The 57,671-nt window shown below is 71.2% G+C and carries 44 protein-coding genes, 1 tRNA gene and 1 riboswitch (2 of these 46 only partly in view); of the genes, 8 read left to right on the forward strand and 37 right to left on the reverse strand.

The annotated features are described in order from the left end of the window. On the reverse strand, nt 1-970 hold the 5' portion of the coding sequence (locus tag ACZ4FH_RS15375) for a cystathionine beta-synthase (protein WP_467304996.1). It extends 434 nt beyond the left edge of the window; the window shows 970 of its 1,404 coding nt (coding positions 1-970); its start codon is at nt 968-970; the stop codon falls past the left edge of the window. A 156-nt stretch (nt 971-1,126) separates the two neighbouring features. Between ACZ4FH_RS15375 and ACZ4FH_RS15380 the strand changes: the two genes are divergently transcribed. The 3 genes from ACZ4FH_RS15380 to ACZ4FH_RS15390 all read left to right on the forward strand — a co-directional run bounded on the left by ACZ4FH_RS15380 (nt 1,127) and on the right by ACZ4FH_RS15390 (nt 4,728). Continuing rightward, nucleotides 1,127-2,182, forward strand: a complete 1,056-nt coding sequence (locus ACZ4FH_RS15380) for an SGNH/GDSL hydrolase family protein (RefSeq protein WP_467305374.1) — start codon at nt 1,127-1,129, stop codon at nt 2,180-2,182. A gap of 195 nt (nt 2,183-2,377) precedes the next feature. Then, entirely contained in the window at nt 2,378-3,598 is a 1,221-nt protein-coding gene (locus ACZ4FH_RS15385) for an acetyl-CoA C-acetyltransferase (RefSeq protein WP_467304997.1), read from the forward strand. A 284-nt stretch (nt 3,599-3,882) separates the two neighbouring features. Further along, nucleotides 3,883-4,728 (forward strand): hypothetical protein, encoded by an 846-nt coding sequence (locus tag ACZ4FH_RS15390; RefSeq protein WP_467305376.1) that lies wholly within the window; start codon nt 3,883-3,885, stop codon nt 4,726-4,728. A gap of 102 nt (nt 4,729-4,830) precedes the next feature. On the opposite strand, the gene ACZ4FH_RS15395 is transcribed toward ACZ4FH_RS15390, so the two are convergent. The 15 genes from ACZ4FH_RS15395 to ACZ4FH_RS15465 form a co-directional block, all read right to left on the reverse strand. After that, a complete protein-coding gene (locus tag ACZ4FH_RS15395; protein ID WP_467304999.1) occupies nt 4,831-5,148 on the reverse strand; it encodes a hypothetical protein in 318 nt (105 codons plus the stop codon). 155 nt (nt 5,149-5,303) lie between these two features. After that, nucleotides 5,304-6,176, reverse strand: coding sequence for a Bax inhibitor-1/YccA family protein (locus tag ACZ4FH_RS15400; RefSeq protein WP_383648993.1), 873 nt, complete (start codon nt 6,174-6,176; stop codon nt 5,304-5,306). Nucleotides 6,177-6,263: 87 nt separating this feature from the next. Further along, nucleotides 6,264-6,632, reverse strand: coding sequence for a DUF4259 domain-containing protein (locus ACZ4FH_RS15405; protein WP_467305001.1), 369 nt, complete (start codon nt 6,630-6,632; stop codon nt 6,264-6,266). Nucleotides 6,633-6,716: 84 nt separating this feature from the next. Continuing rightward, entirely contained in the window at nt 6,717-7,130 is a 414-nt protein-coding gene (locus tag ACZ4FH_RS15410; protein WP_467305002.1) for a DUF3592 domain-containing protein, read from the reverse strand. 10 nt (nt 7,131-7,140) lie between these two features. Then, complete coding sequence (locus tag ACZ4FH_RS15415; RefSeq protein ID WP_467305004.1) at nt 7,141-7,599, reverse strand: hypothetical protein; 459 nt, start codon at nt 7,597-7,599, stop codon at nt 7,141-7,143. Nucleotides 7,600-7,635: 36 nt separating this feature from the next. Continuing rightward, nucleotides 7,636-8,226, reverse strand: coding sequence for a hypothetical protein (locus ACZ4FH_RS15420; RefSeq protein WP_467305005.1), 591 nt, complete (start codon nt 8,224-8,226; stop codon nt 7,636-7,638). A 25-nt stretch (nt 8,227-8,251) separates the two neighbouring features. Then, on the reverse strand, nt 8,252-9,811 hold the full coding sequence (locus tag ACZ4FH_RS15425) for a Flp family type IVb pilin (protein ID WP_467305006.1): 1,560 nt from the start codon (nt 9,809-9,811) through the stop codon (nt 8,252-8,254). 211 nt (nt 9,812-10,022) lie between these two features. Continuing rightward, on the reverse strand, nt 10,023-11,165 hold the full coding sequence (locus ACZ4FH_RS15430) for a PP2C family protein-serine/threonine phosphatase (protein WP_467305008.1): 1,143 nt from the start codon (nt 11,163-11,165) through the stop codon (nt 10,023-10,025). A gap of 191 nt (nt 11,166-11,356) precedes the next feature. Continuing rightward, a tRNA-Leu gene (locus ACZ4FH_RS15435) sits at nt 11,357-11,442 on the reverse strand. Nucleotides 11,443-11,700: 258 nt separating this feature from the next. Continuing rightward, on the reverse strand, nt 11,701-14,118 hold the full coding sequence (locus ACZ4FH_RS15440; RefSeq protein ID WP_467305009.1) for a glycoside hydrolase family 2 protein: 2,418 nt from the start codon (nt 14,116-14,118) through the stop codon (nt 11,701-11,703). Further along, nucleotides 14,115-15,023: an ATP-binding cassette domain-containing protein gene (locus ACZ4FH_RS15445; RefSeq protein WP_467305011.1), complete on the reverse strand. Its 909-nt coding sequence runs from the start codon at nt 15,021-15,023 to the stop codon at nt 14,115-14,117. Before ACZ4FH_RS15445 ends, ACZ4FH_RS15440 begins: the two co-directional genes overlap by 4 nt. Beyond that, complete coding sequence (locus ACZ4FH_RS15450) at nt 15,008-15,949, reverse strand: ABC transporter ATP-binding protein (protein WP_467305012.1); 942 nt, start codon at nt 15,947-15,949, stop codon at nt 15,008-15,010. The genes ACZ4FH_RS15445 and ACZ4FH_RS15450 overlap by 16 nt, the downstream gene beginning before the upstream one ends. Nucleotides 15,950-15,954: 5 nt before the next feature. Then, nucleotides 15,955-16,860, reverse strand: a complete 906-nt coding sequence (locus ACZ4FH_RS15455; protein ID WP_467305013.1) for an ABC transporter permease — start codon at nt 16,858-16,860, stop codon at nt 15,955-15,957. Beyond that, a complete protein-coding gene (locus tag ACZ4FH_RS15460; protein ID WP_383649022.1) occupies nt 16,857-17,852 on the reverse strand; it encodes an ABC transporter permease in 996 nt (331 codons plus the stop codon). The genes ACZ4FH_RS15455 and ACZ4FH_RS15460 overlap by 4 nt, the downstream gene beginning before the upstream one ends. 204 nt (nt 17,853-18,056) lie before the next feature. After that, nucleotides 18,057-19,793, reverse strand: coding sequence for an ABC transporter substrate-binding protein (locus tag ACZ4FH_RS15465; protein ID WP_467305015.1), 1,737 nt, complete (start codon nt 19,791-19,793; stop codon nt 18,057-18,059). Nucleotides 19,794-20,015: 222 nt separating this feature from the next. On the opposite strand from ACZ4FH_RS15465, the gene ACZ4FH_RS15470 reads away from it, so the two are divergent. The 3 genes from ACZ4FH_RS15470 to ACZ4FH_RS15480 all read left to right on the forward strand — a co-directional run bounded on the left by ACZ4FH_RS15470 (nt 20,016) and on the right by ACZ4FH_RS15480 (nt 24,669). Continuing rightward, nucleotides 20,016-21,035, forward strand: a complete 1,020-nt coding sequence (locus ACZ4FH_RS15470) for a LacI family DNA-binding transcriptional regulator (RefSeq protein WP_467305017.1) — start codon at nt 20,016-20,018, stop codon at nt 21,033-21,035. A 240-nt stretch (nt 21,036-21,275) separates the two neighbouring features. Then, nucleotides 21,276-22,046 (forward strand): ABC transporter ATP-binding protein, encoded by a 771-nt coding sequence (locus tag ACZ4FH_RS15475; protein ID WP_467305019.1) that lies wholly within the window; start codon nt 21,276-21,278, stop codon nt 22,044-22,046. A 94-nt stretch (nt 22,047-22,140) separates the two neighbouring features. After that, entirely contained in the window at nt 22,141-24,669 is a 2,529-nt protein-coding gene (locus ACZ4FH_RS15480; RefSeq protein ID WP_467305020.1) for an ABC transporter permease, read from the forward strand. A 68-nt stretch (nt 24,670-24,737) separates the two neighbouring features. On the opposite strand, the gene ACZ4FH_RS15485 is transcribed toward ACZ4FH_RS15480, so the two are convergent. The 13 genes from ACZ4FH_RS15485 to ACZ4FH_RS15545 all read right to left on the reverse strand — a co-directional run bounded on the left by ACZ4FH_RS15485 (nt 24,738) and on the right by ACZ4FH_RS15545 (nt 38,860). Continuing rightward, nucleotides 24,738-26,042, reverse strand: a complete 1,305-nt coding sequence (locus ACZ4FH_RS15485) for a class I SAM-dependent methyltransferase (RefSeq protein ID WP_467305022.1) — start codon at nt 26,040-26,042, stop codon at nt 24,738-24,740. Nucleotides 26,043-26,360: 318 nt separating this feature from the next. Beyond that, nucleotides 26,361-27,749 carry an NAD(P)/FAD-dependent oxidoreductase gene (locus ACZ4FH_RS15490; RefSeq protein WP_467305024.1) on the reverse strand — a complete coding sequence of 463 codons (1,389 nt, stop codon included), beginning with the start codon at nt 27,747-27,749 and terminating at the stop codon, nt 26,361-26,363. Nucleotides 27,750-28,240: 491 nt separating this feature from the next. Beyond that, on the reverse strand, nt 28,241-29,185 hold the full coding sequence (locus tag ACZ4FH_RS15495; protein ID WP_467305026.1) for a Ppx/GppA phosphatase family protein: 945 nt from the start codon (nt 29,183-29,185) through the stop codon (nt 28,241-28,243). Between the two features lie 35 nt (nt 29,186-29,220). After that, a complete protein-coding gene (locus ACZ4FH_RS15500) occupies nt 29,221-29,766 on the reverse strand; it encodes a DUF501 domain-containing protein (protein WP_383649038.1) in 546 nt (181 codons plus the stop codon). A 66-nt stretch (nt 29,767-29,832) separates the two neighbouring features. Next, nucleotides 29,833-30,303, reverse strand: coding sequence for an FtsB family cell division protein (locus ACZ4FH_RS15505; RefSeq protein WP_467305029.1), 471 nt, complete (start codon nt 30,301-30,303; stop codon nt 29,833-29,835). A 95-nt stretch (nt 30,304-30,398) separates the two neighbouring features. After that, nucleotides 30,399-31,679, reverse strand: a complete 1,281-nt coding sequence (gene eno, locus ACZ4FH_RS15510; RefSeq protein WP_467305031.1) for a phosphopyruvate hydratase — start codon at nt 31,677-31,679, stop codon at nt 30,399-30,401. Nucleotides 31,680-31,966: 287 nt separating this feature from the next. Next, the gene (locus ACZ4FH_RS15515) at nt 31,967-32,710 is read right to left on the reverse strand and encodes a transglycosylase family protein (protein WP_467305033.1); all 744 of its coding nucleotides are present in this window, start codon (nt 32,708-32,710) and stop codon (nt 31,967-31,969) included. A gap of 4 nt (nt 32,711-32,714) precedes the next feature. After that, a riboswitch (cyclic di-AMP (ydaO/yuaA leader) is annotated at nt 32,715-32,884 on the reverse strand. Nucleotides 32,885-33,185: 301 nt separating this feature from the next. Further along, a complete protein-coding gene (locus ACZ4FH_RS15520) occupies nt 33,186-34,166 on the reverse strand; it encodes a transglycosylase family protein (protein WP_467305035.1) in 981 nt (326 codons plus the stop codon). A gap of 113 nt (nt 34,167-34,279) precedes the next feature. Beyond that, nucleotides 34,280-35,590 carry a cytochrome P450 family protein gene (locus tag ACZ4FH_RS15525; RefSeq protein ID WP_467305037.1) on the reverse strand — a complete coding sequence of 437 codons (1,311 nt, stop codon included), beginning with the start codon at nt 35,588-35,590 and terminating at the stop codon, nt 34,280-34,282. Nucleotides 35,591-35,683: 93 nt separating this feature from the next. Further along, the gene (locus ACZ4FH_RS15530) at nt 35,684-36,664 is read right to left on the reverse strand and encodes a nucleoside triphosphate pyrophosphohydrolase (protein ID WP_467305039.1); all 981 of its coding nucleotides are present in this window, start codon (nt 36,662-36,664) and stop codon (nt 35,684-35,686) included. A gap of 33 nt (nt 36,665-36,697) precedes the next feature. Further along, nucleotides 36,698-37,354 carry a SurA N-terminal domain-containing protein gene (locus ACZ4FH_RS15535; RefSeq protein WP_467305041.1) on the reverse strand — a complete coding sequence of 219 codons (657 nt, stop codon included), beginning with the start codon at nt 37,352-37,354 and terminating at the stop codon, nt 36,698-36,700. 136 nt (nt 37,355-37,490) lie between these two features. Beyond that, the gene (locus tag ACZ4FH_RS15540) at nt 37,491-37,895 is read right to left on the reverse strand and encodes a GtrA family protein (protein WP_467305043.1); all 405 of its coding nucleotides are present in this window, start codon (nt 37,893-37,895) and stop codon (nt 37,491-37,493) included. Then, nucleotides 37,892-38,860 (reverse strand): glycosyltransferase family 2 protein, encoded by a 969-nt coding sequence (locus ACZ4FH_RS15545; protein ID WP_467305044.1) that lies wholly within the window; start codon nt 38,858-38,860, stop codon nt 37,892-37,894. The genes ACZ4FH_RS15540 and ACZ4FH_RS15545 overlap by 4 nt, the downstream gene beginning before the upstream one ends. Nucleotides 38,861-38,981: 121 nt before the next feature. On the opposite strand from ACZ4FH_RS15545, the gene ACZ4FH_RS15550 reads away from it, so the two are divergent. Continuing rightward, nucleotides 38,982-40,184, forward strand: a complete 1,203-nt coding sequence (locus ACZ4FH_RS15550) for a phage baseplate protein (RefSeq protein WP_467305045.1) — start codon at nt 38,982-38,984, stop codon at nt 40,182-40,184. A gap of 58 nt (nt 40,185-40,242) precedes the next feature. Here ACZ4FH_RS15550 and ACZ4FH_RS15555 read toward each other — a convergent pair whose 3' ends face one another. The 6 genes from ACZ4FH_RS15555 to ACZ4FH_RS15580 form a co-directional block, all read right to left on the reverse strand. Then, nucleotides 40,243-40,815, reverse strand: a complete 573-nt coding sequence (locus tag ACZ4FH_RS15555; protein ID WP_467305047.1) for a hypothetical protein — start codon at nt 40,813-40,815, stop codon at nt 40,243-40,245. 31 nt (nt 40,816-40,846) lie between these two features. Then, nucleotides 40,847-51,526, reverse strand: a complete 10,680-nt coding sequence (locus ACZ4FH_RS15560; RefSeq protein WP_467305048.1) for a LamG-like jellyroll fold domain-containing protein — start codon at nt 51,524-51,526, stop codon at nt 40,847-40,849. A 238-nt stretch (nt 51,527-51,764) separates the two neighbouring features. After that, nucleotides 51,765-52,385, reverse strand: coding sequence for a type 1 periplasmic-binding domain-containing protein (locus tag ACZ4FH_RS15565; protein WP_467305050.1), 621 nt, complete (start codon nt 52,383-52,385; stop codon nt 51,765-51,767). 321 nt (nt 52,386-52,706) lie between these two features. After that, nucleotides 52,707-54,059: a tetratricopeptide repeat protein gene (locus ACZ4FH_RS15570; protein WP_467305052.1), complete on the reverse strand. Its 1,353-nt coding sequence runs from the start codon at nt 54,057-54,059 to the stop codon at nt 52,707-52,709. Between the two features lie 72 nt (nt 54,060-54,131). Further along, nucleotides 54,132-54,887 (reverse strand): HNH endonuclease family protein, encoded by a 756-nt coding sequence (locus ACZ4FH_RS15575; protein WP_467305053.1) that lies wholly within the window; start codon nt 54,885-54,887, stop codon nt 54,132-54,134. A 168-nt stretch (nt 54,888-55,055) separates the two neighbouring features. Further along, nucleotides 55,056-55,889: an SCO6745 family protein gene (locus ACZ4FH_RS15580; RefSeq protein ID WP_467305377.1), complete on the reverse strand. Its 834-nt coding sequence runs from the start codon at nt 55,887-55,889 to the stop codon at nt 55,056-55,058. 161 nt (nt 55,890-56,050) lie between these two features. Here ACZ4FH_RS15580 and ACZ4FH_RS15585 point away from each other — a divergent pair, with 161 nt between their 5' ends. Beyond that, nucleotides 56,051-56,632, forward strand: coding sequence for a TetR/AcrR family transcriptional regulator (locus ACZ4FH_RS15585; RefSeq protein WP_467305054.1), 582 nt, complete (start codon nt 56,051-56,053; stop codon nt 56,630-56,632). Nucleotides 56,633-56,645: 13 nt separating this feature from the next. Here the strand turns inward: ACZ4FH_RS15585 and ACZ4FH_RS15590 are convergent, their stop codons facing one another. Next, on the reverse strand, nt 56,646-57,425 hold the full coding sequence (locus ACZ4FH_RS15590) for a GntR family transcriptional regulator (protein WP_467305055.1): 780 nt from the start codon (nt 57,423-57,425) through the stop codon (nt 56,646-56,648). Continuing rightward, on the reverse strand, nt 57,422-57,671 hold the final stretch of the coding sequence (locus ACZ4FH_RS15595; RefSeq protein WP_467305057.1) for a GntR family transcriptional regulator. The gene runs 293 nt beyond the window's last position; 250 of the gene's 543 nt are visible here — the last part of the coding sequence; the start codon falls outside the window, past its right edge; its stop codon occupies nt 57,422-57,424. Before ACZ4FH_RS15595 ends, ACZ4FH_RS15590 begins: the two co-directional genes overlap by 4 nt.

Genomic DNA, 57,671 nt, shown 5'->3' on the forward strand with positions numbered 1-57,671 from the left:
CCGAGGGGCCGGTGTCCTCCAGGAAGCCGTAGTCGGCCATCCACTCGTCGTTGAAGATCTTCGAGAGGTAGCCGCGTCCACTGTCCGGGAGGAGGACGACGACCACGTCGTCGGGCCCGAGCCTCTTGGCGACCTCCAGGGCGCCCACGACCGCCATGCCGCAGGAGCCGCCGACGAGCAGGCCCTCCTCCTTGGCGAGGCGCCGGGTCATCTGGAAGGAGTCCTTGTCGGACACGGCGACGATCTCGTCGGTGACCGTGCGGTCGTACGCCGTCGGCCAGAAGTCCTCGCCGACGCCCTCGACCAGATACGGGCGGCCGGAGCCGCCGGAGTAGACGGAGCCCTCCGGGTCGGCGCCGATCACCTGGACCGCGCCGTCGCTGACGTCCTTCAGATAGCGGCCGGTGCCGCTGATGGTGCCGCCGGTGCCGACGCCCGCGACGAAGTGGGTGATCCGCCCCTCCGTCTGCTCCCACAGCTCCGGACCGGTGGTCTCGTAGTGGGAACGGGGGTTGTTCGGGTTCGAGTACTGGTCGGGCTTCCAGGCGCCGGGCGTCTCACGGACCAGCCGGTCGGAGACGTTGTAGTACGAGTCCGGGTGCTCCGGGTCGACCGCCGTGGGGCAGACGACGACCTCGGCGCCGTAGGCGCGCAGCACGTTGATCTTGTCCGTGGACACCTTGTCCGGGCAGACGAAGATGCACTTGTAGCCCTTCTGCTGCGCGACGATCGCCAGGCCGACGCCCGTGTTGCCGCTGGTGGGCTCGACGATCGTGCCGCCGGGCTTCAGCTCGCCGCTCTGCTCGGCGGCCTCGATCATGCGCAGGGCGATGCGGTCCTTGACCGACCCGCCGGGGTTGAAGTACTCGACCTTGGCCAGGACCGTCGCCTGGATGCCGGCCGTGACGCTGCGCAGCCTCACCAGCGGGGTATTGCCTACGAGACTGATCATCGAATCGTGGTATCGCACCGTGTCACTCCGGGGTCTCCGAGATGGTCCGGCCAGCGTATGCGCACCGGCACCGGATTGGGCGACGCGATTGAACGACGGTCGGTTGGGGGCAGGTAGCACTGTGTACGGCGGTACGGCGACGAGGAGGTGGACCGGACTGTGTCGAGAGCACGTGTGGCACGGCGGATCGCGGCGGGCGCGGCCTACGGCGGTGGCAGCATCGGGCTGCTGGGCGCCGCGGCGGCAGGCGTCCTGCTGGCGGAGGTCCAGCTGGCGAAGCGGCAGGTGGGCGGCGGTATCGCCCCGGTCCCGCCGAGCGCGGACGGGCGGTACGGGGTGGCGTTCACCGGACCCGCGGAGCCGCTGCGCTTCGGACTCCTCGGGGACTCCACGGCGGCCGGGCAGGGGGTGCGGCGGGCCGGGCAGACCCCGGGGGCGCTGCTCGCCTCGGGGCTGGCGGCGGTGTCCGAGCGCCCGGTGGACCTGCGCAACGTGGCGCAGCCGGGGGCCCGCTCGGACGATCTGGAGCGGCAGGTCTCGCTGCTGCTGGCGGACCCGGCCCGCACCCCGGACGTCTGCGTGATCATGATCGGGGCGAACGATGTGACGCACCGGATGCCCGCGACCCAGTCGGTGCGCTGTCTGACGACGGCGGTGCGGCGGCTGCGCACGGCGGGCGCCGAGGTCGTCGTGGGCACCTGCCCGGACCTGGGCACGATCGAGCCGGTCTACCAGCCGCTGCGCTGGCTGGCCCGCCGGGCGAGCCGGCAGCTGGCGGCGGCGCAGACGATCGGTTCGGTGGAGCAGGGCGGCCGGACGGTGTCGCTGGGCGATCTGCTGGGCCCTGAGTTCGAGGCGAACCCCCGGGAGCTGTTCGGCCCGGACAACTACCACCCGTCGGCGGAGGGGTACGCGACGGCGTCGATGGCGGTGCTGCCGACGCTGTGCGCGGCGCTCGGGCTGTGGCCGGAGTCCGATCATCTGGACGGGGCACGGCGCGAGGACATGCTCCCGGTGGCCAAGGCGGCCTCGCAGGCGGCCGTGGAGGCCGGTACGGAGGTCACCGGGGCGCGGGCGCCGTGGGCGCTGCTCAAGCACCGCAGACGGCGGCGGCTGCCCGCCGCCACGGAGCCGCACCCGCACGAGGAGCCGCAGGAGACGGAGGGCGGTTCGACGCGGGTGGAGCCGCGCCCGGGTCCCGGCAAGGACGCCTCGCCCCGGCACGCGTGAGGGGCCGGGGCCCGGTCTCCCCACGGGCCGGGGCCCGGCGGACGGCCGGGTCCCGGGGCCTCCGGCACCGAACTGAGCGGTTGCTTAGAAAAGAGTCGGGCATCACATGCCGCGTCGGGTGACCTCGGCAGTACGTCCGGGTAACTTCCAGAGCAGTCCTGCCTGACAGCCTTCCAGCCCTCATGGAGCCGCGTGATGCCCGAAGCCGTGATCGTCTCTGCTGCCCGTTCGCCCATCGGCCGGGCCTTCAAGGGTTCGCTGAAGGACCTGCGGGCGGACGACCTGACCGCCACGATCATCCGGACCGCCCTGGACAAGGTCCCGGAGCTGGACCCCACGGACATCGACGACCTGATGCTCGGCTGCGGTCTGCCCGGCGGCGAGCAGGGCAACAACCTGGGCCGCATCATCGCCGTGCAGATGGGGATGGACCACCTGCCCGGCTGCACGGTCACCCGCTACTGCTCCTCGTCCCTCCAGACGAGCCGCATGGCGCTGCACGCGATCAAGGCGGGCGAGGGCGACGTCTTCATCTCGGCCGGTGTCGAGATGGTGTCCCGCTTCGTGAAGGGCAACTCCGACAGCCTGCCGGACACGCACAACCCGCTCTTCGCCGAGGCCGAGGCCCGTACGGCCGCCCGTGCCGAGGAGTCCGGCGCGAGCTGGCACGACCCGCGCGAGGACGGGCTGGTCCCGGACGCGTACATCGCGATGGGCCAGACCGCGGAGAACCTGGCGCGGCTCAAGGGCGTGACCCGCCAGGACATGGACGAGTTCGGCGTACGGTCGCAGAACCTCGCCGAGGAGGCCCTGAAGAACGGCTTCTGGGAGCGGGAGATCACCCCCGTCACGACCCCCGACGGCACGGTCGTCTCCAAGGACGACGGCCCGCGCGCGGGCGTGACGCTGGAGGGCGTGCAGGGCCTGAAGCCGGTCTTCCGCCCGGACGGCCTGGTCACCGCCGCCAACTGCTGCCCGCTCAACGACGGCGCCGCGGCCCTCGTGATCATGTCCGACACCAAGGCGCGCGAGCTGGGCCTGACCCCGCTGGCCCGGATCGTCTCCACCGGTGTCTCGGGCCTCTCCCCCGAGATCATGGGGTACGGACCGGTCGAGGCGAGCAAGCAGGCGCTGAAGCGGGCCGGGCTGACGATCGGCGACATCGACCTGGCCGAGATCAACGAGGCGTTCGCCGCCCAGGTGATCCCCTCCTACCGCGACCTCGGTCTGCCGCTGGAGAAGGTCAACGTCAACGGCGGCGCGATCGCCGTCGGCCACCCCTTCGGCATGACGGGCGCCCGGATCACCGGCACGCTGATCAACAGCCTCCAGTTCCACGACAAGCAGTTCGGTCTGGAGACCATGTGCGTCGGCGGCGGCCAGGGCATGGCGATGGTGATCGAGCGCCTGAGCTGACCGGACACCGCGCGGAACGGGCCGGGGCCACGCACCCGGCCGGTGTGGCCGGTTCCGAGCCCCGTCCGTGACCGAATCTCCCCCAGGATGTGACCTATCTCCTGGGGGAGAGCCATTTCCGCAGGTCACACCAGGAACAGGGGTAAACCCCAGGCACAAAGACCTGTCCAATTCGTGACGTAATGCACTGACACATGGTGCCGGTAGGGGACAAGCTGATGTAGGAAGTCGGGGGATCGATTGAAACCGGGAGTATGTCAGTGAGCGCCATGCCTCTTGCCCTGTTGCTGACCACCGCCGCTGCCACGGCCGTGGGCGCTGCCGCGCTGCACGCCGCTCACGGGCTGCGCCGCCAGGTGACCGCCCTCCGCCGGGAGCTGGCCGACGACCGCGCCCGTACCGCTGCCGTACCCGCCCAGAACCGTCATGACACCACCGCGGCCTCCGCCGCCGAGATCCGCGCGGCCGTCGCCGAGGCGCTGGCCGAGGAGCGGGAGCGCGAGCTGGCCGAGGCCCGCGCCTTCTGGGCGACGCAGGAGGCGCGCGACGCGGCCGACGCCCCGTCCCTGCTGGGCGGTCTGGCCGGTCTCGGCGAGGACGCCCCGTTCTTCATGCCGCGCCAGAGCGATCTGGCCGGGCTGGACTCCCTGGACCTGGACGCCACCGAGGCGCTGGAGGAGCTGACGGAGCTGGCCGGGCTGACGGACCTGCCCGACATGGCCGACCTCCCGGAGACCGCCGAGTTCGCCGAGGACTCCCCCGAGCTGGCGGCCGCCCGCCGCCGCCACCCCTCGCACCCCGACTTCGTCCCGGTGCAGACGCCCGTCGTCACCGACCACGAGCGCACCGTGAACCGTCTGGAGGAGCTGGCCGACAGCCGGACCGAGCTGTCCGACGTCCGCCCCGGCCCGCTGGGCACGCTCGACGTGTACGTGTTCGCCGACGGCACCACGCTCTGCATGACCCCCGGCCACCGCGAGACGGCCGAGCAGCTGGCCGCGTCGCTGCGCGCCGGCGAGCACCCGGTGCTGCTGGGCGGCTCCGGTGTCTCCGGCGCCTACGCGCTGACCTTCTCCTGCGGCAAGGAGAACGTGTACATACTGGCCGACCGCGTCATAGCGAGCTTCTGAGCCCGCGACGACCGGTCTCCGGCCCCACCGGGGCACAGCGGCCCTCGCCGGCCGCTGCCGGGACGCCCCGGAGCGTCCACCGCACTCCCCTGCGGCCGGCCCTCAGGCGAACGCCCGCCCGGCCGCCTCCTCCACGTAGCGCACGGCCTCGTCCAGCTCCTCGGACGGGGCCGTTTCCAGTGCCACGGCCAGATCGCGCCCGGCGACGGCGAGCTGGTCGCCGACCGCGAAGATCCCGGCGTCCGGCATGGTCCGGGGCTCCCGGCCGGGCTCCTCGGCCCGCTGGGCCCGCGCCGCCAGCTCCCGGGCCGCTGCCAGTCCCCCGGCGGCCGCTCCGCGCTGGAGCCTGCTCTGCGGGGCGGCGCGCAGCCGGTCGGCGAATCGGTCCACGGCGATGATCAGGGGGGTCGTATCGAGCACCCCGCGACCCTACGCGCCCGCACGCACCCCGGGCCAACGACCGCCGCCCGCCGCCCCCGCCCGCACCCTCGTCCGCGCACGACGACGGCCCGCGGGCTCCTGTCGGAGCCCACGGGCCGTATGCGTCACGTCACGCGCCCGTGCGGCGCGCGGCCTCAGTCGTCGCCGCTGAGGATGGAGAGCAGGCGCAGCATCTCCAGGTAGATCCACACCAGGGTCATGGTGAGGCCGAAGGCCGCCAGCCAGGACTCCTCGCGCGGAGCGCCGTACGCGATGCCGTCCTCGACCTGCTTGAAGTCCATCGCCAGGAAGCAGGCGCCGAGGATGATGCCGATGACACCGAAGAGGATGCCGAGACCGCCGCTGCGGAAGCCCAGGCCGTCACCGCCGCCGAACACGGCGAACAGCAGGTTGACCACCATGAGGAGCATGAAGCCCATGGCGGCGGCCATCACGAAGCCGTAGAACCGGCGGGTGACGCGGATCCAGCGCATCTTGTACGCGAGCAGGACACCGGCGAAGACACACATGGTGCCCATCACCGCCTGCATCACGACGCCCGGTCCGATGTACGTGCTGACCGCGCTGGAGATGACGCCGAGGAAGACGCCCTCGAACGCCGCGTACGCCACGATCAGCGCCGGGACCGGGGTCCGCTTGAAGGACTGGACGAGCGACAGCACGAAGGCGATCAGCGCGGCGCCGATCGCGATGCCGTACGACTTGCCGAGGTTCGCCTCGTCGACGGGCAGCAGCGCCCACGCCAGGGCGGCACCGAGCACGACCGTGCCCAGCGTGATCGCCGTGCGCGTCACCACGTCGTCGATGGTCATCGCGCCGGTACGGGCCGGTGCGGGGGCGCCCGTCTGCGCGTACGGGTTGGTGGCGTACGGGTTCGGGGCGGTGCCCTGCGCGTACGGGTTGGCACCCGCTGCGGGGGCCCCGGCCTGCGGCGCCGTGTTGAAGCCCGCGTAACTGTTGTCGCGGCTGAAGCCCCGTCGCGAGAAGACCGGGTTGCTGCTCCTCATCTCACTCCTCCATGGCCACCCAGCGTGGCCTTCCCACAAGAGTAATGGGTAGGCAAAGCATTCTCCCTAGTGCCAGAGGAGGATCTTTCACGAACCCTCGGACGCCTCGGCCAGCCGCTCGAAGGTCTCGTTGAGCACCGCGCGGCGCTCCTCCTTGTACGCGGGGTCCGGGTCCAGGTCGTCGATGGTGCGCTCCCAGACGTCCAGGTAGGTCTTCTGCCAGGACCTGATCAGGGCGGGCGGCGGGAGGGTGACCCCGGCCCAGCCCTGCCGGTGCAGGACGAGGAGCAGCTCCAGGTCGCAGGGGACGCCCACCCCGCCGTACTCGTCCGGTTCCAGCTCGACCGGGTCGCCGTTCATCGCCTCGGTGATCCCGGCCACCAGCCGGGAGACGAGGTCCCCGAGACGGTCGGCCGCCGTGTCGCTGTCGAAGTTGCCCGCGCCCCAGGTGCCCACTGTCCGCCTCCGTGTCCGTGTGCCGTCGTCCCGCCCATCACAGCAGGCGGCACTGACAACGGCGGGTCCGGACGGCCGCCGGGCTCAGTGGAACAGGTTCTGCGGGAAGTCCGTGAGGAAGACGAGCAGCACCACGCCCATGAGCAGCACCGAGACCGCCCCCTCCAGCAGGGCGGCGCGGGGGCTGCCCGCGAGGGTGGCCGTGCGGTGCGGGTCGGCGGGGTCGTAGCGGACGGTGACCCGGGCGCCCTCGATGTAGCGCTTGTTCCCGCCGTCCTGGAACTCGACCCACTGGCCGTCCCGCGCGGTGAACGCGAAGACGTGCCAGGCCCGCCGGTCGCCCGAGGAGCCCGTGGCGGTCGTCCGCTCCTGCACCCGGACGCAGCGGGCCGGCGCGGTCACGCCGGAGCGTGCGCCGCGGACCTGCTGGACGGTCCGGCCCAGGGACCGGACCGCCACCGCGGCGACGACCCCGGCGATGACGAGCGAGGAGTCCATGGAGCACCTTCTAACCGTTGCGCAGCCTGTCGACGAGGAAACCCACCGCACACCCAACCACCAGGACGACCATCTGCACCAGGAAGGTGAGGACGGTGAGGTCCGCGCCCTGGGAGAGGAAGACCAGCAGCTGGAGCGCGACGGCCGGGGTGAACGCCGCGATCCAGTGCCGCACCCGCGACTCCCGGGAGGCTCCCTGGTGGAGGGCGGCGGCGGCCCAGACGCCCAACGCCACACAGGCCGCGGTCGGCAGGTGGAGGAGCAGGACGGTGCGGACCGGAGAGTCCATCGTGGAGACGTCGTCGCCCGTGATGACGTCCCAGACGAGCACCGCGAGGGCGACCTCGGTCACCAGCGTCACCACGATGCCGCCGGCCCACGGCAGCATGAGGTTGAGGAACCGCGGCCGGTCGTCGCCGGTGGCGGACGCGGGGCCGTATCCGCGGTGGTGTACGTCGTATCGGGACATGGGGCTGCCTCTTCGTCGTCGCCCGGTGCGCGGGAGCTACTTGACCTGGATGCTGTCGACGATCTTCGTCCGGTCCGCCTCGGTGAGCTTGCCCTCCTGGGCGTCGATGCGGACGGAGTAGATCTTTCCTTCGGAGTCGACGCCCGTGATGACCACGCCGTCGACCTTGGCGCCCTTCGGGGGAAGCTGCGGCAGCCCCGTACCGGTGTAGGTGAAGTCGATGCGCTTGGCGCCGTCGGCCCCCTCGATGCCGGCGTCCTTCGTCGCCTTCACCTCGGTGGACGCCATCAGCAGCGCCCGGCCGACCGAGGCCGCGTCGTCGCCGGTGGTGGCGTCGGCGAAGCCGCTCTGGATGGTCACCTTCACCGTCGCGCGGCCGTCCTCGGTGCGCAGGGCCGCGGCGTCGTTGAGCTTGCCGCGCTCGGCCGCGGACTGCTCGGTGAGGTCGGCCGGATAGGCCAGGGACACCGTCGGGCCGGTGAGCTTCTTCCAGTCGGCGGGCACGGCCGGGGCGGCCGCGTCCGAGGACTTCTCGCCGCCGCAGCCGGCCAGCACGAGCCCGGCGCCGAGGACGGCGGTCGTGACGGCGACGGCCCGTACCGCCCGCCGGACGGAAAGCTTGGTCATGATCACGTCTCCTTGTACCGGTGGATCACTTGGCACAGTAGCTGTACGGGAAGAAGGAGCGCTGACCGTTGGAGGGTGCCCCCAGGAACTCGGCCTTCGTCAGGCTCTTCTGGGACTCGGAGCTGGTGTAGGCGCCGTTGATGCCGGCTATCTCCAGGTTGATGTCGAGCCCGATCTCCTCGGAGGAGGAGGAACCGTCGTACTCCTGCTTGCTGACCTGGCCGTGGTTGAACGCGTAGTGGCCGAAGGGGTCGCCCGGACCGGGGTCCTTGGTGGGGACGGGGGTGCCGGTGAACAGGTAGTTGAAGGCGCTGTTCATGCCCTGGCCGGAGAAGAGCTGCTGCTTGATGGCGTCGGACTCGGCCTGGCTCATGTTCTTGTCGTCCAGCGGGACGGTGGTGGTGACGACCTGGGTGGTCGTGCCGCCGCCCTTCTCGTTGCCGTTGATGTCGCCCTTGAGACCGGCGTTGGCCTCGGCCTTGCCCTCCAGGGTGCGGGTCATCGTGATGCTCTTGACCTTGCCGGTCTTGCTGTCGACCGTGACGGTGATGGCACCGGCCGCCGAACCCGCGGCCTCGGCGCCCGCCTTGACGGGGCCGGCCTCGCCCTTCGCGTAGGCACCACCGCTGACCTTGGCCTGGTAGGTGTACGCGTCGGTGTTGTTGATGTGGTTCTGCGTCAGCGTGACTTCGGAGGACTGGGAGAACTTGACGCCGACCTCGGCGGTGGCGCCGGGCTTGGGGGCCGGGGTGGTCGTGCCGTCGGGGTTGACCGTGTCCGGGGTGTTCATGCCCTTGCCGAACTGGAGACCGGCCTGACCGGCGGCTTCGAGGCTGATCTTCTGGGTGGTGATGTGCTTGTTGCCCAGCTTGTCCTCGATGTTCTGCTTGAGGCGGCTCTCCTTGGCCTTGGGCCCCTTGCCGAACCAGCTGGCGACCTCGGTGGAACCGCCGATGATCGGGCTGAGGTTGGAGAGCTTGTTGAGCCGGCTGAGCTTCTTGTACTCCTCCAGGTCCTTGCGGAACTGGTCGGCCTCCTCCTGGGAGTCGAAGATCCAGGTGTCGCCCGTGGTGACCGTGAGGCCGGCGGCCAGCTCGACCTTGTCCTTGCCGACGTTGCCGATCTTGATGCCGCCCTTGGGCTTCTCGGTGCCCTTGACCGAGCCGGCGTCCGTGAAGGTGAGCGAGACCTGCTCGTCGTTGTCGTCGACCTTGCCGTCCTTGTTGACGTCGGTCTTCGCCTTGAGGGTCGTCTCCTCGAAGCCGAACTCGCCGCCGAACTCGATGCCGAGCGTCTCGAAGGACACCCCGAACTTGCCGCCCTGGGTCCCCGCCTTGGTCACCGTGGCGCAGGTCAGCGGCTCGAACGCGGCGTTGGGATCGCCGCCCGCGTCGTCCCCGGTGCCGCTGGAGCAGCCTCCGCCGCCGCCCCACACGGACGAGATCGTGCAGGAGAACTTCGAGCTGATCCGCCCGCCGAGATCGGTCACCAGGAGGGCGCCCACGATGGCCACGGCCACCAGGACCATGCCCACGTACTCCAGGGCCGTGCCGCCCCTGTCGTCCCATGCTCCGCGCGAGGACATGAGCCCCCGACACCTCGTCCGTGGCATGTTGTCCGTCCTCCCCGATGGCCTTAGGGCTCGGAGGTTACGAGAGGAACAGCCGTGCGGACACGGGCCCGTGGGCCCAAATGCGGGACCTCATTCCGGACGTACCGCCGGGAAGCGGTGGGCCCAGTGGGTCCAGGGGTCCCGAAGCGGTCACGACGGGGTCCGGCAGAGGGCCGGGGAGCGGCTACGGGGCGCGGTGCGGGGCCCGCCGTACCGCCAGGACCGCCAGGTCGTCCTGCTGCTCGCCCGCGGTGAACGCGTGCATGTCGTCGACGAGCGAGCCGACCAGCCGGCCGGCCGTGATGTCGTCCCGTCCGCGGAGCCGCTCCTCCAGCGGGTAGAAGTCCCCGGCGGGCGAGCGGGCCTCGGTCAGCCCGTCGGTGCACAGCAGCAGCGTGGCCCCGGCGGGGAAGTCGAACCACGCGACCGTACGCGGCTCGTCGACCAGGGACGCCAGGCCCAGCGGCACATGCTCCTCGCCCTCGCCGACGGCGGTGACGGTGCCCTCGTGCAGCAGATAGGGCGCGATGTGCCCGCAGCCGACGACCTGGGTCCCGGTCTCCTCCCCCACCCCCAGGACCAGCGCGGTGACGAACCGTTCGGGCTCCCCCCGCTGCCCGGCGTACGCGTTGTGCCGCACCACCGCCGCCTCCAGCGCGTCGACGAGCGCGGTCACGGTCGCCTCGCGGTGCGCGGCCTCCCGGAAGGCCCCCACCACGTCGATCGCCATGCCGATCGCGGCCAGGCCCTTGCCCTGGACGTCCCCGATGAGGACCCGGCTGCCCCACGGGGTGGCCACCACGTCGTAGATGTCGCCCCCCACGAGCTTGTCCTCCTGGAGGGGCTCGTACACCCCGTCCACCAGCACCTCGTCCGTCAGCACCGGCAGCGGCCGCAGGATCTGCCGCTGCATCGCCGCCGCGGTCGACCGCAACCGCACCAGGGCGCTCTCCCGCGCGATACGCACCCGGGCCCCGTAGACCGCCAGCACGCCGAACCCGACCGCGAACAGCGTCAGGATCACCCGGTCCAGCACCGGTTCACCGGGCTGGATGACCACCGGCGCGACGACCACAAGGCTCACCCACGCCGACACCATCGCCGTCTGCCCCGGACTGCACAGCGCCGCCGCGAACGCCGGCAGGAACACCAGCAGCCCCAGCAGCAGCACCGCCGTGCCCGTCAGCAACCCGAGCACCACCACCACGGCCGTCGCCGCCAGGGTCGCCAGAACCACGACGCGGGTGGCGGGCGTCCGGATCCCGTTCATCTCGTCGCCCTCCGCACCGCGCGCCGGGGACATCGCTGCGCGCAGCGGACGGAGCATGGCGGACTTCCTCCCACGGCGGTACGGACCACACCGGCCCGCCGCACACGGCGACGGCCGGGCGGCCTCGATCCTGCACGCCCACGAAGAAGCCTCGGGGAGGCTGGCCGTCACGCCCGGGGAAGTGCCGCCGTACGGGTGGTTCGGGAGTGGTGCCGTGGGAGGGGGCGCGTCGGCGGTGGCGAGCGCGGTGGTGCCCGGAGCCGGACTTGAACCGGCACGCCCCCGAGGGGCAGCGAGGTTTAAGCTCGCCGTGTCTGCGTTCCACCATCCGGGCCTGGCGTGCGGCTCCGCGTTGGCACATGACCCTATCCGGGGGCACTCCTCCGGCAGGCGAACAGTGGCGCGATGTTGTCTTATTTTATTGATCGCTTGAGGGTCCGTCAGCACACGTGGAAGGCATAGTCACACGCCTGGGCGGGGTGGCGGGTGCGGGAGACCCGTATCCGAATTGACGGAAAGTCGCCGCACCCGCACAGCGGTTTCGCCAGGGGCGCGCCACCGATCGCCAGGGGCGCGCCACCCCCCGCGTCGGCTACTCCTTCGCGACCGTGTCGTTGACGCAGCGCAGGACGGGGTGTGCGCCCAGGGCGTCGGGGTTCGGGAGGCGGGCTCCTGTGATCATGAACACGGTGGTCTCGCCGGGGAGCAGGGTGACGAGCATGCGGTCGGCGACGGCCGCCGGGTCGAGGCGGTCGGGGAAGAGGGACAGGTCCTTGAGGAGGGTGCGGGCGGTCACCTCGACGCGGTAGGAGGGCGGGCCGGCGACGTCGGGGTGCTCGGTGACGGTGACGTCGTAGCGGGGCGGTTCGAGGGCGAGGCGGGTGTCCTCGTCGAAGAATCCGGTGGTGCGGGTGGCGCCGAGGCGGGCGGTCAGGAGTTCGGCGGCGGGGTCCGCCGGGGCGGCCACGGACGGCGGGAGGGGGACGCGGGTGACGCCGCGGGGGGCGACGGTGACGGTCTCGGTGTGCGTGGCCAGGGCCGTGCCGTCCAGGGCGTGGCGGGTCAGCCGCAGGGGGCCCGTCCAGGGCTCCGGGGCGTCGTTCACCAGGTGGGCGGCGTCGTCGCGGATCACGATCAGGCGGTCCGCGTACACCTCCCGCAGGGCGTACCAGAGCGGTTTGCGGCGGCCGTCGCCGTCCACGGCGGCCCAGGAGACGACGGGCCAGCAGTCGTTGAGCTGCCAGACGATCGTGCCCATGCAGTACGGGGTGTGGGAGCGGAAGTGGCGGATGCCGAAGGCGACGGCGCGGGCCTGGTTGAGCTGGGTGAGCCAGTGCCAGTCGTCGAAGTCGTCGCCCGGCAGCGGCAGGTGGTCGCCCAGTCCGCGCAGCAGTTTGGCGTTGCCGTCCTCGGCCTTCTGGTGGTGGGCGAGCAGCGGGGCGTCGGGGGTGAGCGGGCCGCCGACGGCGCGGCGCAGCGTGGCGTACGCGGGCGGGCCCTGGAAGCCGAACTCGGCGACGAAGCGCGGCACCCGGTCCGCGTAGGCCCGGTAGTCGGCGCGGTTCCACACGTCCCAGACGTGGATCGTTCCGTGGGCCGGGTCCTGGGGGTGGAGGTCCTCGGTGCCGGAGTAGGGCGAGCCGGGCCAGTACGGGCGGGTGGGGTCGGTCGCGGCGACGATCGAGGGCAGCAGCTCGTGGTAGTAGCCGTGGCCCCAGGTGCGCTCGCCCAGCTCCTCGCGCCAGCCCCAGTCGGCGTGTCCCTCCAGGTTCTCGTTGTTGCCGCACCACAGCACCAGGGAGGGGTGCGGGGCGAGGCGGACGACGTTCTCCCGGGCCTCGGCCGCCACCTCGTCCCACAGCGGCTGCTCCTCGGGGTAGGCCGCGCAGGCGAACGGGAAGTCCTGCCAGACCAGGAGGCCCTTCTCGTCGCAGAGGGCGTAGAAGTCGTCGCTCTCGTAGAGGCCGCCGCCCCAGACCCGGACCAGGTTGACTCCGGCGGCGACCGCCTGGTCGAGGCGGGCGGAGAGCCGTTCGCGGGTGACCCGGGTGGGGAAGCAGTCCTCGGGGATCCAGTTCACCCCGCGGACGAAGACGTCCTCGCCGTTCACCGCGATACGGAACGCGTCCTCGTCCAGGGTGACGGAGCGGAAGCCCGTACGGAGCGTCCGGACGTCCTCGCCCACCCGGACCGTCACCTCGTACAGCGGCTGGGCGCCGTGGCTGTGCGGCCACCAGGCCTCGGCCCGGGGGACGGAGAGGGTGACCGTGACGCGGGGCTCGTCGCCGGTGGTGGTGAAGGCGGCCGCCTCACCTTCCACCGCGACCTCGCCCGACAGCGGTCCATGGCCGTCGTGGTCGAGCTCCAGCTCGGCGGTCAGTCTCGGCACCCCGGCCTCGTCGAGATCCGGCAGCAGGGTCACCGAGGCGATGCGCGGGCCGCTCCAGGTCTCCAGCGCGACCGGGCGCCAGATGCCCGAGGTGACCAGCGTCGGGCCCCAGTCCCAGCCGAAGTTGCACGCCATCTTGCGGATGAAGGCGTACGGCTCCGCGTACGCCCCGGGCCGGTCCCCGAGCCGCTCGCGCAGCTCCTCGGCGTAGGTGTACGGGGCGGTGAAGCGGACGACGAGGGTGTTGGCGCCCTCGCGCAGCAGCGGGCGGACGGGGAAGCGGTAGGAGCGGTGCTGGTTGGCGGTGCGGCCCACCTCGGTGCCGTTGAGCAGGACGGTGGCGACGGTGTCGAGGCCGTCGAAGCACAGGGCGGCGTGGTCGTGGCCGTCCGGGGCCCAGTCGAAGGTGGTGCGGTACGTCCAGTCGGTGCGGCCGGTCCAGCCGAGCCGGGTCTCGTTGTCGTCCAGGTACGGATCGTCGATGAGCCCGGCCGCGAGCAGATCGGTGTGGACGCAGCCGGGCACGGTGGCGGGGAGCCCCCCGGCGGGCAGGTCCACGGGCACGGGGCCGTCGGCGGTCAGCGTCCAGCCGTCGTGCAGGGGGAGATGACGGAGGGTCACGCGGCGGTCCTTCCGCAGTCGGGGAGCTGGGCGCAGGCGACGAAGTGGTCCGGCTCGGTCTCGTGGAGCCCGTCCCCGGGGGCGCCGCCCGCGTGGAAGGCGCACGCGGTCACCGGCTCGGGCGGGTCCCACGGGGTGTTGAGGCGGGGGACGGCGGCGAGCAGGGAGCGGGTGTAGGGGTGGACGGGGTTGCCGAACACCTTTTGGGTGTCGCCGCGTTCGACGACCCGGCCGCGCCGCAGCACGACGGTCTTCTCGGCGAGATAGGTGCCGAGCGCGAGGTCGTGGGTGATGTAGAGGACGCCGAGGCCGCGTTCCTTGAGGACGGCGAGCAGGTTGAGCACGTCGATGCGGGTGGAGGCGTCGAGCATGCTGGTGATCTCGTCCGCGACGAGGAAGCTCAGGTCGAGCAGCAGGGCGCGGGCGATGAGGAGCCGTTGCAGCTGGCCGCCGCTGAGCTGGTGCGGGTAGCGGCCGAGCACCTGGCCGGGGTCCAGCCGTACGTCCCGGACGGCCTTCTCGACCCGGTCGGCCCACTCCTTGTCCGGGACGCCCGGGTGGTAGGCGCGGCGGATCATGTCGAAGACGCGGTCGGCGCGGAAGACCGGGTTGTAGCAGGAGAAGGGGTCCTGGAAGACGCCCTGGACGCGGCGGTAGAAGTCCTTGCCGGGGCGGACCGGCCGGCCGTCCAGGGTGAGGGTGCCGGAGGTGACCCCGGTCAGTCCGAGGATCATCCGGCCGATGGTGGACTTCCCGCTGCCGCTCTCGCCGATGAGGGAGACGACCTCGCCGGGGGCGGCGGTGAAGGACACCCGGTCCACGGCGGTGACGGAGCCGCCGCCGAACGCCCCGGCGCGGTAGGTCTTGGTGACGTGGTCGAGGCTCAGCATCAGGCCTTCCAGCATGCGACGGAGTGGCGGGGGGCGATCTCCACGACCGGGGGCTCCTCGGCGCACCGCTCGTCGGCGAGCGGGCAGCGGTCGCGGAAGCGGCAGCCGGGCGGGGGGTCCAGCAGGGAGGGCGGGGCTCCGGCGATGCCCTTGAGGGGCTTGTCGGCGTACCGGGCGCCGACCTCGGGCAGCGAGCCGAGCAGCAGTTTGGTGTACGGGTGGCGGGGCGCGGTCGTCAGCGTCTTCGTGGGCGCCTTCTCGGCGAGCCGGCCCGCGTACATGACCATGATGGAGTCCGCGATGTGCGAGGTCAGCCCGAGGTCGTGGGTCACGAAGATCATGCTGGTGACCAGGCCCTTGTCGCGCAGTCCGGTGAGGGCGCCGACGACGGCCCGCTGGGTGGAGACGTCGAGCGCGGAGGTCACCTCGTCCGCGATGAGGACGGACGGGTCCAGGAGCGTGGAGATCACCATGACGGTGCGCTGTTTCATGCCGCCGGACAGCTCGATCGGGTAGCGGTCCAGGACGTCGTGGTCCAGGCCCACCAGGTCGAGCCTGCGGTGCAGTTCGGCGGTGTCGACGGAGGCGCCGCGCGAGGCGAGCAGTTCGCGGATCATCCGGCCGATGCGGCGGGTGGGGTTGAGCGCGCTCATGGAGTACTGCGGGACGAGCGATATCCGGTGGAAGCGGAAGGCGTTCATGGCGCGGTCGTCGGACACGGGCACGTCGTCGCCGTCCAGGGTGACGGTGCCGCCCGCGTGCCGCATCCGGCCGTCGAGCCGGATCAGCGACTTGCCCAGCGTGCTCTTGCCGCAGCCGGACTCGCCGGCCAGGCCCAGGATCTCGCCGTCGGCCAGGTCGAAGGAGACGCCGTCCAGGGCCCGGACCTCGCCGCGCAGGGTGCGGTAGTGGACCCGGAGGTCGGTCACGTTCAGGGTCATGGGGGTCACGCCTCCCGCAGTTTCGGGTTGAAGACCTCGTCGAGGCCGACGTTGGCGATGTACAGCGCGCCGACGATCGCGGTGATCCCGGCACCGGGCGGGACGAACCACCACCACATGCCGAGCTGGAGCGCGCTCCACTGCTGGGCGCTCTGGAGCATCATCCCCAGCGAGACGCCCTCGGTGGGGCCGAGCCCGATGAAGTCGAGCGAGGAGGCGATCAGCACCGAGCCGCCGAAGAGCAGGATGAACATCATGAAGAGGTAGGAGCTCATGTTGGGCGCGATCTCGCGGAAGACGATGCGCCAGGTGCCGCTGCCGCTGAGCCGGGCCAGGTCCACGAACTCCCGGGTGCGCAGCGAGAAGGTCTGGGCGCGGATGGCGCGCGCCGCCCAGGGCCAGGAGGTGAGCCCGATGAACAGGCCCTGCACGGCGACCGAGCGGACGCCCAGATAGGCGTTGATGATCAGCAGGACGGCGAGGGCGGGCAGGACGAGCACCACGTTGGTGAGCATGTTCAGGATCTCGTCCACGGCTCCGCCCCGGTAGCCGGCCAGGAAGCCGACGAGCATGGCGATGACGGCGGCGATGGCCCCGCCGACGACGCCGACGAGGAACGTGGCGCGCAGCCCGTGCACGAACTGGGCGTAGACGTCCTGGCCGAAGGTGGTGGTGCCCATCCAGTACGTGCCGTCGGGCGGGGCGGCCTGCGGGCCCACGTATTCGTTCGGGTCGGCGTTGTCGAGCAGCGGCGGGCCGATGATGCCGACGATCAGGAGCAGCACGACGACGGTGAACCCGATGATCAGCTTGGGGTTGCGGACCGCGTAGTGCAGCGTCTCCCGGCCGGGGCGGGCGGCTGCGCCGGCCCCGGCGGACGGCTCGGTGGCCGGTTCGGGCGCGGTGCTCATGACTGGCCTCCTGCCATGCCCGTACGCGTACGGGGGTCGACGACGACGTACACGATGTCGATGAGGAAGTTGGCGATCAGGACGCCGATGACGATGAACAGGAAGGCGCCCTGGAGCAGGAAGAAGTCCTGGTTCTGGATGGCGGCCAGGATCAGCGAGCCGAGCCCCGGATAGGCGAAGACGATCTCGGTGACCAGGGCCCCGGCCACCAGGACGCCCAGCTGGAGGGCGAGTCCGGTGATCTGGGGCAGGACGGCGTTGCGGAAGGCGTAGCGGCGGATGAGCCGCTGGGGGGCGCCGAGGGCCGAGAGGTAGGAGGAGTAGTCGGACTCCAGCTCGTAGATGATCATGTTGCGCATGCCGATGGCCCAGCCGCCGAGCGCGACCAGGAAGAGCGAGAGGAACGGCAGCACCCAGTGCTGGAAGAGGTCGGTGGCGAAGGCGAAGGACCAGCTGGGCTGGATGTCGAGGCTGTAGCCGCCGGAGAGCGGGAACCAGCCCGCCTTGGAGCCGAGCGCCCAGGCGAGGATGACCGCGATCCACATGTAGGGCATGGCGGTGAGCAGATAGCCGGCCGGGAGCACGGTGTTGTCGAGCACCTTGCGGCGGGCGGCCAGCGCCCCGGCCCAGTTGCCGACGAACCAGCTGAGCAGCACGGCCGGGACCATCAGCCCCAGCGTGTACGGCAGGGCGTCGAGCAGCACCTCGGAGACGGGCTTGGGGAACACCCAGATGGACAGCCCGAAGTCGCCCTGGAGCAGGGAGCCCCAGAAGTGCAGGTACTGCTGCCAGACGGGCTCGTCGAAGCCGAAGAGGTTGTTGTAGTAGGAGCGCATGGCCTCGACGGCCTCGGGCTGCGAGACCCGGGCGCGGGCCACCATCGCGGCGACCGGGTCGCCGGGCATGAAGCGCGGGATCATCCAGTTGACGGTGACGGCGACGACGAAGGTCAGCGCGTAGATCAGAAGTTTGCGGGCGAAGTAGCGGCGCAAGGGGGCTCCCCGGGGAGAGCCCCGCCGGGCGGTCGGCGGGGCGTGGCCGCCGGCCGCCCGGCGGGGCGGGCGTGGACGCGGAGCGGGCGGCACGGACCGGCCGCTCCCGGACCGGGCGGCGTACGGCACTCGCGTACGCGTCGCGGTCCGGTTCCGGGCGGCGCGCGGTGGCCCGTGCGCCGCCCGGGTCTCAGAACAGCCGGATCACTTGGCGGGCTTGAGCTGGGTCAGCGCTTCAAAGCCGCCCATCTCCAGCCAGTTGCGCCACAGGGCCGGTGCGTACTTGGGCGCGCCCGGGGCGTCCGAGGGCCAGTTCGTCCAGGTCCCGGTGGTGGACTGGGCCCAGAGGCCGTTGTACCAGAGGGGGATGACCGGCATCTCCTTCAGCTGGATGGCCTGGATCCGCGAGATGACCTTCTTCATGCCCTCGGTGTCGTCGGTCTTCACCCCGCCGAGTTCCTGGACGAGCTTCCAGGCCTCGGGGTTCTCGTAGCGGCCGAAGTTGACCGTGTTCTGCTGCTTCTGCACGGGCAGCTGGAACATGTACTCGTAGTACGTCCACGGGGTGCTGGAGAGCTGGCGTTCGTTGTTCACGACCAGGTCGAAGTTGCCCTTGCCGCGCTGTTCGTTGAGGGCGTTGGCGTCCGGGAACTCCGTGGTGATCTTGATTCCGGCGGCCTTGGCGGAGGAGGCGATGACCTTGGCGGCCTCCATCCAGTCGGTCCAGCCGGTGGGCACGGCGAGCTTCAGGCTGATCTTCGAGCCGTCCGTGTTCTCCACGAAGCCGTCGCCGTCGGTGTCCTTGTAGCCGCCGTCGAAGAGGATCCGCTTGGCCTCGTCGGTGTCGAAGGAGAAGCCCTCGCGGGCCACCAGGTCCTGGTCGACGAACGCGTCCCACTGCGGGAGCAGACCGGTCGGGTTCGCGGCCTTGACCAGTTCCCCGTAGACGCCCTTGACGATCTTGCCGGTGTCGACGGACGCGGCGAGCGCCTTGCGGAAGACCGCGTCGTCCATCGGCTTCTTCGTGGTGTTGGGCACCAGCCAGGCGGTGTTGGCGGAGAGCATGTAGGGCGGCTTGTCGTAGTACGAGACGACCTTCTTGCTCTTGATCAGCGAGGAGGCGCCGGGCAGGAAGTTGTTGCTGAGGTCGAGCTGGTTCTGGCCGAGCTGGCCGATGACGACCTCGTTGCTCGGGTTGGAGACGTCGACGATGTAGCGGGGCGCGGGCTTCATGGAGAGCGCCTTGACGCCCCACCAGTCGTCGCGCCGCTGCCAGACGACCCGGTCCTGGGTGTGGCTCTTGAGGGTGTACGCGCCGGTGCCGACGGGCTTGTCGTTGACGCCGTCGAGGACCTCCTTCTCCGTGCGCTTGCCCCAGATGTGCTCGGGGACGATCGGCTGCCCGTAGAGGGTGAAGTCCCACTCCTGGTAGCGGGCCTCCTTGAAGGTGAAGCGGACGGTCGTGGCGTCCACCGCCTTGGCGTCCGAGAGCCAGCTCCACAGGGTGTGGAAGGAGGAGGCCTCGATCTTGCCGATGCCGTAGGAGTACGCCACGTCCTGGGCGGTCAGCGGCTTGCCGTCGGACCAGGTGATGCCGGAGCGCAGCTTCACCTCGTACGTCGTGTCCCCGGTCCAGGAGCCCGACTCGGCGAGCCAGGGCGTGAGCTTGCCCGCGTTGGGGTCGAAGTGGAACAGCGTCTCGTAGACCAGGCCCTTGGTGCCGGTGGCGTGGTCCCAGTTGTGCAGCGGGTTGTAGTTGGCCGGCGGCCCCCACTGCGTACCGGTGGTGTAGAGCGTCTCGTTGCGCGGGAGCGCACCGCCCCCGCCGCCCCCCGTGCCGCCGGAGCCGCCCCCCGAGGAGCCGCCTCCCGTGCACGCGGTGGCGGCGAGTCCGATCACGGCGAACGCGACGGCGATCCGTCCGCGGAAGCCCGTGCCCATGGTCCCTCCTTCTCCCCGCCGTCCCTGCCGAGCGGAGCTGCTGAACCGGGTAAGTGCCGTGAAGCTAAGGCCGTGAGGAAGGGCTGTCAAGATGGCGGGAGCGCTCCCATTTCTTTGGTTCCAAGGGAAGTTGGACGATCACTCTTCATGGACTCCCTCTCCTGGCCCGGAAGACTGCTGGCTAGGATGCGCATGGATAACGAACCGGTTAAGCGAGGTCGCATGCCCAGACACCGCCCCACGATCGCCGACATAGCGCGCCGCGCCGGGGTCTCCAAGGTCGCGGTGTCCTACGCCCTCAACGACCGGCCGGGGGTCTCCCCCGCGACCCGCGCCGCCATCAAGGCCATCGCCCAGGAGATCGGCTGGCAGCCCAACAGCGCGGCCCGCGCCCTGACCGGCGCACGCGCCGGCGCGGTCGGCCTCGCGCTCTGCCGGCCCGCCCGGCTGCTCGGCGTGGAGCCGTTCTTCATGGAGCTGATCAGCGGGATCGAGAGCGAACTGGCCCCGCGCGGCCGCGCCCTGCTCCTCCAGGTCGTCGACGGTCCGGAGCAGGAGCTGGAGGTCTGCCGCCGCTGGTGGGGCGAGGGCCGGGTGGACGGGGTGTTCCTCGCCGATCTGCGCGCGGACGACCCCCGCGTCGCGGGCGTGGCCGGGCTGGGCCTGCCGGCCGTGGTGATCGGGCACCCCTCGGCGGCCGGCCCGCTGCCCGCCGTCTGGTCCGACGACCACACGGCGGTCCGGGACACCGTCACGTATCTGGCCGCGATGGGCCACCGCTCGGTCGCCCGGGTCGCGGGTCTTCCGGGGCTCAACCACACGGAGCTGCGCGACCGGGCCCAGCGCGAGATCTGCGCCGAACTCGGCCTCGGCGAACCGGTCATCGTCCACACGGACTACTCCGGCGAGGAGGGCGCGCACGCCACCCGGCGGCTGATCACCTCGGCGCGGCGGCCGACCGCCGTCGTCTACGACAACGACATCATGGCCGTGGCCGGGCTGTCCGTCGCCCAGGAGATGGGCCTCGACGTCCCCCGCGACCTCTCCCTGATCGCCTGGGACGACTCCCAGCTCTCCCGGGTGGTCCGGCCGCCGCTCACCGCGCTCGGCCGCGACATCCCGGCGTACGGCGGCCATGCCGCGCGCACCCTGCTGACCCTGATCGACGAGGGTGCGGCGGCGGGCTACGAGGACGCGGCGGCCCGGCTGGTACCGCGCGGGTCGACGGCCCCGCCCCGGTAGCAGGGCCCCCGGAGCGCGGAGCCGTCCGCCCGTACGGGGACGGCCGGTGTCATACCGCAGACGTACGCCGGGCCCCGGCGGTGCGACTCAGGGCTGTCCCGGGAACGGGCATCGGGAGTGACGACCGGCGGCCGTACGGCGGAGACGATGGTGAGGTGCCCCTGCCCCGGGCCCCCGCCGCCCGGCGGGTCCGGCGGGCGGGCCCCGCCCCGTACACCCCACCCGACCCTGGAGTCTCCCGTGACCACCCTGTCCACCGCTCACCGCGCCACCGCGGTGGCCGCCCGCGCCACGGAACTGTCGAAGGTCTACGGAGAGGGCGAGACCAAGGTCACCGCCCTGGACCGGGTCACCGTCGACTTCCCCCAGGGCGAGTTCACCGCCATCATGGGCCCCTCCGGCTCCGGCAAGTCCACGCTGATGCACTGCGTGGCGGGTCTCGACACCTTCAGCAGCGGTTCGGTGCGCATCGGCGAGACGGAGCTGGGCTCCCTCAAGGACAAGCAGCTCACGCAGTTGCGCCGGGACAAGATCGGCTTCATCTTCCAGGCGTTCAACCTGCTGCCGACGCTCTCGGCGCTGGAGAACATCACGCTGCCGATGGACATCGCGGGCCGCAAGCCCGACCAGGAGTGGCTGCGCGGGGTCATCGACATGGTGGGCCTCGCCGACCGGCTGAAGCACCGGCCGACCGAACTGTCCGGCGGACAGCAGCAGCGCGTCGCGGTCGCCCGCGCCCTGGCCTCCCGGCCCGAGATCATCTTCGGCGACGAGCCGACCGGGAACCTGGACTCCCGCTCCGGCGCCGAGGTCCTCGGCTTCCTGCGCAACTCGGTGCGCGAACTGGGCCAGACCGTGGTGATGGTGACCCACGACCCGGCCGCCGCCTCCTACGCGGACCGGGTCGTCTTCCTGGCCGACGGGGCGATCGTCGACCAGATGCTGCACCCCACCGCCGACAAGGTGCTGGACCGGATGAAGGCGTTCGACACCAAGGGCCGCACCAGCTGAGCCCGGGGCCCACCGGGTCCGGTCGCCACGACAGGACCCCGGCCCCCGCCGACCGCCCACCCCCGCCGGCCCACTCCTCCCGGGACTGACAGAAATGCTCCGTACCGCCCTGCGCAATGTGCTCGCGCACAAGGCCAGGCTGCTGATGACGATCCTCGCCGTGATGCTCGGCGTCGCCTTCGTCTCCGGCACCCTGGTCTTCACCGACACCCTCGGCCACGCCTTCCGCAACCAGTCGGCCAAGAGCTACGACGACGTCGCGGTGGCCGTCACCACGCACGCCGACCGGCGCGACCCCAAGTCCACCGGCATCAACGCCGCCACCCTGAAGCGGATCCAGGAACTGGACGGCGTGCGGAACGCCGCCGGCCGGGTCGACGGCTTCGCCGGGGTCGCCGACCCCAAGGGCAAGCTGATCGGCAACGGCTGGTCCAACACCGGGGCCAACTTCGCCCCCGGCACGGACGGCAAGGACACCCAGTACACCTTCACCGACGGCACCGGCCCCACCGCCGCCGGCCGGATCGCGCTCGACGCGGACACCGCGAAGAAGGGCGAGTACGAGGTCGGGGACACCGTCCGGGTCGCCACCAACGGGCCGGTGAAGGAGTACACCCTGTCCGGGGTCTTCACCACCGAGGACGGCGCCGTCAACGCCGGCGGCAGCCTGGTCCTCTTCGACACCGCGACCGCCCAGAAGCTGTTCCTGCGCCCCGGCGAGTTCCAGGACGTCGCCGTCTCCGCCACCCCCGGCACCTCCGACCAGCGTCTCCTGGCCGCCGTGAAGCCGCTGCTGCCCAAGGACGCCGAGGCGAAGACCGGCACGGCGCTCGCCGACGAGCAGGCCGAGCAGATCGAGTCCGGGCTGAGCAACCTCAACAAGCTGTTGCTGGCCTTCGCCGGTATCGCGCTCTTCGTCGGCGTCTTCCTGATCGCCAACACCTTCACCATGCTGGTCGCCCAGCGCACCAAGGAACTGGCCCTGATGCGCGCCGTCGGCGCCTCGCGCCGCCAGGTCAAGCGCTCGGTGCTCCTGGAGGCCGCCGTGGTCGGCCTGATCGCCTCCGTCGTCGGCTTCGCCCTGGGCCTGGGCCTCGCCACCGCGCTGCGCTCGGCGATGAGCCTGATCGGCGGGAAGATCCCGGCCGGACCGCTCGTGGTCGCCCCGGTCACCGTCCTCGCCGCCTTCGCCGTCGGCGTCGTGATCACCGTGCTCGCCGCCTGGCTGCCCGCCCGCCGGGCCGCGAAGATCCCCCCGGTCGCGGCGATGAACAGCCTGCACGCGGTGGCCACGGTCAAGTCCCTCGTCCTGCGGAACTCCATCGGCGCCTTCCTCACCCTGGCCGGCGGCGCGGCGGTCGTCGGCGGCGCGGCGCAGTCCGGGTCGAACGGGCAGCTCCTCATCGCGGGCGGCGCCTTCCTCGCCCTGATCGGCGTCATCGTCCTGATCCCGCTGCTCTCCCGCCCGGTGATCGCCCTGGTGCGGCCCGCGCTGCGCCGGCTGTTCGGCGTCTCCGGGAAGCTGGCCGCGCAGAACGCGGTCCGCAACCCCCGGCGCACCGGCGCCACCGCGTCCGCCCTGGCGATCGGCCTCACCCTCGTCACCGGCATCTCGGTGCTCGGCGTCACCCTCGGCCGGGCGGTCGACAAGGTGACCACGGACAACATCCGCGCCGACTACATGATCTCGATGGCGAGCGGCGACGCGCTCGACGAGTCGGCGCTCACCGCCCTGGAGAAGGCCGACGGCGTCACCGCGGTCTCCCCGCAGCAGGCCCTGTGGCTGACGGTGGACGGCCAGGGCGTCTCCGCCTCGGGCGTCACCCCGGGCGCGGTGGAGAAGGTCCTCTCCGTGGACGCCGTGGCGGGCTCGCTGGACGCCCTCGGCCGGGGCGAGATCGCCGTCTCCGACAAGACCGCGGCCTCGCACGGCTGGAAGACCGGGGACACCGTCACGGTCACCTACCAGGACGACAAGAAGGGCCGTCTGAAGGTCGGCGCGCTCTTCACGGACAACGAGTTCCTGTCGCCGGTCCTGGTCCCCCGCGACGTGGTGGCCCCGCACGAGGGCCGGCCGGACATCCGCGAGATCTGGGTGAAGACGGACGGCGGGGCGAGCGACGCCCGCGAGCAGGCCCTGGTGGACGCGCTGGGCGACAACCCCGGCATGAGCGTCATGGACCGTCAGGACATCCGGGACATGTTCGGCGGCTCCGTCAACCTCGCGATGAACATCATGTACGGCCTGCTGGCGATGGCCCTGCTCATCGCGGTGCTCGGGGTCGTCAACACGCTGGCCATGTCGGTGTTCGAACGGCAGCAGGAGATCGGCATGCTGCGGGCGATCGGCCTGGACCGGCGCCGGGTGAAGCGGATGATCCGGCTGGAGGCGGTGGTCATCTCGCTGTTCGGCGCGGTGGTCGGCATCGGGCTGGGGCTCTTCCTCGGCTGGGCGATCGGGCAGACCGTCGCCAAGGAGATCCCCGAGTACGTCCTGGTCGTGCCGTGGGGCCGGATCGCGGTCTTCCTGCTCCTGGCCGGACTGGTCGGGGTGCTGGCCGCGCTCTGGCCGGCCCGCAGCGCCGCGAAGCTGAACATGCTGACGGCCATCAAGACCGAGTAGCCGCGCCCGCGCGCAAGGGGCCGGTGTCCGCGATCGCGGACACCGGCCCCTTCGCCGTGCGGGCGCGCTCAGGTGCTCGCGTCGGCCGTCCACTCCCGGGCGCGCAGCGGCGTCCGGGAGGCGCCGTCCTCCTCGGGGCGGACCGCCAGGATCTGGTTCACCCCGATCTTGTTGTGCTCGAAGGAGAGCGCGGAGGCGGCCATGTAGAGCCGCCAGACCCGGGCCCGGCCGGGCGAGGTCATCCGCACCGCGCGCGGCCAGTCCGCCTCCAGGTTCGCCACCCACCGGCGGAGCGTCAGGGCGTAGTGCTCGCGCAGCGCTTCGACGTCCCGCGCCTCGAAACCGGCCTCCTCCAGGGTGGCGAGGGTCCGGCCGAGCGGGGCGAGCTCCCCGTCGGGGAAGACATAGGCGTCGATGAACTCGTCCACGTGGTAGGCGGATTCGTCCTTCTCCGGGCGACGGGCGATCTGGTGGTTGAGCAGCCGTCCGCCGGGCCTGAGGAGGGCGTAGAGATCGTCGGCGTACTCGCGGTAGCGGACCGCGCCGACGTGTTCGGCCATGCCGATCGAGGAGATCGCGTCGTACGGGCCGTCGCGCACGTCCCGGTAGTCCTGGACGCGGATCTCGACGCGGTCGGTCAGGCCCTCCTCCGCGATGCGCTTGCGGGCGAAGGCGGCCTGCTCGACGGAGAGGGTGACCCCGGTGACCCGGGCGCCGTACTCCCGGGCGGCGTGGATCGCCATGGAGCCCCAGCCGCAGCCGACGTCCAGGAGCCGGTCGCCCTCCTTGAGGGCGAGCTTGCGGCAGACCAGGTCCAGCTTGTCGCGCTGGGCGTCCTCCAGCGTTCCGCCGTCCTCCCAGTAGGCGCAGGAGTAGACCATGGACGGGCCGAGGACCAGGGCGTAGAAGTCGTTGCCCACGTCGTAGTGGTGGCTGATGGCGGCCTTGTCGCGGCGCTTGCTGTGCCGGGTGCCGGCGCGTCCGCGGACCTCCTCGGGCGGCGGCGGGGGCGGCGGCCAGGGCCCGGCCAGCCGCAGCAGCCCCTGGGCGGCGGCGCGCAGCTTCGGATCGCGTACGGGGTGGACGCGCTCCCCCGTGCCGTCGCCGCGTTCCCAGATCAGACCCGCCATCAGGTCCAGGGCCTCGTACAGATCGCCCTCGATGTCGAGTTCGCCGGCCACCCAGGCGCGGGCCAGGCCCAGCTCCCCCGGCTTCCAGAGCAGCCGGCGCAGCGCGCGGCGGTGCTTGACGACGAGGACGGGGGCTCCGGGCGGTCCCGATTCGCTGCCGTCCCAGGCCCGGATGCGGACCGGCAGGGGGGCGCCCAGCAGTTCCTGGGCGAGAGAGGTCAGCCGCAACGCGGCGTCGGCCATGGCGCACACCTCCGTGATGGTGTTTCCCTACGTGCGGGCACGCCCGCGCATGCCCGCACCCCGCCCCGGCACCCGCTGCGCCACGACGAGGTACACCCCCCTCAACAGTCTCCGGCGGCCGGGCCATCCCGCTACCGCGCAAGGGAACGGCAAAATCCTTGTACGGGGCACACATCCCGGGGCGGCGGGGCTCCGCGGCCTCGCGGTGCCCCGGGTCCGGATACGCCGAAGGGGCCGTCCGCACCACGGATGGCGGACGGCCCCTTCGGGCGTCGTGCGATGTACGGCCGGGGATCCGGGGATCCGCCGGTCAGGGCGTCAGGAGGCCTTGGCCTTCTCGCCGGCCGGCTGGGCGGCGGCAGCGGGGGCCGGGGCGGGCTTGGCGGCCTCGTAGAACTCCTCGCGGGGAGTCTCCATGGCGCCGAGCGAGACGACCTCGCGCTTGAGGAACATCGCCAGCGTCCAGTCGGCGAAGATCCGGATCTTGCGGTTCCAGGTCGGCATGGCCAGACCGTGGTAGCCACGGTGCATGTACCAGGCGAGACGGCCCTTGAGCTTGATCTTCATCTTGCCCATGACGATCATCGCGACGCCCTTGTGCAGGCCCAGACCGGCCACCGCGCCCTTGTTGGCGTGGCTGTAGTCGGCCTGCGGGAAGCCGCGCATCCCGGAGATCACGTTGTCGCCGAGGACCTTGGCCTGGCGCAGCGCGTGCTGGGCGTTGGGCGGGCACCAGGCGTTGGGGTTGCCGGCCTTGCGGCCGATCATGTCCGGAACCTGGGCGTTGTCGCCCGCGGCCCAGATGTAGTCGGTGCCCTGCACCTGGAGCTTCTCGCTGGTGTCCACGTGGCCGCGGGGGCCGAGCGGCAGACCGAAGCGGGCGAGCGCCGGGTTCGGCTTCACACCGGCGGTCCACACGATGGTGTTGGAGTCGACCTCCAGGCCGTTCTTCAGCACCACGTGACCGTCGACGCAGGAGTCCATGGAGGTCGAGAGGAAGACCTCGACGCCACGGGACTCCAGGTGCTCCCGGCCCCAGGTGCCCAGCTTCGGGCCGACCTCGGGAAGGATCTTGTCGGCGGCGTCGACGAGGATGAAGCGCATGTCCTCGCGCTTCACGTTCGTGTAGTACTTCGCCGCGTCGCGGGCCATGTCCTCGACCTCGCCGATGGTCTCCGCGCCCGCGAAGCCGCCACCGACGAAGACGAAGGTCAGCGCCCTGCGGCGGACGTCCTCGTCCGTCGTCGAGTCGGCCTTGTCCAGCTGTTCGAGGACGTGGTTGCGCAGGCCGATGGCCTCCTCGATGCCCTTCATGCCGATGCCCTGCTCGGCGAGGCCGGGGATCGGGAAGGTGCGGGAGACGGCGCCGAGCGCGATGACCAGGTAGTCGAAGGGCAGCTCGTAGGACTCGCCGACGAGCGGCGCGACCGTGGCGACCTTGCGGTCCTGGTCAATGGTCGTGACGCGGCCGGTGAGTACCTCGGCCTTGGGCAGGACGCGTCGCAGCGGGACGACGACATGCCGGGGCGAGATGCTGCCGGCGGCAGCTTCGGGGAGGAAGGGCTGGTAGGTCATGTACGACCGGGGGTCGACGACCGTGACGGTCGCCTCTCCGTAGCGCATCTTCTTGAGGATGCGCCGAGCTGCGTACAGGCCTACGTACCCACCGCCTACTACGAGGATCCTGGGACGCTCCGTGGTGCTCATGCCATCGAGTATCCACCCCCCTCGGGGGGCATGCTCGTGAGCCCCTTCACAAGGATGTGGCCCCTATCTGCTACACTCCGCGGCCCACGTGACCCAGGTCATGACCGTACGGGGGAACCACCGCATCCCGGTGAACGTTGTTCACCGCCTGTGAGCTGGCCCTTGATTCGCCGCCCCGGCTGGACCACGCCCCCCGGCGGCCCGCCCCCGGACCCCCCGGAATCCCGCCGCGCACGGCCGGAGTGACCCGGCCCACTCCCCTCGGACCCCGTTCGGAGCCGAAGTGCGCCCCGAGCACCCCGATTCCTTGTGAAGAACTTCACGAAGTTCGTCGCGCGCTGCCTCCAAAGAGCCCCCGCGCATGCTCCGGAAGTCTCAAAGGTGCAGGCCAAAGTGCGTATGAGCAGGGAGCCCCGGCCCCTCGGAAGACCGCTGCGCGGGCCGTTCCGAGGGGTGTTGCCCGAGGGGCCCGGGAAGGTGTCCCTCGGGGCTCAGCGGGCCGCGTAGAAGGCGATGCCGTCCAGGATGTCGTGCTCGCTGACGACGACCTCGTGGGCGCCGGTCCGCTCCATGACGGCGAGCAGGATCAGCGCGCCGGAGATGATCACGTCGACCCGGCCCGGGTGCATGGCGCCGATCGCCGCCCGTTCGGCGTGGGTGGAGGCGAGGAGCCGCGCGGCGATCTCGCGGACCCGCTCCACGGGGATGCGGGAGTGGTGGATGGCCTCGGAGTCGTACTCCTCCAGGCCCAGCGCGATCGCCGCGACGGTGGTGACCGTGCCGGCCAGGCCGACGAGCGTGCCGGCCGAGGCGATCGGCACCGTCCCGGCCGCCAGGTCCAGCGCCGCCGCGACATCCGCCCGGATCGCGTCGGCCTGCGCGGCCGTCGGCGGGTCGGTGACCACGCCGTCGCGGACCAGATGGCGCTCGGTCATCCGGACGCAGCCGATGTCCACGGACCGGGCCGCGCGCACCCGGTCGTCGCCGACGACGAACTCGGTGGAGCCGCCGCCGATGTCCACGACCAGATACGGCCGCGCCAGGTCGTCGCGCCCGGCCAGCTCCCGGGTGGCCCCGTCGAAGGAGAACGCGGCCTCCTGGTCGCCGCTGATCACCTCGGGCTCGACGCCGAGGATCGCGTGGATGCCGCGGACGAACTCGTCCCGGTTCTCCGCGTCCCGGGAGGCGGAGGTGGCGACGAAGCGGATCCGCTCGGCACCGTGCTCCTTGATCACGTCCGCGTACCGGCGGCAGGCCGCGAAGGTGCGCTCCAAGGCCTCCGGCGCCAGCCGGCCGGTCCGGTCGACGCCCTGGCCGAGCCGGACGATCTCCATCCGGCGGTCCAGCTCGACGAGCCCGCCGGTGGCGGGGTCGGCGTCGGCGACCAGCAGACGGATCGAGTTGGTCCCGCAGTCGATGGCGGCTACACGCGTCATGTCCTCAAGCCTCTCCGGCGCATCGTGTGGTGTTCTCAGGCCTCGTCCGACGCCTCGTCCGGCGTCCCGCAGGGCGTCACGCACGGCCCCTTGCGCCACCACTCCGGCAGCATGGCGATCGCCTCGTCGCCGAGCGGGTTCACCCCGGGCCCGGCCGCGAGCGAGTGCCCCACGAGCACGTGCAGGCACTTCACGCGGTCCGGCATGCCGCCGGCGCTCGGGAAGCCCTCCAGGACCTCGATGGCGTCGCGGCGGGCGAGGTAGTCCTCGTGCGCGGCGCGGTAGGCGGCGGCCAGCTCGGGGTCGGTGGCGAGACGCTCGGTCATCTCCTTCATGACCCCGTTCGCCTCCAGCGTGCCGATCGCGGAGGCCGCGCGCGGGCAGGTGAGGTAGTACGTCGTCGGGAACGGCGTGCCGTCCTCCAGCCGGGGCTGGGTCTCCACCACGTCCGGGTTGCCGCACGGGCACCGGTGCGCGATGGCGCGCAGCCCGCGCGGCGGGCGCCCCAGCTGCTGCTGGAAGGCGGCGATGTCCGCCTCGGTGGGCGGGGTGGACTCGGTCTGCGGAGGGGGCGTTTCCATGCCTGCCTAGGGGTTCTGATCGGACTGCTCGAACTGCGGGTTCTGCAGCGGTACAAGGGGGGCGGCTCAACCGCGGTCGGCGCTGTCCACGCCGTCCCACAGGTTGGAGTGCCACGGCCGGCCGGAGTCCTCCGGCGCGCCGTCGCGCTCCCTGGCCGCGTCCGGGTCGACCACGGTGTAGCCGGTCTCCCCGGGAAGAAGGTAGTGCAGGTGCTCGCGGGCCAGCCGCCTGATGTAGGCGTCGTCCTGGAGCCGGGCCTTCTCGTCGCGCAGCTGCTCGGTGCGCTTCTCGGCCTCCTGCGCCAGCCGCTCCTGTTCGGCGATCTCGTCGCGCTGCGACACGTAACTCCGCATCGGATAGGCGAGGGCGACGATCAGCGAGCAGACCACCAGGGCCAGGAAGGCGGCCCGGCCGGTGAGCCGGGAGCGGCGGGCCTGACGGCGGTTCTGGGAGCGGTAGACGCGGGCCGCGGTCTGCTCGCCGAGCAACCGCAGCCGGGTCGCGGTGGAGAACCGGTCCCGGTCCTTCGCGGCCATGTCTCCGCCTCCCCATTACGCACGTCCGTCCCCGCACACGGTACGGGACCGAGTGCGGGGACGGACGGAGGCCGGGTCGGTTGCCCCGGGCCGGATCAGCCCTTGAAGCGCGGGAACGCCGAGCGGCCGGCGTACACCGCGGCGTCGTCGAGGATCTCCTCGATGCGCAGCAGCTGGTTGTACTTGGCGACGCGGTCCGAGCGGGCCGGGGCGCCGGTCTTGATCTGGCCGCAGTTCACGGCGACCGCGAGGTCGGCGATGGTGACGTCCTCGGTCTCGCCGGAGCGGTGCGACATCATGCACTTGAAGCCGTTGCGCTGGGCCAGCTCGACGGCGTCCAGGGTCTCGGTCAGCGAACCGATCTGGTTGACCTTGACGAGCAGGGCGTTGGCGGAGCCCTCCTCGATGCCGCGGGCCAGGCGCTCCGGGTTGGTGACGAAGAGGTCGTCGCCGACGATCTGCACCTTGGCGCCGAGCTTGTCGGTGATGACCTTCCAGCCGGCCCAGTCGTCCTCGTACAGCGGGTCCTCGATGGAGACCAGCGGGTACGCGGAGACCAGCTCCTCGTAGTACTCGGTCATCTCGGCGGCCGAGCGGGACTTGCCCTCGAACTCGTACGTGCCGTCCTTGTAGAACTCCGAGGCGGCGACGTCGAGCGCGAGCGCGATGTCCTTGCCCGGGGCGTAGCCGGCCTCCTTGATGGCCTCGACGATGAGGTCCAGGGCGGCGCGGTTCGACTCCAGGTTCGGCGCGAAGCCGCCCTCGTCGCCGAGACCGGTGGACAGGCCCTTGGTCTTCAGGACCTTCTTCAGGGTGTGGTAGACCTCGGCACCCCAGCGCAGGGCCTCGGAGAAGGACTCCGCGCCGATCGGGGCGATCATGAACTCCTGGATGTCCACGTTGGAGTCCGCGTGCGAACCGCCGTTGAGGATGTTCATCATCGGAACGGGCAGCAGGTGCGCGTTCGGGCCGCCGAGGTAGCGGAAGAGCGGCAGGTCCGAGGCCTCGGAGGCGGCGTGGGCCACGGCGAGCGAGACGCCGAGGATGGCGTTGGCGCCCAGCGAGCCCTTGTTCTCGGTGGCGTCCAGGTCGAACATCGCCTGGTCGATCAGGCGCTGCTCGGTGGCGTCGTAGCCGACCAGCTCCGGGCCGATCTGCTCGATGACGGCGAGGACGGCCTTCTCGACGCCCTTGCCCTGGTAGCGGTTGGGGTCTCCGTCGCGAAGCTCGATGGCCTCGAAGGCACCGGTGGAGGCGCCGGACGGAACGGCAGCACGGCCGGTGCTGCCGTCGTCGAGGCCGACCTCGACCTCGACCGTGGGGTTTCCGCGGGAGTCGAGGATTTCCCGGGCTACGACGACGTCGATGGACGGCACGAGGCATCTCCTTCTGGGATATGACGCTTGGGGTGCGGGGCCACGTGGGCCTTGCGACAAGAGCCTAACCGGCCCGGCGGCCTGCATCGGCCGACCGCCCGACCCCTGGGACGAAAAAGGACCCAAGGGCATGCATCGCGGGAGGAAACGGAAGAAATTTACTGACTGGTAACGACAACAGTTGAACGCTCCCCGGCCCGAACGAGCGGACCCCGGCCCGGCACGCACGGGGGGAGGGTGCGCGCCGGGCCGGGGCGTCCGGAGTCAGCGACGAGGAGGGATCGCGACTACTTGGTCAGGTGGAGCTGCTGGCCCGGGTAGATCAGGTCGGCGTCCTTGACGATGTCCTTGTTCAGCTCGAACAGGGCCTGCCAGCCGCCCTCGACACCGTGCTCGGCGGCGATGGCGCTCAGCGAGTCGCCGGTGACGACCTTGTACTCGCCGTCGCCCTTGGCGACCTTCTGGCCGGTCGGGGTGGTGACGGTCTTGGCGGCCTTCTTCGGCTCGCTCTTCGCCGGGGCGGAGGAGCGGTCCGAGCGGTTGGTGGCCGGGGCCTCGGTGCGCTCGGCCTGCTTCTGGGGCGCGGCCTCCTGCTTGGGGGCCTGCTCGGTCTTGGCGGCGGAGGAGCCGGTGTCGACGCCCGGGTCGACACCGTCGTTGGTCAGGTTGCCGGCGCCGGCGCAGGCCCAGGCGCCCGGACCCTGGAGGGCGAGGAGCTTCTCGGCGGTGGCGATCTGCTGGGCCTTGGTGGCCAGGTCGGCACGGGGCGCGTACTGGGTACCGCCGGCGGCGGCCCAGCTGGACTGGGAGAACTGCAGGCCGCCGTAGTAGCCGTTGCCGGTGTTGATGGACCAGTTGCCACCGGACTCGCACTGGGCGACGGCGTCCCAGGTGGCCACCGAGGCGGCGGAGGCACCGGTCGCGCCCATCAGCGGGACGGCGACGGCGGCACCGGCGACACCGGCGAGCGTGGCGATCCGGACGGCCTTGGAGGGGCGGCGGTGCTTGTTGGCCTTGCGGTTGAGCAGCATCGAGAGTTCTCCTCACCGACGCCTGCGAGGTGAGCTGTCGGGTTCGGGCCTAGTGAGTTGCCCGGTCGCACGTCCTAGCGTGCGACTTCACCCCAAGCCGGTCCCGGCGTCCTGCGACGTCCGGCTCCGGCGCCTACCTGGGTCCCCCGCTCCTGCCTACGGCGCTTTCGCGTCTGTTCCCTCCGACCGACGGCAGGATTCGGCGTGACGGTCGACGGGGCCCGCGGTGCGAGCGGTTCAGACCGTAAACACACCCAACCCCGACATTCAAAGACGGACATACCGGAAAAACATCCCTTACTTGCATCTGACAAACCTACATTTGCGCAGGTCGGAACGGATGCGACGGGACCTCCCGGACACAACACGCCAGTTCACGCAAAGAGACCTATGTCTCACTTGGTCGAAAGTGGGACATAGGCCTCTGAACTACCCCGGAATCCGGGGCTTTTTCAGCCGGTGGACCGGGCCGGAGTCACTCGGCCGGCGCACCGAGGTCGAGGCTCTGGCCAGGAAGGATCAGGTCCGGGTCGGAGCCGATCTCGTCCTTGTTGGTCTCGTAGAGCGCCGTCCAGCCGCCGGGCAGCTCGTGCTCCTGCGCGATCGCCCAGAGGTTGTCGCCGGTCCGGACGGTGTACGTGCCGTCGGCCGCCGCGACCCCGGCGTCGCGGGCACCCGCCGTGCCGCGCGAGGTGTGCCGCCCCGCGTCGCGGTCCCCGTCGCGGCCGGTCTGCCGGGTCTCCTCGGGCGCGGGCGCGCCGCGGTGCCTGCCGCCCTGCCCGCTGCTCCCGGCCTGCTCCCCGTCGCCCCGCGCCGCGCCGGAGGCGTCCGCCCCCGCGTCGTCCCGCGCGTCCCCCGTACCGGCCGACGGCGACGCAGACGGGGAGGCCGAGGCGTCCGGCTTGGCGTGCTTGCCGCGCGAGGCGTCCGCGCCCTGGTCGTCCGTGCCGCCCCGGTCGTCCGCGGAGGCGTCGTCCTGGGTCCCGGTCTCCGCCGAGGGGTCGGTGCTCGCGCTGCCGGACGGGTCGGCGGAGGGCTGGTCGGCCGGGACGCCGCCCGGGTCCACCCCCGGCAGGCCGGTGTCCGTGGCGAGCCCGGAGATGACCGCACAGCTGGGCCACGCCTTCGGGCCCCGGTCGGCCAGCACCTTCTCGGCGACGGCGATCTGCTGCGAGCGGCTGGCGAGGTCGGCGCGCTCGGCGTAGGACTCGCCGCCGTACGCCTTCCAGAGCTCCGGGGAGAACTGGAGGCCGCCGTAGGAGCCGTTGCCGAGGTCGGCACTCCACATGCCGCCGCTCTCGCACTCGGCCACCCGGTCCCAGGTGGAGGCGTCCGCCGCGTGGGCGCCCGCGGCGCCGAGCAGCGGGATGGCGATGGCCGAGCCGGTCACGCCTGCGGCGACGACGATGGCGGGAGCCTGTCGGGGACGACGGTGCCTGCCGTTCGCGGAGCCCATGGGGATGCCTTCCGTGTGACGGGTGGGTCGAACGGTGAACCTAGCGGGACTCGAACGGATGTCACAAGTCGATGCAGCGCAGATCACGCCGACATCACAGAGTTGACAGAAAGTCACCTTCCGCCTGTGCCCGCTTCCGGACCGAACTCGACCGGAAGCGTGCGCAGTCCGCGCATGATCAGCCCGCCGCGCCAGCGCAAATCGGCTGATTTCCCGGCAAGCCGGAGGTCCGGAAGGCGTTTCAGCAGCGTGGCGAGGGCCGTCTGGCCCTCCAGCCGGGCGAGCGGCGCCCCGAGGCAGTAGTGGATGCCGTGCCCGTACCCCAGGTGCGGGTTGTCACGCCGCGCGAGGTCCAGTGTGTCCGGCCCCTCGAAGCGCGCCGGGTCCCGGTCGGCGGCGGCCAGCACCACGAGCACCGGATCGCCCTCGGACACCCGCTGCCCGCCGATGGTCAGCGCCTCGGTGGCGTACCGCCAGGTCGCCAGCTCCACCGGCCCGTCGTACCGCAGCAGTTCCTCGACCCCGGTCGCCAGCAGCTCCGTCTCCCCCGCGGCCAGCGAACGCTGGAGCCGGGCGCGCTGCTCCGGATGGCCGAGCAGGGTGTGGACCCCGTTCCCGATCAGGTTCACGGTCGTCTCGAACCCCGCGAACAACAGGATGAAGGCCATCGCGGCGGCCTCGTTCTCCGTCAGGTGCTCGCCGTGGTCGCTCGCCCGGATGAGCCCCGAGATCAGGTCGTCGCCCGGGTCCTCGCGCTTGCGGTGGATCAGCTCCAGGAGGTAGTTGCGCATCTTCTTCACGGAACGCGCCACCCCGCCGCGCGGGCCGCCGCCGTGGCGGATCATCATGCCCGCCCAGTCCCGGAAGTCGTCCTGGTCCTCGGGCGGCACGCCCAGCAGGTCGCAGATCGCGTAGATGGGGAGCGGGAAGGCGAACTCGTGGATCAGGTCCGCCTCCCCCTTCGCGGCGAAGCCGTCGATCAGCCGGTCCGTCAGCTCCTGGACGCGGGGCGCGAACGCGGCGACCCGGCGCGGGGTGAACGCCTTGGAGACGAGCCGGCGCAGCCGGGTGTGGTCGGGCGGGTCGATGTTCAGCAGATGCGTCATCAGCTCCGCCTTGCGCTCCCCCGGGATGCCCGTCTTCCCCTTGGCCCGCGCGGACCCGGCGTGGTGGGCCGGGTTCTTGGAGAGCCGGGCGTCGGCGAGCGCCTGCCGGGCGTCCGCGTACCGCGTCACCAGCCAGGCCTCGACGCCGCTGGGCAGCGTGGTGCGGTGCACGGGGCTGTGCGTACGCAGCCAGGCGTAGGCGGGGTACGGATCGGTCGCGAACTCCCAGGTGAAGAGTTCGGGCGCGGGCGGGACGGTGCCGTCGGACCCGCCGTGGGCGGGGCATCCGGGCGGGGCGTCGGCGGGGTGGTCGTTCACCCCCCGACGTTATCCGCTGCCCCGGACCTCGCCGCCCCGGACTCCGCCGCCCCGGACGAGGGCTCCGGGCCCTCCGCGGCCCGGCCGTGTCCCCTACTCCACGCCCTCCGCGGCGCGGATCGCGTCCCGGTAGGCGCGGCCCGCGGCGCGCAGGGCGGCCTCCGGGTCGACGCCTTCCTCCTGGGCGCGGACGGCGAGGGCGAGCAGCCGGTAGCCGATGGCGTCGGCGCCGCTCCCCTCGGGCTCGCCGGGCAGCGGGACGTCGAGTCCGGCGGTACGGGCCCGGCTCGCGAGCTTGGCGGCGAGCGCCAGGCCGGGCTGGCCGAGCGGCACCCCGTCGGTGACGGACGCGCGCTGCTTCTCGACGGCCTTGGTGCGCAGCCAGTGGGCGTGGACGTCCTCGGGGGTCTCGGCGGTGGCGTCGCCGAAGACGTGCGGGTGGCGGTGGATCAGCTTCTCGATGAGCGTGCCGGCGACGTCGTCCACGGAGAACGGCTCCTGCGCGTCCTCCTCCGCGATGCGGGCGTGGAAGACGACCTGGAGGAGGACGTCGCCCAGTTCCTCGCGCAGTTCCTCGCGGGTGCCGTCCTCGATCGCCTCGACGAGTTCGTACGCCTCCTCGATGGCGTACTTGGCGAGGCCCAGGTGGGTCTTCTGCGAGGTCCAGGGGCAGACGCGGCGGATCCGGTCCATGACCCGGACGAGGTCGAGGAGCCGGGCGCCGGGCAGGTCGTACGAACCGGGCAGCAGCTCCAGCTCCGGCATCCGCACCCGCCCCGAGCCGGCCAGCCGGGCCAGTCCGTCGGTCAGCGGCCCGTCGCCCTGTCCGCCGGTGAGGACGACGACGGTGTGCCCGCCCGCGCACGCGTCCACCAGTTCCCGGGCGCCGGGAACGCCGGGGGTGACGGTGACCCCGGCCTCGCGCAGATACGGCAGCTGCTCGCGGGCGTCCTCCGCGCAGTGCACCCGGCCGGCCGCGTGCAGGGCCTGCCAGGCGGGCCAGGACAGCAGTCCGGGGGCCACGCGGTGGCTGGCGGTGAGCAGGACGATGCGGCCGGGGTCTTCAGCGTTCACAGGGCGGAATCTACCTCGGCCGCCGGGCGGTCCTCAGGCCCCGGCCTGTGCGGCCGGCTTCTCCGCCTCGGTGACCTGCTTGATCCAGGGGGCCTTGTAGTCGGCGAGCTGGATCTGCTGGTTGTTCCAGGTGCCGAAGCGCGGGTTGATGTCGACCTTCAGCGCCTTCGACGCCTCGCTCAGCGCCTCGCCGAGGATCTTGGTCCCCTCGGGCGTCGTCGGGTCGGCGCCGAGCGACTGGCCGAGCTTGGTCAGCTGGATCTGCTCCCGCAGGAAGGCGTCGATCTGGCCGGGCGCGATCCAGCGCTCCTGGAGCACCGCGGCCTGCAGCCCGTCCTCCCCCTGGTACTGGGCCGCGGCCGAGGCGCGCATCTGCTGGACCTCGGCCCGCGTCACGGTCACCCCCGCGTCGGCGGAGGCCTTGTCCAGGATCCGGTCCAGGATCAGCCCGTGCAGCTTGGCGCGGGCGAGCTGCCCCGACTGGTCGGTGATCTGCTCCGCCTGCTTCGACTCCCCCTGCGCCTTGCGCACGTCGGCCACCTGACCCTGCACGGTGGCCACCGTGATGCGGTCCCCGCCGACGACGGCCGCGGCACCTGGGTGGGCCTGGCTGCCGCAGGCGGTGAGGACCGGCGCTGCGGCGAGCAGGGCGGCGGAGACGGAGAGCGCGGTGCGACGACGGCGGTGCAAAGGAGCCTCCCGAGGAGATTGTGCGGCGGTGCACAAAGCCTTGCGGTGATCGATGTTAGGCAGTGGAGCTGGTCCGGGCCACTGATTCGACCAACGATTCGGGAGGAGTTGGGGATGTGGCCGGGAGCCGTCGGACTCAGCCCACCGGTTCCGGCCGTTTCCGGGGCGGGGCGTCCGGTCGCAGCATGATCGTGCGCGAGACGACGAACGTGATGGGGATGGCCGCGGCGGCGGCCGCCAGCGGGGCGTAGCGGTCGCTGAATCCGGCCAGGTCGACCAGGAGGTAGACGCCGCCGGTGGTGATGACGAAGTTGGCGGCGTTGGTGAGGGGGAAGAGGAGGAACTTCCGCCAGGTGGGCCGGGTGCGGTAGGTGAAGTACGAGTTCAGGAAGAACGATCCGACCATGCTGAGCGCGAAGGCGAGCACATGTGCGGCGATGTACGGCAGCCCGCGCAGCAGGAGCAGGTAGCAGCCGTAGTACGTGCCGGTGTTCACGACCCCCACGAGGGCGAACCGGGCGATCTGTGCCGTGACGCTCATCGGCGGGCGAACTCCCGGGGTTCCGGCTCCCGGTCGGGCCGGCGCTCGGGGGCGTTGGTGGCCTTCACGAGGAAGTGCGGGCGGCGCTTCACCTCGTAGTAGATCCGCCCGACGTACTCGCCGACCACGCCGACCATCACCATCTGGACGCCGGCGAGGGCGGTGACGACGACGAGGAGGGTGACGTACCCCGGGGTGTCGACGCCCTTCACGAGGGCGACGCCCACGATCCAGGCGGCGTACGCGAAGGCCAGCGACACCAGCAGCAGGCCGAGGTAGAGCGCGGCGCGCAGCGGTTTGTTGTTGAAGGAGAGCAGCCCGTCGAGCCCGTAGTTCAGCAGCTTGCCGAAGGTCCAGGCCGAGCGGCCCTGCTCCCGTACGGCGTTCTCGTAGCTGAACGTCGTCGTCGGGAAGCCGACCCAGGCGAACAGCCCCTTCGAGAAGCGGTTGTACTCGGTCAGCTCCAGCACCGCGTCCGCCGCCCTGCGCGACAGCAGCCGGAAGTCACCGACGCCGTCCACCAGTTCCACGTCCACGAGGCGGTTGATGAGCCAGTAGTACGCCCGCGCGGTGAGCGTCCGCGTCACCCGGTCGCCCGTGCGGGTGCGGCGGGCGATGACCTGGTCGTACCCCTGGGCGTGCTCCTGGACCATCTTCCCGATCAGCTCCGGCGGATGCTGGAGATCGGCGTCCATGATCACCACCGCGTCCCCCTCGGCGTGCCGCAGCCCCGCCAGCATCGCCGCCTCCTTGCCGAAGTTCCGGCTGAAGGACACGTACCGCGCCCGGGGGTCGGCCGCCGCCAGCTCCCGCAGGATCGGCAGCGTGCGGTCCGCGCTGCCGTCGTCCACGTACACGAGCTGGAAGGCGTGGCCCAGGCGGGTCATCTCGTCCGTCACACGGGCGTGGAAGCGTTCGAGGATCTCTTCCTCGTTGAAGCAGGGCACCACCAGAGAGATCAGCACACCGGACACCTCAGCCGCTCCATGTGTCGCGGGCGGATGGTGCGCGTGGCGCGGGGGCGACGGTTGGGTGAACGGGGGCGCGGTTGAGCGGGTCGTGCCGACGGCGCTTGAATGTCGGACCATGACCGATGACAGGATCTCCCACCCCAGCCGCCGCTCCCTGCTCGCGCTGGGCGGTGCCGGTGCGCTCACCGCGGCCGGTGTGTCCATGAGTGCCGGTACGGCCGCGGCCGCCGACCACGCCACACCGGCCTCCTCACTGCTGGTGCCCTCGCCCCGGCTCGATCTGAACAGCGCCTCGGAGAACTGGATACGCGAGAAGCCGCTGCGCGACGCGACGATCCTCCAGTCCTTCGGCTACGACAACGCCAACCGGCACATCTATCTGGCCCAGGTGACGCAGGGCGGCCTCAAGCTCGCGGGCGAGTCCGCGGCCGTGAGCGCCACCGACCGCAACCGTCACGGCGATCTGACCATCACCAAGTGGGACATGTCCGGGAACACGCTTGGATACATGTATCTGCGCGGTTTCGGGCACGGCATGAGCATCGGGGTCGAGCCCGCGGGCGGCACCGCGCATCTGTGGACGGAGACCGACGGCCAGGAGGTGCCGGACCCGGTACACCCGGACGACCCGACGAAGACCACCAGCCGGGGCAGGCGGCTGGCCCGGTTCCCGTTCGTCAACGGGCAGGTCCTCGACTACGGCTCGGCCGGCCTCGCGACGTACCAGCCGGTCCCCGGCACCTCGACGTACACCGCCTCCGTCGACCCGGTCTACGGCCGGCTCGCGATCCGGTTCCGCGACACGGACGGGGCGTTCGTCTTCCAGGTCCACGATCTCGACCTGGCCCGCCTCGGCGTCTGGACCCAGCCGCTCGCCAGTCTCCGCGAACCGTCCCTGACGGCGGTCCCCGGCTGGCCGCTCACCACCTACGGCAGCCCGTTCCTCCAGGGATTCGCCGTCGTGGGCCGGTACCTCTATCTGCTGCACGGCAACAGCTACGGCTCCACGCAGAAGATCGACGGCCAGACCGTCGTGATCTCCCCGCCGGGTGTCGGCAACACGTTCATCACCTCGGTGAACCTCACCACGGGCGCCCTGGACCCCGCGCCGCCCACGCCGTTCAAGGAGACCGTCAACCCCGCCCACACCGCCGCCGCGTACTCCCTGGACTACCGCGAGCCCGAGGGCCTCGGCGTCCACGTCCCGGACCCGGCCCGGCCCGGGGTCTTCCGCATCGGGATGGGCTTCGCGTCGGGCGAGCCGGGCGCGCGGGTGGCGACGGTCTACGGGAAGTCGGGGCTGGTGCAGCCGTCCTGACCCCCGACACACGGACGCGGGTCCCGGAACGTTCCGGGACCCGCGTGGGCGGCGCGTGTCAGGTGCCGCACATCTCCTGGATCAATGCGATCTGGTAGGCGACCGCCTCCCGGCAGTTGGGATCGGCGCGCTCGTCGTCGACGGAGAACGCCCGCCCGAGCCGGGCGGACGAGAGAACCGACTCGTAGCAGGAGGAGAGGACTTCGAGTACCTCCTCGTCGTCCGAGCGACCCAGGAGCACGTCCGCGAGCTGTCCGACGCCCTGAATCAACGACGCTGCAGTGAAGGGTGACCGGCCGTCCTGCCAGTCGTAGACGTCCTCGAACAGAGCGTCCCAGCGGTCCGCCAGGGCCGACGTCGCCCCGGAAAATGTCTCGAATTCCTCCAGAGCACTCCGGAAAAGCGTGATGGTGTCCTGGTCGAAAATCTCTTCCAGCGAGGAACCGAAGTGCTCCGGAACGTTCTTGATCACTTTGAGCGCGAGCGATTCAAGAGATTCCCTGGAACATTCCAGCAAGGCATCTTCATAGGGCTCTATCTCAACATCCCAAAGCGTCACTAGAACCTCGCTGGCGTATATGCGAAAGGGCGTTCCCTCCGGAAGAACCGGCGGGAACGCCCATGATCTCACAGCGACTCTTCAGCCTTCAATGCGTCCTCCGCTATTCCCTCTCCCACGGTGCCGTCCTGTTCCGTTCCCACAAGCTGATGTGGTCGTAGTCTGCGGCTCTGCCCGCGCAGTTCTGGCGTTCCACTCCACAGGCCGGCCGCGACGAAGCGACGACGCCGCGATTGGCCAGCGTGCCGTCGTCCACAGCGTTGAAGAGGATCTGCTCGGCATCCGTGCGAATCCCCGGATCGATGTGCTCGACGCCCGAGATCCGCTCGTATCCCAGCTTGTCGGCGAGCTTACGCATGGCCACGCTGGTCTTGTTGTTGTTCACCGAGTACACCTTGCGGCCGTTGAAGACACCGGTGGCGACGGTGGTTCCCTGGTCGGCCTTCCGCGCGCCGACCCCCGACTTTCCGGTGGTCATTGCGTCGTGGAGGGACTGCGCGTCCTCCAGAAGCGCCCTCGCCTGGCCGGCGGGAACTACACAGGAGGAACCCGAGACCTGCGCCATCCTGTCGGTGTTGTGCACCAGCACCGCGGTGTCACCGTCGTCACCGGCGCCCACGTGGTACGTGTGCAGCCCCTCGACGCTCAGGTCGTACGTCACGGCTTCGCCGGTGTACGCCTTGACGTCGATGATCACGGTCGGGCGGCCCGACTCGGTCTGGAGCTTCTGGCCGGCCTTGAGGTCGGCGGCCTGGGTCCAGGCGTCCTTGGTGGCCTCGTAGAACTGGTGGTGCTCGGTGGTGTGGATCGTCTGGGGGCCGGACTTCGTGGATACGGTGACGTCCACGAAGGCACGGTCCGTCGCGGTGACGACGACCGCCTTGACCTTGTGCTTCTCCTTCTTCTTCTTGCCGGGTTCGGCGGTCAGGACGTAGTCGCCGACCTTGATCTCGGAGATCGGCTTGGTGGTGGCGTTCGCCAGGACCACGGGAGTGGCCCCGGTGAAGCTGTGCGGGGTGCAGCCCTTGCGGCCGAACTTGCTGGCCGCCGCGCCGAACACCCCGCCCGTGACCGCGCCCACGGCCGTGGCCTTGGCCGCGCCGGAGACGCTGCATCCCTCTTCGCTGGCGACGCAGGAGATGCCGTAGCCGACGGCGCCTTCGGCGGCTCCGCCGGCGGCGCCCATGGCGGCGCCGTTGAGGGCCTTGCCGCCGACGCCGGAGAGGAGTCGGCCGACCGCGCCGGAGGCCGCTCCGCCGGCCGCGCCGCCGAGGGCGCCGGTGACGGCGCCGATGCCGACGGCGGTGACGAAGCCGCCGAGGGACTTGGGTCCGTCGCTCATCGCGTAGCCGACCGCGTTGGCGGCGGCTCCGGCCAGGGCGCCGCAGGCGACGACACCGGCACCCGCCGTCGCGGCGGTGCAGCCGGCGAAGACGACGACGCCGGTGGCGACCGAGGCGATGGTGGAGGCGTGCTGCTTGACGAAGTTGGCGGTGGCCTTGGCCGCCTTCCCGACGGCCTTGCCGACCTTCTTGGCGGCCTTCACCACCTTCTTCGCCACGCTCTTGACGGCCTTGGCGGCCTTTCTCACCGTCTTCTTGACGGTTTTGACGACCTTGTGGACGTACTTCTTGACGCGCTTATAGGTGCGTTTGACGTATCTCTTGACCCTCTTGACGCTGTCGGCGACATAGTGGACGGCCTTGCGCACCACGCGCTTGGCCTTCTTGACGACCTTCTTGACCGCCTTCTTGATTTTCTTGGCGGCCTTCTTGACCTTCTTGGCGACCTTCTTGACGGCCTTCTTGGTCTTCTTCCAGGCCGACTTGACGGTCTTCTTGACCTTCTTCTTGACCTTCTTGATGGCCTTGTCGACGAAGCTCGGCCAGTGGCCGGTCGGGTCGGTGGCCGTCAGCGGGTTCTGGTCGGCGTAGGCGTACCGGTTGCCCGCGACGGAGGCCGGGATCGGGTTCATGCCCACGGTGTCGCGGCTGCTGAACTGGCCGGTCTCCGGCGAGTACCAGCGCGCCGCCATGTTGACCTTGGCGGTCTCCGGGTCCGTCCACCCCGACTGGTAGCCGAGGTGCCCGACCATGCCGGTGGACTGCTCGACCTTCCCGAACGGGGAGTACGTGGACGAGCCGGTGAGCGCCTCGCCGTCCGCGGTGAACTGGCCGACCACGTCGTCGTGGATGTCGGTCAGCGCGAGGACGGAGCCGACGGCGGTCTTGATGCCCATCAGCGAACCGTCGACGTTGCGGCTGTAGGAGCTGCCGCCGTCGGAGGCCACGTCGTTGCCGGCCCCGCTGTAGGCGAAGTCGTACACCGAGGAGCCGTCGGAGTCCGTGGCCTTCAGCGTGCGGTCCAGGCCGTCGTAGCTGTAGGTGCGGTCGCCCTCGTTGATGACGCGGTTGAAGGCGTCGGCCTTCACCGCGGTCTGCACGCCTCCCTCGTCGGTGAGGGAGCTCATCGTGCCGCGCGCGGTGTACGTGTACGTGCTGTGCCCGTCCGAGGTGAGCCGGTTGCGGGCGTCGTACGTGTAGGTGTCACCGCCGACGCGGGTCCGGTTGCCGGAGGCGTCGTAGCCGTAGTTCTCGGTGGTGCTCCCGTTGTTCCAGGACGACAGGCGGTTCGCCCAGTCGTAGGTGTACGTGTTGGTGCTCGCCCCGGCGACCCCGGTCGTCGTCTTCGACGTCTCGTTGCCGTTGAGGTCGTAGCCGTAGGTGATCGACGCCAGCGACTTGCCGGTCGGCGAGGTCAGCCTGTCCGTGGTGAGCTGGCCCAGGGAGTCGTAGGAGAAGTCGCGCCTCCCCTTGCCCTGGCCGTACTCGATCGAGGTGACGTTGGACTCGGTGTCGTACCCGTACGTCATCGACGTACCCGACGCCCCGTCCACGGCCGTCTTGAGGCGCCCGGCCGTGTCGTACCCGAAGGTCGAGGTGCCCGAGGCGTCCTTGCGGGAGGTCAGCGCGCCGTTGCCGTCGTAGGCGAAGGACGAGGACCCGGACGGGCCGCTGGTGGTCAGGAGCAGTCCGCGGTCGTCGTAGGTGAAGGTGTCCTTCTCCTCGCCGGCCCCGGCCACCGCGGTGAGCTGGTCGTCGTTGTCGTAGGTGTAGGTGTGGTCGGTGGTCTCCGCCTCCGCGCCGGTGCCGTGCTGGCGCACCAGCCGGCCGCGGTCGTCGTACTCGTTGGTGACGGTGACCCCGCCCGGGGAGCGCTGCTCGGCGGGGCGTCCGGCCTTGTCGTAGACCATCGTGAACGTGCGGTCCGCGAGGTCGGGATGGGCCGGGGTGGCCGGTTCGATCGACTTCTCCGCCAGGCCCCACGTGTTGTACGTGGTGAGGAAGGCGTTGCCGCGGCCGTCGGTGAAGCGCGTGCGGTTGCCCGCCGCGTCGTAGCCGAAGGTCGTGGTGATCGACTCGGTCGCCGAGACCGGCTCGACGGCCTTGGTGATCAGGCCGGTCGCGTCGGTGGTGAGCGTGGTGGTGTGGCCCCGGAAGTCGGTGACCGAGGTGGGGTTGCCCGCCCGGTCGTAGGTGGAGCTGCTGGTGCGCAGCACCTTGCCCGCGGCGTCCAGGTCCTTGGTCGCGGTCAGCTGGCCGTAGCCGTCGTAGGTGTTGACGGTGCTGGTGCCGTCCGCGTCCACGGAGGTGAGCGGCCGGCCGTCCATGTCGTACGTGAAGCGGCTGGTGGCGCCCGCGGCGTCGGTCACCTCCGTCGTCTCGCCGAGGACGTTGTACGTGTAGGACTCGCTCACGCCGGTCGGGCTGACCGTGCGGGAGAGTTCACCTCCGGGGGCCTTGTACTCGTTGATGGAGGTGTACGCCCGCTGGGTGGGCTGGCGCACGATGTCGGTGTCCGTGACCGGACGGCCGAGGTAGTCCCAGGTGGTCTCCTGGCGGGCGCCGCCGGGCCGGGTGGCCGAGAGCTGGTCGCCGTTGGGGGTGTAGGTGTACCGCGTGGTGGCGCCGCCGGGCTCCTTGACCGAGGCCAGGTCCCCGAGCTGGGTGTAGCCGTACTCGGTGCGGTTGCCCAGCGGGTCGACCTCGGCGGTGACCTGGCCGAGCTTGTTGTACTCGTTCCAGGCGGTGGCCGTGATCGGGGCGGTGGCCCCCGGCGGGGTGTAGTTCGGCGTCGTCGTCGAGGACTCCTGGCCCTCGGCGTCGTACGCGGTCGTGACGACGTTGCCCAGCGGGTCGGAGGACTCGGTCTCCTCGCCGAAGGTGTTGTACCCCGTCATCGACACCGGGCGGACCGTGACGGGGGTGCCGCCGCCGGTCTCGCTCGCGACCGCAGGCTCGGTGACGCTGGTCTGCTGACCGGCCTCGTCGTAGCCGTAGTCGGTGGTGGACCCGTTCTCGTCGGTCATGGCCAGCGGCAGTCCCCGCTGGTCCAGCTTCCAGGTGTTGACGTGCACGGAGCTGCCCGCGGCCGGCAGCGTGCCGCCCTTGAGCGCCGCCACCTGCGTCGCGGTCAGCGCCTCGCCGTAGACCTGGATGTCGTTCAGCGAGCCGTTGGTGTTCTCCGCGTACTTCCCGCTGGCGAGCCTGCGGCCGACCTGGAGCGGACCGGTGGCGTCCCAGGGGGTGGTGAAGGCGGTGGAGGTGCCGGACTGCACGCCGTTGACGTACAGCCGGATCTGCGCGGCCTCCTGGTCGTAGACGCCCGTCAGATGCGTCCAGGTGCCGGTGGTCACCGCGGCCGTCCCGGAGGACGCCCGCACGATGACGGGGCCGGACATGTCCGAGGCGTGGCGGTTGAACGTCCAGCCGTACGCCGTGGAGTAGTACAGCTGGAAGCCGCTGCCGATCTTCCCGTCCTGCGCGAGGAAGGTGCTGTTGGCGGCGGTGGAGTTCAGCTTGACCCACGTGGAGACGGTGAAGGAGCCGCCGGTGTTGACGGCCGCGCCCTCCGCCTGGCCGTAGGCGTTCGCCGTGCCGTCGAAGACGGCGGAGCCGCCGCGCTCGGTGGAGCGGGTGACGCCGCTGCCGAGGGTGACGGTCCGGTTGCCGCCGGAGGAGTCGGAGGCCTTCGTGCCGCTGGTCTCCGACAGCTTCCAGCGGCCCACCGGGGCGGTGGTGCCGTCGTGGACGGTGGACCCGGTGATGTTGCCCAGGTTGTCGTAGAGGGTGTCCTCGGTGCTCGTGGTGTGGTTGAGCGGGTCGAGGTCGGTCTCCGAGACGACGTTGTCGTCGGGGTCGTAGCTCACCTTGGTGGTCCGGGCGAGGCCGCCCGGGTCCAGGACCGACGACGTGGTGCGGTCGGAGGCGTCCACCGTGAACGTGGAGACCGTCTGGCCGTCGTTGGTGACCTGCTTGACCAGGTTGCCGGCCGCGTCGTAGGTGTTGGCCTCCTCGGTGAAGGACAGCCCGTTGGCCGGATCCTTGCGGACCACGGTGGCCGCGAGTCCGTCGTCGGTGTACGTGTACGCCGTGACGTGGCCCATCGCGTCGGTGATCGACGCCAGCCTGCCGCCCGGGTCGTAGGCCCGCGACTCCTGCACCAGGGTGGTGGCCGGCGAGGGGTTCGCCGGGTCGCCCGTGTAGTTCAGCAGGTTGGTCGTGAGCGGCCGGCCCTCGCCGTCGTAGGTGTACGTGTTGACGTTGCCGGCCGGGTCGGTCTCCTTGACCTTGTTGCCGTAGACGTCGTACTCGAACGCGGTGGTGTCGCCGCCCGGATCGGTGCGGGACGCCATGCGGTTGTAGGCGTCGTACGTCATCGAGGTGGCGCGCGGGGCGTCACCGCCGGTGAGGTCGGTGACCGTCTGCGAGGAGACGTTGCCGTCGGCGTCGTAGACCGTGGACGTCCGCGCGGTGTGCACGGCGCCCGTGACCCGGTTGGTGACCGGCGGGTCGGTCTCGGTGAGGACCTGGTCGTCCTTGTCGTAGGTCAGGGCCGTGGTGAGACCGCCCGGCCGGGCGTCGCTCACCTCGGTCCGGGTGACCTGGCGTCCGAGGTTGTCGTAGGTGGACTTCTCCTTCGCCCCGTTGGCGTCGGTGATCTCGGCGACGTCACCGTTGGCGAAGTAGGAGTACGCGGTCTTCCGGCCGCCCGGGGTGACGACCTCCGCGACCAGTCCGGCCGGCGCCTTCGCGGTGCCGCCCTCCGCCGCCGGGGTGGTGGCGGTCGTGTACGTCGTGGTGGCGGTCCGCCCTGCCGGGTGGCCCGGCACCGGGGGCGTCGTCACCGAGGTGAGGTTGCCCGCCGTGTCGTACGCGTAGCTGGTCAGATAGGTGTTGTCCGTGGGGCCCGAGGAACGGCCGTCGCGCTCGGTGAGCACCAGGTCGTTGCGCGGGTCCATCGGCGGGAACGCCGTCGTGGAGTCCGGGTAGTAGGTGTAGTAGTCGGTGGCGCACTTGCCCGCGGCGGTGTCCTGGCACATGGTCTGCGAGACCGTGTTGCCGCGGATGTCGTGGCCGGTGACCGAGCGGTTGCCGTTGGCGTCCGTCACGGTGTGCAGGAAGCCCGCCGTGTCGTAGCCGTACGTGGTGCGCCTGCCGTTGGTGTCGACCGCGGCGAGCAGGCGGTTGCCCATCTCCGCGTCGTAGACGTAGGTCAGCGTCTTCTGGGTGGGGTCGGTGAGCTTCACCGTCCGCACCGGGGCGACGCCCGAGGACGCCTTGTACGCCGACCAGTGCTGCTCGACCTGCTCCTCGGTGAGCCCGCCCGCGTGCACGGCGACCTCGGCGATGGAACCGGTGAAGTAGCTGACGTCGGCCGGGGCGCTGATCCAGCCCTTGGCGAAGCCCGCGCCGACGAAGGTGCGGGTGTTCGTCTGGTCGTTGGGGGCGCCGGTGAAGTCGGCCTGCTTGACGCCGTCCACGTACAGGGTCTGCGTGGTACCGGTCGCGGAGAGGACCGCGTGGTGCCAGGCGTCGTTGTCGACCTTGTCCTTGGAGCCGAAGTCGGTGGCGGCCGAACCCGCCGCGCTGTACCAGTGGCCGCGCAGCTTGCCGTCCGTGCCGACGTAGAGCACGGGGTTGACGGGACCGTTCGCCCCGGCCGCGTCGTTCACCGCCTTGGCCTGGTCGGCGATCAGCACACCGGGCTTGGCGGTCTTGAACCACAGCTCGACGGAGCGGTCGCCCTTGTGCCAGGTGCCGTACGGGATCTCCGCGTACGAACTGGTGCCGTTGAACTGCGCGGCCGTGACGTCACCGGTGCCGAACGGACCGGCCACGCCCTGCGTGACGCTGTTGTACGTGCCGAAGCCGGTGTGCAGTTCGTTGGCCGCCTGGGCCGCTCCCTGGGTGTCGTCCAGGCGCCAGTACCCGGCGGGTGCCGTGCCCATCACCGCGGAGCGGTAGACCTGGGAGGAGCCGGTGACGGTGGCCGGGTTGAGCTTCCAGGTGCCGCCGTCGCCGTCGGTGGCCTGGACGACCAGGTCGTCGGTGGTGCCGTAGGTGACGGCCGACTGCGTCTTGCCGCCCGGCGTGGTGATCTTGTCGAGCAGTCCGGCGGACCGGGTGGCCGCGTTGTACTGCGCGGTGATGACCGACGGGTCCAGGGCCTCGGTGTAGATCGCGACCTCGGCGAGCTGGCCCGCGTAGTGCCCCAGGGTGTCGGAGGCGTTCATGGCCGGCCAGCCGTCGGTGTTCACCCCGGCGCCGAAGGAGATGTAGGGCTGCTCCCAGTCGTTGATGGTGCCGGCGAGGGTGCCCTGCTTGGCGCCGTCCAGGTACAGCGTCTGGGTGGTGGCGGCGCCGGTGAGGGCGACGTTGTGCCACTTCCCGTCGGTGACGGTGGCCGTGGACGTGGTGGTGGTCATGCACCCCGGTGACATGGCGAGACAGCCGCGGAGCTTGCCGTCCGTGCCGACGTACACCGCCGGGGTGTTCTTCTTGGTGTTCGCGACCGGGTCGGCGTCACTGAGCGGCTTGTCCCCGTAGTAGAAGAGGACGCCGCCCGCCTGGGTGGTCTTGAACCACAGCGACACCGTCGTGTACGAGGGCGTGGCGCCGGGGGCGCTCGGGATCTCGACGTACGAGGTGGTGCCGTTGAAGGTGGCGGCCTTCTGCGTGGAACCGGCCAGCGGGCCCGTCCCGCCGAGGGTCACGTTGTGGTACTGGCCGTTGAACCGGCCCTGGTTGAGGTCGACCGTGTCGGTCGCGACCGTGCCGCCGGTCTCCCCGAGCCGCCAGTAGGCGAACGGGTCGGCGTCCAGGACCGTGGTGCGGTAGTGGTTGCCCGTGGCGTAGCCGTAGACCGTGCACTTGGTGGGGTCGGCGGGCGGGCAGACCGAGGTGAGCTGGTCGCCGCTGTAGCCGTACTTCCAGACCTGGGCGGTGCTCGCGTCCCCGGCGGTGGCCGGGTCGGTGGTCACGGTCGCCACGTGCGGGGCGGTGGCCCCGGCGGGCGTCGTCCAGGAGAAGGACAGCGACCGGTTGGACGTGGTGTTGGTGACCTTGCCGAGCCTGCCGCTCGTGTACGTGAAGGTCTCGGCCCGGTTCGCGTAGTCCTTGATGGACGAGATCGCGAAGGCTCCGGTGCGGCCGGTCACCGGCTGCTGGAAGGCGTAGGCGGTGAAGTCCTTGTCGGTCAGGACGTATCCGCCGCCCGACGCGGCCGGTGCGAGCCGTGCGTACCGGCCCATCGGGGGCACGAAGGTGCCGTCGGCGTTGCGGCCGAAGGCGACCTGCTCACCGCCCGGGTAGGTGATGATGACGCTGGTCAGAGTGCCCGCGCCGTCCTTCACCTCCACGGCCGTCATGTCCGTGACCGTCGCCCAGCCGGCGCCGAAGCCGCCGTCGGTGCGCGGGTCGCGGCTGTTGTACGAGCGCTCCACGGACAGGGACGGGCCGACGACCTCGACCTCGGCGTCGGTGTCCTCGGTGGTGTAGTTGGCGTCGCTGGGGTCGAACTCGTGGCCGTCGGTGTTCTGGGCGAGGCCCGAGGTGACCGGTGGCTGCGGTACGGCGGTGGCGAAGCGGCTCGCCGAGTACATCACCGAGTCGTATCCGTCGGTGACGCTGACGTACCAGTCGTAGTTCTTGCTCCACTTGAGCTTGCCGGCGGGTATCTTCCAGCTGCTCTTGGTCATCACCCCGGACGAGGCGACGGGCGTGGTGCTGTCGCTGTCCGCGTCGTACACCTCGAAGGCGTACGTCAGGGCCGTCATCGGCCACTTGTCGGCGTCGCTCGCGTAGACCAGCAGCTCCGGCTGGAGCGTGTTCGACTGGTGGTTGACCGGCGGGTACTGGGCGTTGATCTGCGGCGCCTTGTTCGGCGTGTAGGTCAGGTCCAGCGCCGGGCGGAAACCGGCCGTGGTGCTGTTGTCGGAGTGGAACTTCTTCCAGTGCAGCCCGTCGCCGGTCGGCGCGGTGAGCGCGAGACCGTAGCTGGTGGTGCCGGTGGCGACGCTGTCGAACCAGGCGGTGGACAGCTTCACCGGCATCTTCACGCCGATGCTCAGGTCGTTGGTGCCGCCCGCGTTGTTGCTGCAGGAGGCGCCGGGGGCGACGGTGGCGGAGCCGATCGCGGAGCCGTAGGCCGGGCCCGGGTAGGAGGTGACTCCGGAGGGGGTCCAGGACTTGGTGATCGGGCTGACCGAGAAGGGTTCGGCGGTGCAGGTCGCGGACCAGATCGCGTAGACGTTCAGGGTGGCGGCGGTGACGCGCTGGCCCTTGAGCGTGCTGTTCAGCGTGGAGAACTGGAGGAACGAGTTCGCCTTGTTGGTGCCGGAGTCGTAGCTGCCGACCTTGATCTGGTTCTCGGTGGAGTGGTCGCCGCCGATGGTGTTCTGCGCGTACGTCGAGTTCCCGGCGGTGATCGTCGGGTCGACGGTGACCGGGTAGGCCCGCGCCGGGTCGTTCAGCCAGTCGCTGTCGGCGGTGAGCCGCAGGGCGGGCTTGCCGTCGGAGGTGGTGGTCAGTTCATAGGTGACCGCCCGGGACATCGCCGCGTCGCCCGAGCGCGGGTCGATGCGGGAGTCCTCCATGAAGGCGTGGGGAATGGTGGCCGTCACCTCCCCGTCCCCGTCCGTGAACTCCACGTCCCCGTTCTCCGCGAGGCGCGGGGTGAGCCCCCGGACGTCGAGGGGGAACAGCCAGGAGTGCGGGGCGTCCTTGGACCGCAGGACCAGCCGCTCCTTGAACCCCTCGGTGAGGGGCGAGAGCAGCAGATCGGTGTCGGGCAGGACGCCGGCGTATGTGGCGTTGTTCTCGGCGTCCACCGTGGCGGACACCTTCTTCGCGCCGCGCAGCGCGTACGCGAGGCTGCGGCCGCCGCCGAAGTCGACGGAGGCGAGCTGCTGGTCGCCCGCGTCGGGGGCGAACTCGACGTCCAGGGAGTTGGCGGCCTGCTGGAGCCGGCCGTCCGCGTCCCGGGTCAGCGCGGTGTCGATCGGCTTCCAGCCGCCGTCCGCGCCCTTGTAGTTGGACCGGCCCGCGTAGTGGCGGACGGTGGTCGAACCGTCGGTGTTGACGAAGTAGTCCGTGGTGGCCGTGGACTTCTTCGCGTTCCGCTTGCTGGTCTTCGCGTCGAAGCTCTTGGCGTTGCCGGCGGCGCGGTCGGTGACGGCGGTGCCGGGGCGGTCGGTGGCGCGGCTGTAGGCGGGCAGTTCGCCCTTGCCCTTGCCCGGCCGGTGGCCGTTGCCGAGCTTGCCCCGGGTCTGGTCGGCGGTGGCCTTGTGGCTCTTGCCGCGGGCGGTTCCGGTCTCCTGCTCGGGGGTGTGCGGATGGGGTTTCTCGTCCAGCCACTTCCAGAGGCCGGACAGGGACATCTTCGGCATGGACAGGGCCGGCAGGGTCTCACCGGTGGCGGACGCCGTCTCGGTGGTGAGCATGCAGGAGAACGAGACGAGCACGGCCAGCGCCGTGCCTCTCGCCCTGCGGCGTCCTACCGGACCCGGGGGGAACAACGATGATGGTCTTCGCCATCGAGCACGCATCGGGGCAGCTTTCTCTTCACAAGACCTACATAGGGCCTCGCGAGACTGCCGTACTCATCGGTGCATGATCCACTCAGTTCGCGCCAAACTTATGCGATGTTTATCTCACTGGCGCGGTCCGGGCCGGTCCCCGTTACGGTCGCGCGTCCTCGACGGCCCGTCGAACGACGGCGTCGACCTCGTCGGCCAGCCCGTCGCCGGGCTTCACGACCGTCAGATTGGCGCCGCTCTGGGCCTGTTCCCCGGCGCCTCCCCCGACGACGACGAACCGCACCCGCGCATGGTCCTCCGCCTGTTCGCGCACGGTCCGGGTCTGCGCGGCCCCGGTGGCGAGGACGATCTCGCAGTCGCGCTGGATCAGCCCGTTGAGATGGGGCAGGGCGTTGGCCGCCGACTGCTCGCCCATCACCGGGACATGGGTGACGCGGACCCGGGTGTCACCGGAGGCGCGCTGCATGCCCTGCCAGACGGCGGCGGCGTCCCCGCCGGTGATCCCGGCCTCCCCGGTGAGCAGACAGGCGTCGAACTCCCGGTACGGGCGGGCCCGGGAGTCCGGCGGCGTCGCGGCCTCCTCCTCCCCGCCGAACACCCAGACGGCCACGAGGGCGCCGACGACGAGCAGCACCCCGCCGCCCGTCCACGCCCCGCGCCGCCCGCGCAGCAGCCCGGCGGCCCGCGCCAGGACGAGCCGGGCCCGGGGCATCCGGGTGCGCGGGGCGGGGGTCCTGCCCCGCCAGGTCCGCCGGGTCCTCATGCCGGACCCTCCGGACGGAGCGCGGCTCCGGGCCACGGGGCGGAGGACGGCACGGCTGACTTCACGGTCTGTTTTCCTTCGGAGGGAGGGATGCGGGCGGGCCGGGAGCCGTTCGCACGCACCCGCCCGACCGGCACGGACGCCGTACAGTACAACGCCCTCCTCCACCCCTCCCGCGGGGCCCCGGCGGATCAGCCGCCGCACATAGGAGCAGCGCACCGGTTTGTATGCCGCCCTCCCTTCCCGAGCGGATAGGTGCGTCCACGGCGTCGAGTGCACTCCGGCTTGAGTGGCGTGTGCCGACAGCCGTGGGAGGCGGAGTCAGAAGGGGGGATCGTCGAAGAGCGAGCCGGTCCAGACAGGTGGGACCGGCTCGGAATCGCGCTGCTGAAGGAGTGCGACGGCGTCGTCGACGCGTCCCAGGTCGATGAGGTGACCGGCGAGTTCGTCGCTGTTCGTGGAGGCGTGCTGTTCGAGAACGGCAACAGCCTCCTCGGTGCGTCCGGCACCGGCGAGCAGCTCAGCAATGTGCGGCGCCGCGTACGAGGTGGCGCCCTCGGGGTGGGAGCGGGCCCGAGCGACCGCTACGTCGACGCCGTCACGCGCGGCGATCAGCGGCAACCGCATCCAGTACAGATCCCAGTCCTCCTCGCACCCTCGGGCGGCGGCGAGGGCGTCAAGGTGCGCCAGGCCGTCTTCCGGGCGGCCCTGTTCGAGGCACAGGCTGGACCACATATGCAGGATCCAGTCGTCCCCGTTGTGGGCCTCGGCCAGGACGCGCATCACATCGACCGCTTCGCCCCCTCGGCCGTGCCGGGCCAGGAGCTCCGCCAGTCGCACCGTGCCGTGGCACCGGAGGTCCTGCGAGTCGCCCGGCCGGCGGTACACGGCGATCGCGCCTTCCACGTCGCCGCACTCCTCCAGTGCCTCGGCCAGACGCTGCGCGGCGTGGCCGAGGTGATCGGTCACCGCGTACGCGCGCAGTTCCTCGATCCGATCATGTCTCGCCAGCAGGTCGGCCAGCTGATCCCGGTTGTTGACCGAGGTGATGTGCCGGGTGCGCAGCAGCGCGATCGCCTCGTCGACGCGGCCCTGGCGTTCGCGGATCGTGGCGAGAAGCCCGATGGCGTCGTCGGGGTCGAGACCGTGGCAGCACCATGGACTGTCACAGCGGTGTCGGTCCGGGATGCGGGCAGCCAGCAGCGCGGCGATGTCCTCGTCCCGGCCTGCTCCTTCGGCAAGGTCGACCAGAGCCGCAGCGAGAAGGCGGTCGTCGATTCCGGCGCTCAGCCGAGCAATCGCCTCGTCCGTACGCCCGTGCCGCGCCAGCAGGCGCGCGAGGTACTCCAACGGGAGGCCTCCCGTGCTCGCGTACGGCAGGGCCATCGCAATCGCTTCGCCTTCCCGCCCCCAGCTCTCCAGCAGTTCCGCCTGCATCCGGGCTGCGGGCCACCAGCCGGTGGCAACGTACGGGGAAAGCACCTCCAGCGCCTCGGCTCGCCGCCCCTGGTCACTGAGCAGCTGCGCCCAGGCCCGCGCGCAGAACCATTCCCCACCGCGGGCCTGGGCCCCCACCTCGTCACGGTGGCCGAGCTCAAGAAGCCGGGAGACCAGGAGTGGAGGAATACAGCCGGACAGAGTCCGGGCCTGACGGTCGAGTTCGGCGGCGTCCATGACTGCGAACCTTAGCCACCACGTCCGCGAGAGACCCTGTGCCCCGGGGCCGAGGCAACCATGGGTGTCCGGTCAGCCCTGGCACTGCTTCAGCATCATCGTCTTGTCCGCCGCCGTCACCGCCAGCTCGTACTTCTCGGCGACCTGCGCGAACCGCAGCACGTACGAACACCGGATCTCGTTGTTCGGCGGCAGCCAGGACGCGGGCCCCGAGTCACGTTTCGCCGAGTTGGCGCGCCCCTCGACCGGCAGGAGGTTGAGCACGTCGTTCGCCAGTTGCCTGCGCTTGCTCACCGGCCAACGGGCGGCACCCATCTGCCAGCTGTAGGACAGCGGGACCACGTGGTCTATCTGCACCTCGGCGGCCTTGGCCTTCTTCCAGGCGATCTCCTTGCCGGTGTACGGGTCGTACAAGTCCATCGACACGACCACGCAGTCGGAGCCCTTACGAAACTCGACGTCCTGTCCATGAAGTTTCAGCAAGTCGTTCCGGGTGTCGCACCCGTTCCTCGCCAGCGGCACACCGTCCGCCGTGTCCATCCACGCATAGCCGTACTCGTCCCGGGCGTACCCGGTCTTCGGCCCCCGGCCCTTCGTGGCGACCTTCTCGATGACCTTGCGCGCGGCGGCCCGGTCCTGCTCGGAGGTGAGCGGGGCGAGACCGGGCTTCGTGCCGTCCGGGTTCTCCAGCGGGCTGGCTCCGAAGCCGGTGGCGGCGGCCCGGCCGCCGCCCTGGGAACCGCCCGAGGCGGACGACGAGGACCCCTGCTCGGGGTCGCAGCCGGTGAGGGCCAGGGCGGCCAGCAGGCCCAGGGCGGGCACGGTCACTCGACATACGCGGGGAGATATCACTCGAAGCCGTCCTGACGGGGAGAAAGCCGAACCGGTCCGGGCATCCTACGGACCTCTTCCCCGTGCGGGCGTGTTCATGGCACGCGTGTACGGGGGATGCGGTCCGGATCACAGGACGGGCCGGGCAGTACGCCCCCCGCCGCCTCATACCTTCCCGATGCCGAGGGTCGTCTCGGAGGGGAGGAGCCCGGAGCCGATGGCCGCGACCCAGAGGGGGCCGAGGAGTTCGACGAGCCGCTCGCGTTCGGTGGCGTCGAGGGCGTGCCAGGGGGCGGCGGCCGCCTCGTCGGTGCGGCGTTCGACCTCGGCGCGCAGGGCGCGGCCCGCGTCCGTGGCCGTGCCGTCCGCCGCCACCAGCTCGCGCTTCCGCAGCCGTTCGGCGCCCTGCTCCCACTCCTCGGCGCTCCAGCCCCGGCTGGCGAACACCTCGGGCGGGGCTGCGCCGACGGCGGCGAAGGAGACGAGGGACTCGACCGGGTCGAGCCCGGCGTCCGCGAGCGCGGCGAGGTGGCCGTCGCCCCGGTGTTCGCGCAGGACGGTGGCGGCGTGCCAGAGCGCGAGGTGCGGGGCGTCCGGTACGGGCAGGGCGGCGTTGGCCGCGGCGAGGGGGCGGCCGGCCGTGTCGGCGGCGCGGGCGACGCGGGTGAGCAGCGCGGCGGCCTCGGCGGTGTCCGGGGCCTCGGCCGCGTCTCCCAGCAGGGTGCGCCAGGCCCGGTCGACGGCGCGGACCCGGGCGGCGAGCACCGCGCCGGGCGCGGCGACGGACCAGACGGCGGGGACATGGGCGCCCACCATCGCCGGGCTGAAGCTGTGGAAGGTCTCCACGACACGGGCGGCGTCCGCGCCGAGCGGCGCCGCGCGCCAGGCGAAGTAGCTCGGCCAGCGCTCCTCGGTGCCGTATCCGAGCGCGGCGGCCTCCTCGAAGGCCTCGGGGGCGTAGTACAGCACGGCGTGCAGGGGCTCAAGAAGGTGCCACATGCGCCGCACGCCGCCCAGTTCCTCGGTCCTGTCTCCCACGACTCCGCCTTCCGGGGCGGGCGAGCCCACCCATCTTGTCGCTGGCTAGATTCTCCGACACCACACAGACTGCACCCCGCCCTCGAACTTGTCAACGACTAGATCCGGCGTACGCTGCCCCCATGACCAGTGACCGCACCGACCGCACCTACCACCACGGCGATCTGCGGCGGGCCGTCCTCACCGCCGCCCTCGACGTCATCCGCACCGACGGCCCCGCCGCCCTCAGCCTCCGCGATCTGGCCCGCCGGGCCGGCGTCTCCCACGCCGCGCCCGCCCACCACTTCAAGGACCGCGCCGGCCTCCTCACCGCCGTCGCCGCCGAGGGCTACACCCTCTTCGCCGACGCCCTTGCCGAGGCCCCGGACCTCCGCGAACGCGGCGTGCGCTACGTCCGCTTCGCCGCCGAGCACCCGGCCCACTTCCAGGTGATGTTCCGCCCCGACCTCTACCGCACCGACGACCCCCACCTCCTCGCCGCCAAGGACCGCGCCACCGCCGAACTCCGCGCCGGCGTCTCCGCCCTCCCCGCCCCCACCCCCGAGGACGCCCGCCTCACCGGCATCGCCGCCTGGTCCCTCGCCCACGGCTTCGCCACCCTCCTCCTCAGCGGAAACCTGGACGCGGCAATCGGCGACACGGACGCGGAGACGGCGTTCAGGAGGGTGGCGGAGCTGGCGTTCGGGCGGGGGGCGGAGGGCTGACGTACGCCCCGCCTCACTCCGGCGTGAACTCGTACTGAAGCTCGTACAGATGCCCCGCCTTCACCATGACGGTCGCCTCGATGGGCCGCCCGTCGTCGCTGTGGACGACCCTCAGGGTCCGCAGCACCGGCAGCCCTCCGGGCAGACGCAGCGCCTGGTACTGCTCCTGCGTAGGCACGCGCGCGGACACCCGGTCCACGCTGAGCCGTGGCGGATAGCCCAGTTCGGCGAGCAGGGCCGGAGTGCCGCCGGTGATCTTCCGGTGCTCGGCCATCGCGGTGCCACCGGCGATATCCAGCGGGTAGTACGAGGAGACGAGTTCCACCGGTTCGTCGTCGACGAGGAGGAGTTGATGCCTCCGGAGCGCCTCACCGGCCCTCTCCGTCCGCAGGGCCTCGGCGACGTCCGCAGGCGGGCGGCACACGCCGACTTCGAGAAGTTCGCTGCGCGCACGGGCGCCGCCCCGCGAGTTCTCGCTCAGCCAGCGGTACGGCTCCCCCGCTCGGGCCGGAGCCATGTAGGCGGCGGGGCGGACGGTGCGCTGGCGATGTTCACGCACCGTCACGGCCGCCCCGGCCCTGCCGACGACCAACTGCTCCTCCTTGAGCAGGTGCAAGGCCTTCTGCACGGTCGCATTCGAGGCGTTGAACCGCTCCTTGAGCCGCGCGGTGGACGGCAGACCGGCTCCGGGCGCGAAGTCGCCGGACATGATCTCGTCCCTCAGGTCGGCCGCGATCCGCTCGTGCAGCGAACGGCCGTCGACGGCATCCACTTCGGGTCTGTGCACAGTCATCCGATCCTGATCTCGTAGCGAAGCTTCTGGCGGCCCGGTGGCATCGCCATCACGTCGACCTGAACGGGCCGGCCAGCTCCGTCCAGCGTGAGCCGGGTCAGTTGGAGGACCGGTTCGCCGTCCGCCAGCAGCAGTCGGCGCCGCTCGTCCTCCGTCGCGAGCCGCGCGGTCACGTCCTCCCGGACGCGCGCGCCCGCATGTCCGAGCTCGGCCAGCAACCGGACCGCGCCGCCGGGAATCCGGGCG

This window comes from Streptomyces sp. NPDC024555, assembly GCF_055559335.1.

What these genes read in the sequence shown, in the direction of transcription:
- ACZ4FH_RS15385 (WP_467304997.1), top strand. Translation starts at nt 2,378, where the DNA reads ATGCCCGAAGCCGTGATCGTCTCTGCTGCCCGTTCGCCCATCGGCCGG.
- ACZ4FH_RS15400 (WP_383648993.1), bottom strand. Translation starts at nt 6,176, where the DNA reads ATGAGGAGCAGCAACCCGGTCTTCTCGCGACGGGGCTTCAGCCGCGAC.
- ACZ4FH_RS15410 (WP_467305002.1), bottom strand. Translation starts at nt 7,130, where the DNA reads ATGGACTCCTCGCTCGTCATCGCCGGGGTCGTCGCCGCGGTGGCGGTC.
- ACZ4FH_RS15415 (WP_467305004.1), bottom strand. Translation starts at nt 7,599, where the DNA reads ATGTCCCGATACGACGTACACCACCGCGGATACGGCCCCGCGTCCGCC.
- ACZ4FH_RS15420 (WP_467305005.1), bottom strand. Translation starts at nt 8,226, where the DNA reads ATGACCAAGCTTTCCGTCCGGCGGGCGGTACGGGCCGTCGCCGTCACG.
- ACZ4FH_RS15425 (WP_467305006.1), bottom strand. Translation starts at nt 9,811, where the DNA reads ATGTCCTCGCGCGGAGCATGGGACGACAGGGGCGGCACGGCCCTGGAG.
- ACZ4FH_RS15430 (WP_467305008.1), bottom strand. Translation starts at nt 11,165, where the DNA reads ATGCTCCGTCCGCTGCGCGCAGCGATGTCCCCGGCGCGCGGTGCGGAG.
- ACZ4FH_RS15445 (WP_467305011.1), bottom strand. Translation starts at nt 15,023, where the DNA reads ATGCTGGAAGGCCTGATGCTGAGCCTCGACCACGTCACCAAGACCTAC.
- ACZ4FH_RS15450 (WP_467305012.1), bottom strand. Translation starts at nt 15,949, where the DNA reads ATGACCCTGAACGTGACCGACCTCCGGGTCCACTACCGCACCCTGCGC.
- ACZ4FH_RS15455 (WP_467305013.1), bottom strand. Translation starts at nt 16,860, where the DNA reads ATGAGCACCGCGCCCGAACCGGCCACCGAGCCGTCCGCCGGGGCCGGC.
- ACZ4FH_RS15465 (WP_467305015.1), bottom strand. Translation starts at nt 19,793, where the DNA reads ATGGGCACGGGCTTCCGCGGACGGATCGCCGTCGCGTTCGCCGTGATC.
- ACZ4FH_RS15470 (WP_467305017.1), top strand. Translation starts at nt 20,016, where the DNA reads ATGCCCAGACACCGCCCCACGATCGCCGACATAGCGCGCCGCGCCGGG.
- ACZ4FH_RS15480 (WP_467305020.1), top strand. Translation starts at nt 22,141, where the DNA reads ATGCTCCGTACCGCCCTGCGCAATGTGCTCGCGCACAAGGCCAGGCTG.
- ACZ4FH_RS15485 (WP_467305022.1), bottom strand. Translation starts at nt 26,042, where the DNA reads ATGGCCGACGCCGCGTTGCGGCTGACCTCTCTCGCCCAGGAACTGCTG.
- ACZ4FH_RS15490 (WP_467305024.1), bottom strand. Translation starts at nt 27,749, where the DNA reads ATGAGCACCACGGAGCGTCCCAGGATCCTCGTAGTAGGCGGTGGGTAC.
- ACZ4FH_RS15495 (WP_467305026.1), bottom strand. Translation starts at nt 29,185, where the DNA reads ATGACGCGTGTAGCCGCCATCGACTGCGGGACCAACTCGATCCGTCTG.
- ACZ4FH_RS15500 (WP_383649038.1), bottom strand. Translation starts at nt 29,766, where the DNA reads ATGGAAACGCCCCCTCCGCAGACCGAGTCCACCCCGCCCACCGAGGCG.
- ACZ4FH_RS15505 (WP_467305029.1), bottom strand. Translation starts at nt 30,303, where the DNA reads ATGGCCGCGAAGGACCGGGACCGGTTCTCCACCGCGACCCGGCTGCGG.
- ACZ4FH_RS15515 (WP_467305033.1), bottom strand. Translation starts at nt 32,710, where the DNA reads ATGCTGCTCAACCGCAAGGCCAACAAGCACCGCCGCCCCTCCAAGGCC.
- ACZ4FH_RS15520 (WP_467305035.1), bottom strand. Translation starts at nt 34,166, where the DNA reads ATGGGCTCCGCGAACGGCAGGCACCGTCGTCCCCGACAGGCTCCCGCC.
- ACZ4FH_RS15540 (WP_467305043.1), bottom strand. Translation starts at nt 37,895, where the DNA reads ATGAGCGTCACGGCACAGATCGCCCGGTTCGCCCTCGTGGGGGTCGTG.
- ACZ4FH_RS15550 (WP_467305045.1), top strand. Translation starts at nt 38,982, where the DNA reads ATGACCGATGACAGGATCTCCCACCCCAGCCGCCGCTCCCTGCTCGCG.
- ACZ4FH_RS15560 (WP_467305048.1), bottom strand. Translation starts at nt 51,526, where the DNA reads ATGCTCACCACCGAGACGGCGTCCGCCACCGGTGAGACCCTGCCGGCC.
- ACZ4FH_RS15565 (WP_467305050.1), bottom strand. Translation starts at nt 52,385, where the DNA reads ATGAGGACCCGGCGGACCTGGCGGGGCAGGACCCCCGCCCCGCGCACC.
- ACZ4FH_RS15570 (WP_467305052.1), bottom strand. Translation starts at nt 54,059, where the DNA reads ATGGACGCCGCCGAACTCGACCGTCAGGCCCGGACTCTGTCCGGCTGT.
- ACZ4FH_RS15580 (WP_467305377.1), bottom strand. Translation starts at nt 55,889, where the DNA reads ATGTGGCACCTTCTTGAGCCCCTGCACGCCGTGCTGTACTACGCCCCC.
- ACZ4FH_RS15585 (WP_467305054.1), top strand. Translation starts at nt 56,051, where the DNA reads ATGACCAGTGACCGCACCGACCGCACCTACCACCACGGCGATCTGCGG.
- ACZ4FH_RS15590 (WP_467305055.1), bottom strand. Translation starts at nt 57,425, where the DNA reads ATGACTGTGCACAGACCCGAAGTGGATGCCGTCGACGGCCGTTCGCTG.